General features: G+C 65.3%; 54 protein-coding genes (2 of these 54 only partly in view). 31 read left to right on the top strand and 23 right to left on the bottom strand.

Annotated features, from left to right (window positions below; all coding sequences use genetic code 11):
• Positions 1–460, bottom strand: partial view of an ureidoglycolate lyase gene (locus tag RM463_RS13880; protein ID WP_195689988.1) — the 5' portion only. 77 nt of this gene lie to the left of the window's left edge; only the first 460 of its 537 coding nucleotides appear in the window; its start codon is at positions 458–460; its stop codon lies beyond the left edge, outside the window.
• 72 nt (positions 461–532) lie between these two features.
• A complete protein-coding gene (gene puuE / locus RM463_RS13875) occupies positions 533–1,465 on the bottom strand; it encodes an allantoinase PuuE (protein WP_195689987.1) in 933 nt (310 codons plus the stop codon).
• Between puuE and RM463_RS13870 the strand changes: the two genes are divergently transcribed.
• The 4 genes from RM463_RS13870 (at position 1,464) to RM463_RS13855 (ending at position 5,620) form a co-directional block, all read left to right on the top strand.
• Positions 1,464–1,766, top strand: coding sequence for a hypothetical protein (locus RM463_RS13870; RefSeq protein WP_195689986.1), 303 nt, complete (start codon positions 1,464–1,466; stop codon positions 1,764–1,766). The genes puuE and RM463_RS13870 overlap by 2 nt on opposite strands.
• A 43-nt stretch (positions 1,767–1,809) precedes the next feature.
• Positions 1,810–2,559, top strand: coding sequence for an aspartate/glutamate racemase family protein (locus RM463_RS13865; protein ID WP_195689985.1), 750 nt, complete (start codon positions 1,810–1,812; stop codon positions 2,557–2,559).
• A gap of 115 nt (positions 2,560–2,674) precedes the next feature.
• The gene (locus RM463_RS13860; protein WP_195689984.1) at positions 2,675–4,051 is read left to right on the top strand and encodes an NCS1 family transporter; all 1,377 of its coding nucleotides are present in this window, start codon (positions 2,675–2,677) and stop codon (positions 4,049–4,051) included.
• 99 nt (positions 4,052–4,150) lie between these two features.
• Positions 4,151–5,620 (top strand): NCS1 family nucleobase:cation symporter-1, encoded by a 1,470-nt coding sequence (locus RM463_RS13855; RefSeq protein WP_195689983.1) that lies wholly within the window; start codon positions 4,151–4,153, stop codon positions 5,618–5,620.
• A 91-nt stretch (positions 5,621–5,711) separates the two neighbouring features.
• On the opposite strand, the gene RM463_RS13850 is transcribed toward RM463_RS13855, so the two are convergent.
• The 3 genes from RM463_RS13850 to uraH all read right to left on the bottom strand — a co-directional run bounded on the left by RM463_RS13850 (position 5,712) and on the right by uraH (position 8,179).
• Positions 5,712–6,428: a GntR family transcriptional regulator gene (locus RM463_RS13850; RefSeq protein WP_132044401.1), complete on the bottom strand. Its 717-nt coding sequence runs from the start codon at positions 6,426–6,428 to the stop codon at positions 5,712–5,714.
• A 140-nt stretch (positions 6,429–6,568) separates the two neighbouring features.
• A complete protein-coding gene (locus tag RM463_RS13845) occupies positions 6,569–7,774 on the bottom strand; it encodes a urate hydroxylase PuuD (RefSeq protein ID WP_195689982.1) in 1,206 nt (401 codons plus the stop codon).
• Positions 7,775–7,825: 51 nt separating this feature from the next.
• Positions 7,826–8,179, bottom strand: coding sequence for a hydroxyisourate hydrolase (uraH, locus tag RM463_RS13840; protein WP_195689981.1), 354 nt, complete (start codon positions 8,177–8,179; stop codon positions 7,826–7,828).
• 222 nt (positions 8,180–8,401) lie between these two features.
• Here uraH and uraD point away from each other — a divergent pair, with 222 nt between their 5' ends.
• Positions 8,402–8,935 carry a 2-oxo-4-hydroxy-4-carboxy-5-ureidoimidazoline decarboxylase gene (gene uraD / locus RM463_RS13835; protein ID WP_195689980.1) on the top strand — a complete coding sequence of 178 codons (534 nt, stop codon included), beginning with the start codon at positions 8,402–8,404 and terminating at the stop codon, positions 8,933–8,935.
• A gap of 148 nt (positions 8,936–9,083) precedes the next feature.
• Here the strand turns inward: uraD and RM463_RS13830 are convergent, their stop codons facing one another.
• Complete coding sequence (locus RM463_RS13830; protein ID WP_195689979.1) at positions 9,084–10,535, bottom strand: uracil-xanthine permease family protein; 1,452 nt, start codon at positions 10,533–10,535, stop codon at positions 9,084–9,086.
• A gap of 120 nt (positions 10,536–10,655) precedes the next feature.
• Positions 10,656–11,507 (bottom strand): hypothetical protein, encoded by an 852-nt coding sequence (locus tag RM463_RS13825; RefSeq protein WP_311430305.1) that lies wholly within the window; start codon positions 11,505–11,507, stop codon positions 10,656–10,658.
• A 236-nt stretch (positions 11,508–11,743) separates the two neighbouring features.
• Here RM463_RS13825 and RM463_RS13820 point away from each other — a divergent pair, with 236 nt between their 5' ends.
• Positions 11,744–12,385, top strand: coding sequence for a phosphoribosyltransferase (locus RM463_RS13820; RefSeq protein ID WP_195689977.1), 642 nt, complete (start codon positions 11,744–11,746; stop codon positions 12,383–12,385).
• A gap of 22 nt (positions 12,386–12,407) precedes the next feature.
• On the opposite strand, the gene RM463_RS13815 is transcribed toward RM463_RS13820, so the two are convergent.
• A complete protein-coding gene (locus RM463_RS13815; RefSeq protein ID WP_132044413.1) occupies positions 12,408–13,115 on the bottom strand; it encodes a glutathione S-transferase N-terminal domain-containing protein in 708 nt (235 codons plus the stop codon).
• Between the two features lie 344 nt (positions 13,116–13,459).
• Here RM463_RS13815 and RM463_RS13810 point away from each other — a divergent pair, with 344 nt between their 5' ends.
• Positions 13,460–15,160, top strand: coding sequence for an L-lactate permease (locus RM463_RS13810; RefSeq protein ID WP_195689976.1), 1,701 nt, complete (start codon positions 13,460–13,462; stop codon positions 15,158–15,160).
• A gap of 92 nt (positions 15,161–15,252) precedes the next feature.
• Here RM463_RS13810 and glcC read toward each other — a convergent pair whose 3' ends face one another.
• Positions 15,253–16,029 carry a transcriptional regulator GlcC gene (glcC, locus tag RM463_RS13805; protein WP_205741929.1) on the bottom strand — a complete coding sequence of 259 codons (777 nt, stop codon included), beginning with the start codon at positions 16,027–16,029 and terminating at the stop codon, positions 15,253–15,255.
• 174 nt (positions 16,030–16,203) lie between these two features.
• Between glcC and glcD the strand changes: the two genes are divergently transcribed.
• The 4 genes from glcD to RM463_RS13785 are packed head-to-tail and all read left to right on the top strand — an operon-like array spanning position 16,204 to position 20,594.
• A complete protein-coding gene (glcD, locus tag RM463_RS13800) occupies positions 16,204–17,709 on the top strand; it encodes a glycolate oxidase subunit GlcD (protein ID WP_195689975.1) in 1,506 nt (501 codons plus the stop codon).
• 21 nt (positions 17,710–17,730) lie between these two features.
• Entirely contained in the window at positions 17,731–18,840 is a 1,110-nt protein-coding gene (glcE, locus tag RM463_RS13795) for a glycolate oxidase subunit GlcE (protein WP_409228662.1), read from the top strand.
• Between the two features lie 22 nt (positions 18,841–18,862).
• Positions 18,863–20,143: a glycolate oxidase subunit GlcF gene (gene glcF / locus RM463_RS13790; protein WP_195689973.1), complete on the top strand. Its 1,281-nt coding sequence runs from the start codon at positions 18,863–18,865 to the stop codon at positions 20,141–20,143.
• A gap of 49 nt (positions 20,144–20,192) precedes the next feature.
• Positions 20,193–20,594, top strand: a complete 402-nt coding sequence (locus tag RM463_RS13785) for a heme-binding protein (RefSeq protein ID WP_195689972.1) — start codon at positions 20,193–20,195, stop codon at positions 20,592–20,594.
• A gap of 90 nt (positions 20,595–20,684) precedes the next feature.
• Here RM463_RS13785 and RM463_RS13780 read toward each other — a convergent pair whose 3' ends face one another.
• Complete coding sequence (locus tag RM463_RS13780) at positions 20,685–22,331, bottom strand: BCCT family transporter (protein ID WP_229333223.1); 1,647 nt, start codon at positions 22,329–22,331, stop codon at positions 20,685–20,687.
• Between the two features lie 214 nt (positions 22,332–22,545).
• On the opposite strand from RM463_RS13780, the gene RM463_RS13775 reads away from it, so the two are divergent.
• Genes RM463_RS13775 through RM463_RS13755 form a run of 5 tightly spaced genes read left to right on the top strand, consistent with a single transcriptional unit; the run spans position 22,546 to position 27,652 of the window.
• Positions 22,546–23,466: a DMT family transporter gene (locus RM463_RS13775; protein ID WP_195689971.1), complete on the top strand. Its 921-nt coding sequence runs from the start codon at positions 22,546–22,548 to the stop codon at positions 23,464–23,466.
• Positions 23,467–23,502: 36 nt separating this feature from the next.
• Positions 23,503–25,089: a bifunctional GNAT family N-acetyltransferase/carbon-nitrogen hydrolase family protein gene (locus tag RM463_RS13770; RefSeq protein WP_195689970.1), complete on the top strand. Its 1,587-nt coding sequence runs from the start codon at positions 23,503–23,505 to the stop codon at positions 25,087–25,089.
• A 15-nt stretch (positions 25,090–25,104) separates the two neighbouring features.
• Positions 25,105–25,932 carry a zinc-dependent peptidase gene (locus RM463_RS13765; RefSeq protein ID WP_195689969.1) on the top strand — a complete coding sequence of 276 codons (828 nt, stop codon included), beginning with the start codon at positions 25,105–25,107 and terminating at the stop codon, positions 25,930–25,932.
• 46 nt (positions 25,933–25,978) lie between these two features.
• Positions 25,979–26,983 carry a low-specificity L-threonine aldolase gene (ltaE, locus tag RM463_RS13760; RefSeq protein ID WP_195689968.1) on the top strand — a complete coding sequence of 335 codons (1,005 nt, stop codon included), beginning with the start codon at positions 25,979–25,981 and terminating at the stop codon, positions 26,981–26,983.
• A 60-nt stretch (positions 26,984–27,043) separates the two neighbouring features.
• Positions 27,044–27,652: a GNAT family N-acetyltransferase gene (locus RM463_RS13755; RefSeq protein WP_311430303.1), complete on the top strand. Its 609-nt coding sequence runs from the start codon at positions 27,044–27,046 to the stop codon at positions 27,650–27,652.
• 104 nt (positions 27,653–27,756) lie between these two features.
• On the opposite strand, the gene RM463_RS13750 is transcribed toward RM463_RS13755, so the two are convergent.
• The gene (locus RM463_RS13750; protein ID WP_195689966.1) at positions 27,757–28,635 is read right to left on the bottom strand and encodes a LysR substrate-binding domain-containing protein; all 879 of its coding nucleotides are present in this window, start codon (positions 28,633–28,635) and stop codon (positions 27,757–27,759) included.
• Between the two features lie 109 nt (positions 28,636–28,744).
• On the opposite strand from RM463_RS13750, the gene RM463_RS13745 reads away from it, so the two are divergent.
• The 3 genes from RM463_RS13745 to RM463_RS13735 all read left to right on the top strand — a co-directional run bounded on the left by RM463_RS13745 (position 28,745) and on the right by RM463_RS13735 (position 31,669).
• Positions 28,745–29,911 carry a TauD/TfdA family dioxygenase gene (locus tag RM463_RS13745; RefSeq protein WP_311430302.1) on the top strand — a complete coding sequence of 389 codons (1,167 nt, stop codon included), beginning with the start codon at positions 28,745–28,747 and terminating at the stop codon, positions 29,909–29,911.
• A 74-nt stretch (positions 29,912–29,985) separates the two neighbouring features.
• Positions 29,986–30,915 (top strand): ABC transporter substrate-binding protein, encoded by a 930-nt coding sequence (locus tag RM463_RS13740; RefSeq protein WP_311430301.1) that lies wholly within the window; start codon positions 29,986–29,988, stop codon positions 30,913–30,915.
• An 82-nt stretch (positions 30,916–30,997) separates the two neighbouring features.
• Positions 30,998–31,669: a VTT domain-containing protein gene (locus tag RM463_RS13735; RefSeq protein WP_311430300.1), complete on the top strand. Its 672-nt coding sequence runs from the start codon at positions 30,998–31,000 to the stop codon at positions 31,667–31,669.
• Between the two features lie 7 nt (positions 31,670–31,676).
• On the opposite strand, the gene RM463_RS13730 is transcribed toward RM463_RS13735, so the two are convergent.
• Together RM463_RS13730 and RM463_RS13725 are read right to left on the bottom strand one after the other, a co-directional pair.
• Positions 31,677–32,981, bottom strand: coding sequence for a glycosyltransferase (locus RM463_RS13730; protein ID WP_311430299.1), 1,305 nt, complete (start codon positions 32,979–32,981; stop codon positions 31,677–31,679).
• Positions 32,982–33,528: 547 nt separating this feature from the next.
• Positions 33,529–33,678: a glycine zipper 2TM domain-containing protein gene (locus RM463_RS13725; RefSeq protein ID WP_311430298.1), complete on the bottom strand. Its 150-nt coding sequence runs from the start codon at positions 33,676–33,678 to the stop codon at positions 33,529–33,531.
• Between the two features lie 302 nt (positions 33,679–33,980).
• Between RM463_RS13725 and RM463_RS13720 the strand changes: the two genes are divergently transcribed.
• The gene (locus tag RM463_RS13720) at positions 33,981–35,063 is read left to right on the top strand and encodes a tartrate dehydrogenase (protein ID WP_311430297.1); all 1,083 of its coding nucleotides are present in this window, start codon (positions 33,981–33,983) and stop codon (positions 35,061–35,063) included.
• Between the two features lie 26 nt (positions 35,064–35,089).
• On the opposite strand, the gene RM463_RS13715 is transcribed toward RM463_RS13720, so the two are convergent.
• Entirely contained in the window at positions 35,090–35,950 is an 861-nt protein-coding gene (locus RM463_RS13715) for a class I SAM-dependent methyltransferase (protein ID WP_195689960.1), read from the bottom strand.
• 120 nt (positions 35,951–36,070) lie between these two features.
• On the opposite strand from RM463_RS13715, the gene RM463_RS13710 reads away from it, so the two are divergent.
• The 8 genes from RM463_RS13710 to RM463_RS13675 all read left to right on the top strand — a co-directional run bounded on the left by RM463_RS13710 (position 36,071) and on the right by RM463_RS13675 (position 42,914).
• Positions 36,071–36,622: a lipocalin family protein gene (locus tag RM463_RS13710; protein ID WP_195689959.1), complete on the top strand. Its 552-nt coding sequence runs from the start codon at positions 36,071–36,073 to the stop codon at positions 36,620–36,622.
• Between the two features lie 4 nt (positions 36,623–36,626).
• A complete protein-coding gene (locus RM463_RS13705) occupies positions 36,627–37,613 on the top strand; it encodes a succinylglutamate desuccinylase (RefSeq protein ID WP_195689958.1) in 987 nt (328 codons plus the stop codon).
• 164 nt (positions 37,614–37,777) lie between these two features.
• Positions 37,778–38,548 (top strand): ATP-binding cassette domain-containing protein, encoded by a 771-nt coding sequence (locus tag RM463_RS13700; RefSeq protein ID WP_311430296.1) that lies wholly within the window; start codon positions 37,778–37,780, stop codon positions 38,546–38,548.
• 22 nt (positions 38,549–38,570) lie between these two features.
• On the top strand, positions 38,571–39,275 hold the full coding sequence (locus RM463_RS13695) for an ABC transporter permease (RefSeq protein WP_311430295.1): 705 nt from the start codon (positions 38,571–38,573) through the stop codon (positions 39,273–39,275).
• Positions 39,275–40,006 (top strand): ABC transporter permease, encoded by a 732-nt coding sequence (locus tag RM463_RS13690; protein WP_311430294.1) that lies wholly within the window; start codon positions 39,275–39,277, stop codon positions 40,004–40,006. The genes RM463_RS13695 and RM463_RS13690 overlap by 1 nt, the downstream gene beginning before the upstream one ends.
• A gap of 134 nt (positions 40,007–40,140) precedes the next feature.
• The gene (locus tag RM463_RS13685) at positions 40,141–40,908 is read left to right on the top strand and encodes an ABC transporter substrate-binding protein (RefSeq protein ID WP_195689943.1); all 768 of its coding nucleotides are present in this window, start codon (positions 40,141–40,143) and stop codon (positions 40,906–40,908) included.
• Between the two features lie 272 nt (positions 40,909–41,180).
• Positions 41,181–41,957, top strand: a complete 777-nt coding sequence (locus RM463_RS13680; RefSeq protein ID WP_195689942.1) for a transporter substrate-binding domain-containing protein — start codon at positions 41,181–41,183, stop codon at positions 41,955–41,957.
• Positions 41,958–42,101: 144 nt separating this feature from the next.
• Positions 42,102–42,914: a TraX family protein gene (locus RM463_RS13675; RefSeq protein ID WP_311430293.1), complete on the top strand. Its 813-nt coding sequence runs from the start codon at positions 42,102–42,104 to the stop codon at positions 42,912–42,914.
• Here the strand turns inward: RM463_RS13675 and RM463_RS13670 are convergent.
• Positions 42,888–43,805 (bottom strand): LysR family transcriptional regulator, encoded by a 918-nt coding sequence (locus RM463_RS13670; protein ID WP_195689941.1) that lies wholly within the window; start codon positions 43,803–43,805, stop codon positions 42,888–42,890. The two genes, RM463_RS13675 and RM463_RS13670, sit on opposite strands and share 27 nt — an antisense overlap.
• A 100-nt stretch (positions 43,806–43,905) precedes the next feature.
• Between RM463_RS13670 and RM463_RS13665 the strand changes: the two genes are divergently transcribed.
• The gene (locus RM463_RS13665) at positions 43,906–44,898 is read left to right on the top strand and encodes a YeiH family protein (RefSeq protein WP_195689940.1); all 993 of its coding nucleotides are present in this window, start codon (positions 43,906–43,908) and stop codon (positions 44,896–44,898) included.
• A gap of 135 nt (positions 44,899–45,033) precedes the next feature.
• On the opposite strand, the gene RM463_RS13660 is transcribed toward RM463_RS13665, so the two are convergent.
• Both RM463_RS13660 and purE read right to left on the bottom strand, forming a co-directional pair.
• Entirely contained in the window at positions 45,034–46,146 is a 1,113-nt protein-coding gene (locus RM463_RS13660) for a 5-(carboxyamino)imidazole ribonucleotide synthase (protein WP_311430292.1), read from the bottom strand.
• A gap of 24 nt (positions 46,147–46,170) precedes the next feature.
• Complete coding sequence (gene purE / locus RM463_RS13655; protein WP_132044481.1) at positions 46,171–46,692, bottom strand: 5-(carboxyamino)imidazole ribonucleotide mutase; 522 nt, start codon at positions 46,690–46,692, stop codon at positions 46,171–46,173.
• 233 nt (positions 46,693–46,925) lie between these two features.
• Here purE and RM463_RS13650 point away from each other — a divergent pair, with 233 nt between their 5' ends.
• Complete coding sequence (locus tag RM463_RS13650; RefSeq protein ID WP_195689938.1) at positions 46,926–47,720, top strand: hypothetical protein; 795 nt, start codon at positions 46,926–46,928, stop codon at positions 47,718–47,720.
• Between the two features lie 100 nt (positions 47,721–47,820).
• Here the strand turns inward: RM463_RS13650 and RM463_RS13645 are convergent, their stop codons facing one another.
• From RM463_RS13645 to RM463_RS13620, 6 genes are all read right to left on the bottom strand, one after another.
• On the bottom strand, positions 47,821–49,824 hold the full coding sequence (locus RM463_RS13645; RefSeq protein WP_195689937.1) for a TRAP transporter permease: 2,004 nt from the start codon (positions 49,822–49,824) through the stop codon (positions 47,821–47,823).
• 10 nt (positions 49,825–49,834) lie between these two features.
• Entirely contained in the window at positions 49,835–50,383 is a 549-nt protein-coding gene (locus tag RM463_RS13640; RefSeq protein ID WP_409228675.1) for a DUF1850 domain-containing protein, read from the bottom strand.
• The gene (locus RM463_RS13635) at positions 50,352–51,314 is read right to left on the bottom strand and encodes a TAXI family TRAP transporter solute-binding subunit (RefSeq protein ID WP_195689936.1); all 963 of its coding nucleotides are present in this window, start codon (positions 51,312–51,314) and stop codon (positions 50,352–50,354) included. The genes RM463_RS13640 and RM463_RS13635 overlap by 32 nt, the downstream gene beginning before the upstream one ends.
• 156 nt (positions 51,315–51,470) lie before the next feature.
• A complete protein-coding gene (lhgO, locus tag RM463_RS13630) occupies positions 51,471–52,667 on the bottom strand; it encodes an L-2-hydroxyglutarate oxidase (protein ID WP_195689935.1) in 1,197 nt (398 codons plus the stop codon).
• Between the two features lie 102 nt (positions 52,668–52,769).
• The gene (glaH, locus tag RM463_RS13625; protein ID WP_311430291.1) at positions 52,770–53,750 is read right to left on the bottom strand and encodes a glutarate dioxygenase GlaH; all 981 of its coding nucleotides are present in this window, start codon (positions 53,748–53,750) and stop codon (positions 52,770–52,772) included.
• A gap of 258 nt (positions 53,751–54,008) precedes the next feature.
• A complete protein-coding gene (locus RM463_RS13620) occupies positions 54,009–55,451 on the bottom strand; it encodes an APC family permease (protein WP_311430290.1) in 1,443 nt (480 codons plus the stop codon).
• 225 nt (positions 55,452–55,676) lie between these two features.
• Here RM463_RS13620 and RM463_RS13615 point away from each other — a divergent pair, with 225 nt between their 5' ends.
• Positions 55,677–55,936 carry the 5' portion of an XRE family transcriptional regulator gene (locus tag RM463_RS13615; RefSeq protein WP_195689932.1) on the top strand. The gene runs 19 nt beyond the window's last position, so 260 of the gene's 279 nt are visible here — the first part of the coding sequence; it begins with the start codon at positions 55,677–55,679; the stop codon falls past the right edge of the window.

Below are 55,936 nucleotides of genomic sequence, written 5' to 3'. Positions count from 1 at the left end.
GGTACTCGTCGCAGTTGTTGCCCTCGCCGCCGCGATCGACCACCAGGAACTCGCCCTCGCGCTCGAGCACCGACTGGATGGCGTGCCATGCCCCGGCGCGGTAGTTGACGCCCTGGCGACCATCGGTGACGAAGGCGCGCACGCTGTCGGGCTCGATGGTGTCGCCGGGGGGCGCCACCACCACGATGAAGCGCTCCTCATGCATCGGCACGAAGGCCTGGCTGCCCAGGGGGTGGCGTTCGAGAAACGGCAGCTCGAGCGGCAGCTCGACGGGCTGACTGACGAAGATGCTGATCAGTGCCCGGGCCCCCTCCCCCAGGGTCTCGATCCTGGCCAGGTCGTGATAGCGCCGAGTGCGGCCGGCGTTGATGGGAAAAGAGTCCGACGTTCGCGTATCGATCACCTCGCCGAAGGGCGCGAAGGCCTCGGGAGTGAGGGGCTGGGCCTCGAGTTCAAGCATGCTGGCTCCTGTAGACGGCAGGTCGGGTAGGCGGCGCACCGCCCACCTCTCGGGTTCGGGGATGACACCGGATCAGGGCGCGGGATGGTGCTCCGCCCAGTGGCGGGCGATATCCACACGCCGCGTCACCCAGACCCGCTCGTGGGCCTCGATATGATCCAGGAAGCGCTGCAGGGCGCGGAAGCGTCCCGGGCGTCCCAGCAGGCGGCAGTGCATGCCTACCGAAAGCATCTTCGGCGACTCCTCCCCCTCGGCATACAACACGTCGAAGGCATCACGCAGGTAGGTGAAGAAGTGGTCGGCGGTGTTGAACCCCTGGGGCGCGGCGAAGCGCATGTCGTTGGTGTCCAGGGTGTAGGGCACGACCAGATGGTCATGCTCGACGCCCTGAGTGTCCTTCTCGCGGGTCCAGAACGGCAGGTCGTCGCCATAGTAGTCACTGTCGTAGAGGAAGCCCCCCTCGTCGAGCACCAGCCGACGGGTATTGGGACTGTCACGGCCGGTATACCAGCCAAGCGGCTTCTCGCCGTAGAGCGACTGGAAGATATCGACGGCACGCCGCATGTGCTCGCGCTCGACCTCCTCGGAAACCTCCTGGTAGTGAATCCAGCGATAGCCATGACAGGCGACCTCGTGACCCAGCTCCTTGAAGGCATGGGCCACCTCGGGGTGGCGCTCCAGGGCCATGGCGACGCCGAAAACGGTCAGCGGCAGGCCGCGACGCTCGAACTCGCGCAGGATGCGCCACACCCCGGCCCGCGAGCCGTACTCATAGATTGACTCCATGCTCAGGTGGCGGTCCGCATAGCTGGCCGCGCCGATGATCTCCGAGAGGAACTGCTCGGACCCTTCGTCGCCATGCAGCACACAGTTCTCGCCGCCCTCCTCGTAGTTGAGCACGAACTGCACGGCGATTCGGGCATTGCCGGGCCAGTTGGCGTGGGGCGGGGTGCGGCCATAGCCGATCAGGTCGCGAGGGTAGTGGGAGGCGGAGGCATGGGTCATGGCGAAGTGTCCTGATTGTTATGGGAGCGGCGATCCCGACGATGCGGCCTGCTCCCGTGTATACAAAAACAAAAATAATGTGTCTCCAGGGCAACTTCAAGCCGTAGACGCCCCCGAAATTGAATACAAAAAGCTATACAAATTGGCGACATCCTATGAAGCAAGGCACCCTGTTAGACCAATGTCGGGTATCCATCAGGCCGGGGAAAACGGCGAAAAATGGCTTGAAAGCCGCGCCACAGGCGGGCTGAAGGCCCACGGCGGGATGACAAGGATCCGCGTTGCTTCCAGAACAAAATGACTCTACTTTGTGTACAAACAGGACAAAGACACGGAACTCCTCCATGAACCTGCATATCATCAATCCCAATACAACCGCCGGCATGACCGAGACCATCGGCGAAGCGGCCCGCAGGGTCAGTGCCCCGGATACCCGAATCGTCGCCACTCAACCCTCCCACGGCCCGGTCTCCATCGAGAGCCACTTCGACGAGGCCATCAGCGTCGTGGGGGTGCTCGAGGAGATACTGAACGGTGAAAAGGATGGCGCCGACGCCTACATCATTGCCTGCTTCGGCGACCCGGGCCTGCTCGCCGCCCGGGAACTGACCCAGGCACCGGTGATCGGTATCGCCGAGGCGGCCTTTCATATGGCAACGCTGATCAGCACTCGTTTCTCCGTCGTTACCACGCTGGCGCGCACCGGCATCATCGCCGAGCATCTGCTTGACCAGTATGGCTTCTCCCACCACTGCCGCCGGGTACGGGCCGCCGAGATACCGGTACTCGACCTGGAGAACGATGGTGACGCCGCCCTCACCCGCATCATCGAGGAGTGCCGACGCGCCCGCGACGAAGACCAGATCGGCGCTATCGTTCTGGGCTGTGGCGGCATGGCCGATCTGACCGACACCATCAGCCGCGAGGTCGGCCTGCCGGTCGTCGAGGGCGTTACCGCCGCCGTCAAGCTGGCCGAGGCCCTGACCGGCCTGGGGCTTGGCACCAGCAAGCATGGCGACCTGGCCTTCCCACGCCCGAAACCCTTCAGCGGGCGCGACGAGGGCTTCTCGAACCTGCAACCGACACGCCGATAGGCGCTTGACGCGCCCTGAACACCGACATGTGAGAGCTCATCTGGCGCTCACCACACCGCAAGCCCTCCTGACGGATGCGCAAAGATAACCACAACGCACTTGCGAGGACATCAGCATGAGCAACCCGACCACCTACAGCGACGCGGCTCGAGCGGCCGCTCCCCAACCCGCGGGCAGCGACGCTCACAAGGCGCCGGGCCAGGAATCCCTGGCCCCCCAGCAGACCCGAATCATGGGACGCGCCTCCTACTTCCTGGCCTGGTTCGGCGGCTGCGTCTCCATCGGCACCTTCGCCATGGGCTCGAGCGTTGTCGGCACCCTGAACCTGGTTCAGGCGACACTCGCCATCGCCATTGGCTGCTTCGTGATCGGCATCGCCCTGGCACTGAACGGTGCCGCCGGCTACAAGTACGGCATTCCCTTCATGGTGCAGGCGCGTAGTGCCTTCGGCTTCACCGGCACAAGATTGCCGGGACTGGTACGCGCCGTGCCGGCGGTGGTGTGGTACGGCTTCCAGAGCTGGATCGGCGCCGGGGCGTTGAACATGGTGTCGACCACGCTGTTTGGCTTCGACAACCTGGTGTTCTACTTCATCACCTTCCAGCTGTTGCAGATCGCTCTCTCGGTGATGGGCTTCCAGGGTATCAAGTGGCTGGAGAATATCGGCAGCGCCTTCATCCTCGCCTCCCTGATGTACATGTTCTACGCCACCGTGCAGCGTTACGGTGATGAGCTCTCCACAAGCCTTCTGACCATGGAAGGTTCCTGGGGCATGCCCTTCTGGGGCGCCACCATGCTGTTCCTGGGCATCTACAGCACCATGATGCTCAACGTCAGCGACTACGCCCGAGAACACAGGCGTGGGACCGGCGCCGGGCTTCTGACCACCATCTACGCCATGTCAATCCTGCCCTGCACCCTGTTCATGGGCCTGATCGGCTACATGGTGTCCGAGGCTACGGGAACCGCCGACCCGATCCAGGTATTTACCAACGCTGTCGACAACACGCCGCTGCTGATGGCCACCCTGCTGTTTATCGCCTTCGCCCAGGTCACCACCAATGTGCTCAACAATGTGGTGCCGCCCACCTATGTCCTCATGGACGTCTTCAAGATCAAGTTCAAGATCGCTACCGTGATCGTCGGCCTGCTCGCCTTCGCCACCTTCCCGTGGAAACTGGTTCAGCCAGACTCCGCCGATGGCCTGCAGCTCTTCGTTCAGACCTACTCCGCCTTCCTCGGCCCGATCTTCGCCATCCTGGTGGTGGACTACTTCCTGATCCGGCGTCGCACCCTGGACCTCGACAAGCTGTATAACGAGACCGGGCCCTATCGGGGCGTCAACCCGGCCGCCCTGATCGCCACCGCCACAGGCATCATCGCCGCGCTGAGCTTCTCGTCAATATCCTGGTACGCGAGCCTGATCCCCGCGGGCATCACCTACTACCTCTTGATGAAGAACTGGGCACCCTGCCAGCGATTCTGTCAGTAAGGCACCTGCAGATCAGGCTCCCCTGACCACGAACCCGGCCTTACCTGGCAGTAAGGCCCGTCAATACAGCGAGACCAGAAGGCTTCACACATGACTCACATGTCCGACCAAGAGCTGAAGATCCGGCATATCGACCCCAGCCTCTACAACAAGGACCTGGCCCCCATCAAGAAGGCCGATCGCAGCTGGGGCTGGTTTGAAATCTTCAACGTCTGGTCGAACGACATCCAGAGCCTGTTCGGTTACACCCTGGCTGCCTCGCTGTTCATCTCCTACGGCCTCAACGGCTGGGCGGTGATGGCAGCGATCGTTCTCGCCGGCTTTGTGGTAATGCTGCTGGTCAACCTGAGCGGCAAGCCCAGCGTCAAGTATGGTGTCCCCTTTCCGGTGATGATTCGTGCCAGCATGGGAGTTCGCGGGGCCAACTTCCCCGCCATGCTGCGCGCCATCACCGGCATCTTCTGGTACGGCGTCCAGACCTATTTCGCCTCAACGGCGGTCTCTCTGCTGCTCACATCGCTATTCGGCAACCCCGGCGGCGAGTGGCTGGGCATGTCGGCCCTGGACTGGCTCTCCTTCGTGATCGTCTGGGCCTTCCAGATCGCCCTGTTCTGGCAGGGCATCGAACGTATCAAGCACTTCCTCAACTGGGCCGGGCCGCTGGTCTATGTGGTGATGATCGCGCTGATGATCATCGTGTGGGTGCGCGCTGGCAGCGACCTGCTGCCGGCAGTCGATACCATCTTCCGCGGCAGCAGCGACTATAACGGCAGTGCAATCGGTGCCTTCCTGGCGATTACCGGTACGATGATCGCCTACTTTGCAGCGGTGGTGATCAACTTCGGCGACTTCACCCGCTTCGTGAAGAGCGAGAAGCAGATGAAACTCGGCAACCTGGTAGGCCTGCCACTCAATGTCGCCTTCTTCTCCTTCATCGCCCTGATCATCACCGCCGGCACCCTGGCGCTGTTCGGCGAAACCATGACCAATCCATCGGACATCATCGCCCACGTTGACTCACTGCCACTGACCATCATCGCAGCGATAACCTTCTTCGCCGCCACCGTAGGCATCAATCTGGTGGCCAACTTCATTCCGCCGGCCTATGACCTGGCCAACCTGTTTCCACGCTATATCAGCTTCCGCATTGGCGGGCTGATCACCGCCGTGGTGGCCTTCTTCGTCGGTGGCCTCTGGGTATCGGTGATCAGCCAGGTCGGCATCTCGGGGTTCGTGAATGCCGTTGGCGCCATCGTTGCACCCTTCTACGGCATCATCGTGGTGGATTACTACCTGATTCGACGCCAGCGGCTCAACATTCAGGAGATGTTCTCCGCGGCTCCCGATAGTGCCTACTACTATCTCAAGGGGTGGAACAAGCGTGCCATCTGGGCTTTCCTGCTCTCCGCGCTGTTCTCGATCTCTTCGGTATGGGTGCCGGCTCTCGAGGCTCTTGGCGGTTACGCCTGGCTGATCGGTGCCGCACTGGGGGGGATCTTCTACTACTGTCTGATGCGGCGGCAGAAAGTGCCGTCTCTCGATCCTCTCACCTCTCCCGCCTCTCTCTAGGCAAGCCCCCCCACCGCCCACCTCGACATGCAACGGCCGCCTGACAGGCGGCCGTTGCATGTCGAAGCCGAGCCTTTGTCGAGCCGTGCCTTCAGCCAGCGAAGATGCGCTGCAGGTCGGGCGTTTCCTCCTCCTCCTCGGTAATCGACAGGGACTCCTCGATCGCCTTGAGGTGGCGACTCATGAACGCCGCGGCACGCTCGCCACTCTTCTCCTGCAGGTAGCCGATCAGATCCTCGTGGTCATGCGTCTCACACCCCAGATGACCAGGCTTGCCATAGACCGCCAGAATCAACGAGGAGCGAAAGCAGAGCCGCTCGACGAAATCGGCCAGGGTGGCATTGCCGGCGAGACGCGCCAGCCGCGTATGGAAATCAGCCGAATAACGAATCGCCGCACTATGCTCGCCCTTTCGCAGGGCCCGCTGCTCCTTGTCGGAGATCTCGCGCAATGCATGAACGCTCTCCTCGTCGATGCGCCGTGCCACCTCGGGCATCAGTCCGCACTCCACCATCTGGCGTGCCTCGAACACCTCCCGAGCCTCCTCGGCGGTAGGCCGCGTGACGCTGGCTCCGCGTCGCGGTGTGAGGGTGACCAGCTGCTCCAGCGCCAGCCGCTGGAGGATCTTGCGGATTCCGGTGCGACTGACCCCAAATACTTCGGCTAGAGCATCCTCGCGCAGGCGCGCACCGGGCTTGAGCCTATGCTCGATGATGGCATCGCTGATCGCCCGGTGGATCGCCTCGTGACGTTCGGCCCCATCCCCGTTCTTGCCGCGACGCCCCCGGACCTCCTGACGCTGGTTCATGTGACCTGGCTCCCTGTGGTTGGCTATCCATATTGTATACGCAAAAACCGGGCAATTACGTCACTTGCTCGCCTACACACTGCCAGGTTGAAGAAGCCAACGGGAAGGCGAGTCAGCGGCATCGCACATGGGCTTACAGGTCATGGCGACCAGGCGGCGATGGTGGCGCGCTCCTCCTCGGTAATGCCGGTGATATTGCCCAGTGGCATGTAGCCGCTGGCAACGACCCCCTGGATCTTCTGCATTTGTTCCATGATCTGCTCGCCGGTGTCATAAGCCAGGCCCGCCGGCGGCGCATTGAAGCCAGGCTGGGTGGGGTCGCTGGCATGGCAGGCGACACAGCGAGACTCGATGATCGGCTGCACCTCGGAAAGCGATACGCTGGCGGACGCCTGGGCCTGTCCCGCACTGACACCGACGGTCGGCATGGCGACCCAGAAGGCGACGGCGATCAGGGCCGTTCCGGCGATCGGATAGGCCGGCTGGATCCTGCCGGCATGCATCAACACGAAGAACTGGCGAATCAGCGCGCCGGCGAAGATGAACAGCGACATGATCACCCACGCAGACTCGTGGGAGTAGGCGAAGGAGTAGTGGTTGCTGATCATCAGCAAGACCACCGGCAGCGTGAAGTAGGTGTTGTGCACCGAACGCTGCTTTCCGCGCTTGCCGTCAAGCGGATTGGGCGCTTCCCCGGCCTTCATCGCCTTCACCATGCGGCGCTGGCCCGGGATGATCCAGAAGAAGACGTTGGCCGACATGGCGGTGGCCATCACCGCGCCGGTCAACAGAAAGGCCGCCCGTCCCGAGAAGATCTGAGTACTCAGATAGGCAACCACCACCATCATCACCGCCACCGCGACACTGAGCAGACCATCGCGGGTCATGTCGGGGCTGATGCGCTTGCACAGCTCGTTGTAGACCACCCAGCCGCCAAGCAGGAACAACAGCGCCACCACATTGGCCTGCCAGCCACTCATGTTGGCGGCCCACTCCCAGCTGGCATTGGGATTGACCAGGTAGAAGCTGGGGTTGGCCATGTAGAGCAGGATGAACAGCGCGAAGCCCGACAGCCAGGTGGTGTAGGCCTTCCAGAATGACCAGTGAAGGTCCTCGGGCAGCTTGGCCGGCGCCGTGGCGTACTTCTGGTTATGGTAGAAGCCACCACCATGCACCGCCCACATCTCGCCGAACACCCCCTTGTCGCGATCCTCGGCGGCCTTGGGGGTACGTAGCCCATTATCCAGCATCACGAAATAGATCGATTCCCCGATCCAGGCAATCGCTGCGATGACATGTAGCCAGCGCAGCATGAAGTTTCCGAAGTCCAGCAGGTAGGCTTGCATAAGAGGCCTCGTCTAGCGTCTTGTTATGGGCTGTCGGCGAGAGGGCTTTCCTCAGCTACCGCGATAGGTGGAGTAGCCATAGGGCGAGAGCAGCAGTGGCACATGGTAGTGCGCATCGGCATCGGCCACGCCGAAGCGCAGCGGAATCACGTCGAGGAAGCGCGGCTCATCGGCCTCGACACCCTGAGCGCGCAGATAGTCCCCGGCATGGAAGACCAGCTCATACTGACCGGTGACGAACGCCTCACCATCGAGGATCGGATCGTCGCAGCGGCCATCGTCATTGGTCACCACTTCCTTGAGACGAGTGCGCCGCTCGCCCTCCAGCCGATAGACCTCTATGCGGATACCCTCGCCCGGGCATCCCTTGGCGGTGTCGAGTACGTGGGTGGTCAGGCGTCCCATGGTGATACTCCTTGGTGTCACTTCGTGAATTGTCGAGATAAGGGCCGGATTCGTTTGTTGATATCGGCTGCTCAGGGTTAACCTGAGAGCATGAAGACAGTTTTAGCCAGTTTAGGGGTACATTTCAAAATATTTTTTGTATACATTTAGTCGACACCCTCACGACAAGCTGCCTGGTCAATCGTCGTGACCCCCTGCCACACCCCGCCAAGGAGAATGACAATGAGCCACAACACCCTTACTCCGCCCCCAAGCCAGCTGGACAAGTCCGCCTTCGTGGCCGCCTACGGGGAGATCTACGAGCACTCTCCCTGGGTTGCCGAGCTGGCCTGGGAGCAGGGACTGAACACTGACCACGACTCGCCTGCAGGCCTGGCGAAGGCCATGGGTGAGGTACTGACCGACGCCTCCGCCGAACACCAGCTCGCGGTGATTCGCGCCCACCCTGACCTCGCCGGCAAGGCCGCCGTCGCCGGTGAGCTGACCGACGACTCGACCCGGGAGCAGGCTGGCGCCGGCCTGGATCAGTGCTCACCGGAGGAGATGGCACGCTTCGAGCGGCTCAACGAGGCCTACAAGGAGAAGTTCGGCTTTCCCTTCGTGATGGCCGTCAAGGGCAACGACCGTTATGCCATCCTGAACGCATTCGAGACTCGGCTCGAGAATGACCCCGCCGAGGAACGCCGCACCGCGGTGGAACAGATCAACCGCATCGCCCGCTTCCGCCTCGAGGCACGAGCCGAAGCCAACGCCTGACGCCTCTCCCGATCGACGGCTCCTCTCCCCGCCAATCAGCCAGACAAGGCGCCGGGCAACCGGCGCCCCATGCTTCGAACACGACACCGCCCGGCATCATGCCGGGCGGAAGCGTGGTACAGGCGTTACATCAATGGGCCTCGTCAGGTCAGCGATTGACGTGGGGCGCAGTACCGAGGGGGGCGTCACCCTCGGTATCGACATCCGTCAGCGGCTGAGCGTCAGGACCCTGCCCTGCAGCCTCGGCGTCGGCCCGAGCAATCTCTTCGCGCTCACGCCGCTCGTCGGCCAGTGATCGACTCGGCAGCACGATATTGAGCACGAAGGAGGTGATCGCCGCCACCACGATCGGCGCGCCCCCGATAACGTTCTGGACCATCTGCGGAAACTGCTCGATGGCCGCCGGCACCTGGGAGATGCCCAGGGCCAGGGCCAGGGAGAGGCCGACGATGGTCACGTTGCGGGCCGAAAGCTCATCCTTGATGAGCAGCTGGATGCCGGTCATGGTGATCATCCCGAACACCGTGACGGTAGCACCGCCCAGTACCGGATAGGGAATGGTGGTCATGATGGCGCTGAACTTGGGACTCAGGCCAGCGAGCACCATGAACAGGCCGGCGATGGCCAGCACCGATCGACTAATCACCTTGGTCATGGCGACGATGCCGACGTTCTGGCTGAAGGTGGAGGTCGGCAGTGCCGCGAACAGCGAGCTCAGGGCGGTGGTCAGGCCGTTGCCCAGCAGCCCGCCCGTCAGCTCCCTGGTCTTCAGCTCGCGGTTCATCCCCGCCACGCTGGTGGCGGAGAGATCACCGATGGTCTGTACCGAGTTGATCACGCAGATCACCACCATGGAGACGATCGCCGCCGAGTGAAACTCGAGCTGGAAGGGCATGAACTCCGGTACGGCCAGCCAGCGCGCTGCAGCCACCGAACTGAAGTCGACCATGCCCATCGGCAGCGCCACCGCATAGCCGACCAGGATACCGACGATGATCGCCGACAGCCGAACCACGCCGCGGCCAAACTGGGAGGCGCCCAGCACCGCCAGCAGGGTGATGATGCCCACCATCCAGTTGGCCAGGTCACCGAACCCTTCGGCGTTGACGTTGCCGCTGCCCGCCATGTAGCGAATGGCGATGTCGTAAAGTGACAGGCCGATCACCAGCACCACGGTGCCCGCCACGATCGGCGGAAACAGGTGGCGAATGTACTGAATGAAGTAACCGACCACCATCATGGTGATACCGCCGATCAGCTGGGCGCCGAGGATGCCCTCGATGCCGAACTGGCCACCCACGGCGATCAGGGTCGGTACATAGGCGAAGCCCACGCCGAAGATCGCCGGCATCCGAGCGCCGAACTTCCACACCCCGTAGAGATGGAACAGGGTGCAGAGACCCGAGGCGAGCACCGCCACCTGGATCAGCAGCAGCTTCTCCTGAGGCGTCGAGCCGACCACCCCGGCGATGATGATCGGCGGGGTGATCACGCCGGCGATCATCGCCAGCACGTGCTGCAGCGAGATGGGCAACGCCTTGTAGACCGGCGGCCGCCCTTGAAAGTCAAACAGCGAAGTATTGCGCGTCTTGGTTGTCATGGGGCTATCCGGGGCTGTTGTTGTATGACGTCAATGCATACCGCATGTCGATACCAATGACCACAGCAGTGTGGACTCTTTAAACATAAAGTTGTACACATTATTATCGTCTCGAGTCGCTTAGAGGTGCCACTCGAGCTGGAAGGTCGGCGCATCGGTATCCACCTCATCCTTGCCGTGGTTGCCGAACTTGTTACGCCAGTACTCGTAACCCACCCCGGCCCACAGCTGGTTCGCCTCGCCCCAGGCCAGCTGGCCGACGTCGAGCATGAGTGAGGTGCGCATCAACTGCTCGGGGTCGGTATCGTTGCCCTGATAGTCCTCTCCCTTCTCGCCGTTATAGTTGTAGAACCCCTGGAACTTCAGCGGCAGCGGGCCGGCCACGAAAGGCACTCCCCAGGCCAGGTTGATCTGGTAGTAGGGGTCGAACTCGATCTCGTTGACGTCGCAGAAGCTCGCGCCGCAGTGGTTCCACTCATGGGCGTAGAAGAGGCTCAGGTCGACGAACCCCTTGGGCACGTCGAACTTCAGCGTCGGCCCTACCACCAGCAGGCGCTTGCGCGGTGCGAAGTCGGTGTTCTTGGTGTTGAGGTCGAAGCCACCGGTCAACGCCACGTCCTTGATCGGCCCGAAAGCCGCTGGCTCGCCGGTGAGCTTGCCGAGCTGCAGCTGGTGGCGATAGGTCAGATAGGCCTCGGTGGCACCGCTATCGCCGCCGCTGACCGGGTCGGCGCTGTCGGACTGCAGCACGTCAAGATTAAGAAAGTTCTGACCGAGCGAGTAACCGCTGACATGGGTGAACTGCAGCACGTGTTTTTCGATGTCACGAGGGTTGCCCGGCTCGGTGAACTGGGTGCCATGGCGATAGCCGATGAAGGTATCGCTCCAGGTTGTCGCCTGGGCATTACCGGCGACGAGACTGGCAAGCAGCAGGCCGGCGCTCAGACGGGGCCTGGGGATGCACTCCTGCATAAGAGGGCTCTCCATTTGTTGTGGTTATTGGATACACTGAACTAAGATCAGTGTTCACAGAATAGACCATAAAACTGTATACGAAAAACCCCTCTTCTCCGGCCGATGCTTGATCGACCTTGCCAACACATTCCCTGGAGTCAGGGACCGCAAGCCCGCGGGGGGGCCCCATGACATGGGGGTATCACCTCGGGAACCACTAGACTGAGGAATGGTAGCCGCCAGGAGGATCATCCATGTTTCAACACCGACGTGACGCCGCCGAACGCCTGGCCACGAGGCTCAGCCACCTGCATGGCCTCCACCCGCTGGTGCTGGCCATTCCCCGCGGCGGGGTGCCCATGGGGCGGGTCATCGCCGACGCCCTGCAGGGGGAGCTAGACGTGGTGCTGGTGCGCAAGATCGGTGCACCGGGCAATCCGGAGTACGCCATCGGCGCGGTCAGTGAGGATGGCAGCGTGCACCTGGAGGAGGAGGCACGGCACTGCCGGGAGGAGTGGCTGGCCGGTGCGATTGCCCGCCAGCGGGAGTTGATCGAGGAGCGCCGCCGGCGTTACACCCCGGTGCGCAGCCCCATCGAACCGACGGGGCGCACCCTGGTGGTGGTGGATGACGGCAGCGCCACCGGCGCGACCATGGCCGCGGCGCTGGCGACCCTTCGCCAGCGCCATCCCGCACGCCTGATCGCCGCCCTGGGCGTGGCGCCGCCCGACACCGTGGCGCGGCTGGAAACGCTGGCCGACGAGGTGATCTGTATCGGGGTGCCCGGGCACTTCGCCGCCGTGGGCCAGTTCTTTACCGATTTCGATCAGGTCAGCGACGACGAGGTGGTGGCCCTGCTTGCCGCCGACGATGACGGTACGTCAGCCACGCCCTGACCCACCGTCGATGCGGGCCGCCTCAGCGATAGGCACCCTCGATGTCGGTGATGCGCATGGCGTGCCGCCCCAGGCCACCATGCAGATCCAGCATGCGCTCGAGCCAGGCATGGACCGGATCGGCATTGGAGACCAGATCGGCGCTGGAAACGCAGCGCGCCCACATGAAGTTGCCGAACACCAGGTAGTCGGCCGCTGCCGGGGACGCTCCGTCGATGAATTCCGACTCCTTGAGCAGGCCGCGCAGGGGCTCGAGCGCCGCATCGAGCTGGGCGAGCCCCCTGGAGGGCGAGTGAAACTCCTCCAGCGTACGGCCGAAGCGCTTTTCACGCGTTTCGCGGAAGTAGTCCCGGTCATCGGGATGAATGGCATTGAGCAGATCCATGATGATCGTACGCAGCATGGCCGGTGCCAGGGTACGCTCGGCAAAATGCTTGAAGAAGCGGGCGCGTGCCGCGGCAAGGCCCTCACCGATCAGTGGTGCCTCCGGGTAAGTGCGGTCCAGGTAGCGCAGGATCTCATAGCTGTCGGTCACCACCGTTTCGCCATCGACCAGTACCGGCACCTTGTCATGGTCGGCGAACGCCAGGGCCTCCCGGTCGGTGAAGCGCCACGGCCGCGCCTCGACTTCCAGCCCCTTGTGAGCCAGGGCATATCGCACGCGCCAGCAGAATGGCGAGAAGCGCAGCTCCTCGTCGACACCACACAGGTCATACAGTACTCGAGACATACGAACCTCTCCTCAGCGTAAAGGGCAATCACCCGACGAAGTCTGCCAGGCTCCTGGCCCCGGTGTCAGGCCGCTCACCATGCTCACCCTCGGCGAGGCTGCTGTCCATTAGTCTAATAAACACTTGGGGCTTAACGCCCCCCGCCTCCTGCTGTTTTTTAAATTTCATTTTCTTATCAGTCGCTTAGCGATAAGGCGACGGATAGAGAAGTTATCGAAAGATTGGTCATACCAACTTTCCAGAGATGGAAAGCCTCTCCTTGACGCCGTAATGTCCGGCTGGCTGAACATTCGGCCGATCCCCTTTGGTCACAACAACGACTCCCGATCGAGGAACCCTATCCATGAATGACACCCTTCTCGCACTGCTGGCCTTCGCGCCCCTGGTGCTTGCCGGCGTGCTGCTCATCGGTCTGCGCATGGCGGCCAGGACCGCCATGCCGATCGTCTTCGTGGTCACCGCCATCATCGCCCTGTTTGCCTGGGAGATGACCGCCACCCGCGTCATGGCCTCTACCCTCCAGGGCCTGATGCTCACGGTATCGATCCTGTGGATCATCTTCGGTGCCATCCTGCTGCTCAACACCCTGAAGCATTCGGGCGGCATCAAGGCCATCCGCAACGGTTTCTCCGGCATCAGCCCCGATCGCCGCGTCCAGGCAATCATCGTCGCCTGGCTGTTCGGCTGCTTTATCGAGGGCGCCTCCGGCTTCGGCACCCCCGCCGCCGTCGCGGCCCCGCTGATGGTGGCACTCGGTTTCCCGGCGCTGGCCGCCGTGGTGGTGGGAATGATGATCCAGTCCACCCCGGTCTCCTTCGGTGCCGTCGGCACCCCCATCGTGGTGGGCGTCTCCGGTGGCCTGGACCGCACCGGCATTACCGAGACCCTCGAGGCCGGTGGGGCCAGCTGGATGGAGTACTTCCATCTGATCGCCGGTGAGGTCGCGGTGACCCACGGCATCGTCGGCATCCTGATGCCCTTGATCATGGTGGTTGTCATGGTGCGCTTCTTCGGTGCCAACCGCTCCTGGAGGGAGGGACTCTCCATCGCCCCCTTCGCTATCTTCGCCGGGATCAGCTTCGTGGTGCCCTACATGCTGGCCGGCGTGCTGCTGGGGCCGGAGTTCCCGTCGATGATCGGTGCCATGGTCGGCCTGGCCATCGTCGTGCCGGCCGCTCGCCGCGGCTTCCTGATCCCCAGCGACACCTGGGACTTTCCGGAGAGCAACGCCTGGCCCGACCACTGGATCGGCAAGCTCGAGATCAAGCTGGATGACGTCACCGGCAAGGCACCGGTCTCCACCCTGATGGGCTGGGTACCCTATGTGCTGCTGGCTGTGATCCTGGTCGCCTCGCGCACCATCGAACCCTTCAAGAGTGCGCTGACGTCGTTCTCCTTCGGCTGGAGCAATATCCTCGGCGAGGCGGGAGTCTCCGGCGCCATCCAGCCCCTCTACCTGCCGGGTGGCATCCTGCTGATGGTGGTGCTGCTCACCGCCCTGCTCCACCGCATGCGCATGGGCGAGATCAAGGCGGCCTTCGGCGAGTCCACCCGGACCATCCTCGGCGCCGGCTTCGTACTGATCTTCACCATTCCCATGGTACGGATCCTGATCAACTCGGGAGTCAATGCCGCCGATCTGGTCTCCATGCCGGTCGCCATGGCCCAGCTGGTGGCCAACAGCGTGGGCGATATCTACCCCTTCTTCGCCCCTGCCGTGGGCGCGCTGGGGGCCTTTATCGCCGGCTCCAACACGGTCTCCAACCTGATGCTGGCCGACTTCCAGTTCAATGTCGCCCAGCAGCTCGGCCTCTCCACCGCCTTCATGGTGGCCCTGCAGGCCGTGGGTGCCGCCGCGGGCAACATGATCGCGATTCACAACGTGGTCGCCGCCTCGGCCACGGTGGGCCTGCTCGGCCGCGAGGGCGAGACCATCCGCAAGACGATCCTGCCGACGATCTACTACCTCGTCGCCACCGGGATCATCGCGCTGCTCGCCTTCTATGTGCTGGGCATCGGCGATCCCCTGCTCGGCCTCGGCTGATCGAGCCTCATGCGCGCCAGCGCCCTCGGCACTGCCGGGGGCGCTGGCGTCTTGAGGCACTGGCCGAGCTGCGGTGACGACAGGCGAAGGGGTTACTCCCACCCCTCCAGCCGCATCGTCGATCGCTCCAGGCGCTCGTCCTCGGCCTCGATCTCGCGCAGGGCCTCGCCGATGCTGTTCAGGTGCTCCAGTGCCACACGACGGGCCAGCTGCGGCTTGCCCTTGACCACGGCATCATGCAGGCGCGCATGCTGGCGGTTGATCATCTCGCGGGGTTGCGGACGATGATAGAGATTCTTCACCGAGGCGAAGACCGAACTGAGCAGCAGCTCGGTCAGGTTCTGCAGGGTGTGTACCAGCACCGGGTTATGGGAGGCCTGGGAGATCGCCAGATGGAAGGCGTGGTCGAGCCTCGCCAGACGCTCCACATCGATGGGGTCGGCGCTCGCCACATAGTCGGCCATCTCCCGATAGCGCCGGGTGATCAGCACCCTGTCTGCCGGATTGCCGCGACTGGCGGCCAGCTGCGCCGATTCCCCCTCGAGCAGGGCTCGCACCTCGAGCAGGTCGAACAGGGTCCGCGGGTGGTCGCGAAACAGGTGCATCAACGGGCTCTGCTCGCGCGCCGGAAGCAGCGCGGCCACCGTGGAGCCACGGCCGTGACGGGTCTCGATGATGCCCTTGCTGCGCAGGATGCGCATCCCCTCGCGCAGCGAGGCGCGGGACACGCCCAGCCGCTCGCACAGCCGCCGCTCCGAGGGCAGCAGCTGGCCGGTACGGAAGATACCGTCCAGGATCAGCCGCTCGAGGCGCGCGGCCACCCCTTCCGGGGTGCGCTGTCCGCCGAGTGATTCCTCATGAGTCAACACCTTGGCCTCCTCCGATCAGACCAAAATCTGGTCTGACCAGTGCACCACAAGCTGGACAGCAGCGCCAGCGCTGCCAGGATAGGAGAGTGGTGAAGCACGCCGCAGGGCACGCCACGCACCCACGAGCCGCCATCCCGGACCTTCCACCTTGACGATACGTATGGGGAAACCCCGATGAATACACAGTACGACGCTCGGCTCGATGGCGAGCCACCCCTTCTTGACCAGGCCGAGGTTCTGGCCGACCTCCGCCAGGCACTGCCCGACATGGCCCTGCTGCATCGCGAGGAGGACCTGCGCCCCTTCGAGTGCGACGGCCTTTCCGCCTATCGCGCCCTGCCCATGCTGGTGGCGCTGCCCGAGACACTCACCCAGGTCGAGACCCTGCTCAAGCGCTGCCACGCCCTGGGCGTACCGGTGGTGACCCGCGGTGCCGGCACCGGCCTGTCGGGCGGCGCCCTGCCGCTTGCGCACGGGGTGCTGCTGGTGATGTCACGCTTCAGTCGTATCCTCGAGATCGACCCCGATGCGCGCACCGCGCGGGTGCAGCCCGGGGTACGCAACCTGGCGATCTCCGAGGCGGCAGCCCCCTACGGGCTCTATTACGCCCCGGACCCCTCCTCCCAGATCGCCTGCTCCATCGGCGGCAACGTGGCCGAGAATGCCGGCGGCGTGCACTGCCTCAAGTACGGCCTCACCGTGCACAACGTGATCAAGGTCGAGGTGCTGACCATCGAGGGCGAGCCCATGACCCTGGGCGCCGACGCCCTGGATGCTCCCGGCTTCGATCTGCTGGCCCTGTTCAACGGCTCCGAGGGCATGCTCGGCGTGGTCACCGAAATCACCGTCAAGCTGCTGCCCAAGCCCGAGAGCGCCAAGGTCCTGATGGCCAGCTTCGACGACATCGAGAAGGCCGGCGATGCCGTGGGTGCCATCATCGCCGCGGGCATCATTCCCGGGGGGCTGGAGATGATGGACAACCTGGCGATCCGCGCCGCCGAGGACTTCATCGGCGCCGGCTACCCGGTGGAGGCCGAGGCGATCCTGCTGTGTGAACTGGACGGTGTCGAGGCGGACGTGGACGACGACTGTCAGACCGTGCGCCGCGTGCTGGAGAAAGCCGGCGCGACCGGTATCCAGCAGGCCCGTGATGAAGCCGAGCGCGCGCTGTTCTGGGCCGGCCGCAAGAACGCCTTTCCCGCCGTGGGACGCATGTCGCCTGATTACTACTGCATGGATGGCACCATTCCTCGTCGCGAGCTGGCCCGCGTGCTCAAGGGCATCGGCGATCTCGGCGAGGAGTATGGCCTGCGTGTGGCCAACGTCTTCCACGCCGGCGACGGCAACATGCACCCGCTGATCCTGTTCGATGCCAACCAGCCCGGCGAATTCGAGCGGGCCGAGGCGCTCGGCAGCCGCATCCTCGAGCTCTGCGTCGAGGTGGGTGGCACCATCACCGGCGAGCATGGCGTGGGCCGCGAGAAGATTCATCAGATGTGCGTACAGTTCACTCCCTGCGAACTGGCCACCTTCCGCGCCGCCAAGGCGGCCTTCGATCCCAGAGAGCTGCTCAACCCGGGCAAGAACATCCCCACGCCGGCCCGCTGCTCCGAGTTCCGCCTGACCAAGAGCGCCGGCGATGCTCCCGCCCCGACCCAGGCCCCGAAGAGCCACGGCTGAGAGACACAAGACATGGTGACCATGAACGACACCCCGAGCCGCGACATTATCAACCACGATGCCAGCGAGGCGTTGGCCGAACGCATTCGCCGTGCCGAGGCGGAGGGCTCACCGCTACGCATCGTCGGCGGCGACACCAAGGCCTTCTACGGGCGTGAAGTGGAAGGAGAAGCCCTGTCCACCCGCGAGCACCGCGGCATCACCGAGTACGACCCGGTGGAGCTGATCGTCTCGGTACGCACCGGCACCCCGCTGCGCGAGCTGGAAAGCGTGCTGACGGCCAACGGCCAGATGCTGCCCTGCGAGCCCCCCCACTTCGGCGAGGAGGCCACCGTCGGCGGCATGATCGCCACCGGCCTCTCCGGCCCGCGCCGCCCCTGGGCGGGCAGCGTGCGCGACTTCGTGCTGGGCACCCGCATCATCACCCGCCAGGGCAGTGAACAGCGCTTCGGCGGGCAGGTGATGAAGAATGTCGCCGGCTACGACCTCTCGCGCCTGATGGTAGGCGCCCAGGGCACCCTGGGGCTGATCACCGAGGTCTCCATGAAGGTGCTGCCGCTGCCGGCGGCCACCCGCAGCCTGCACCTGGAGATGCCGCAGCAGGAAGCCCTGGAGAAGCTCGCCGAGTGGGGACGGGAACCCTTGCCGATTACCGCCGCCGCCTGGCTTGAAGGCGCCCTGCACCTGCGCCTCGAAGGGGGCCCCAGCTCGGTGGAAGCCACCGCAAGGCGCCTGGGGGGGGACGAACTCCTCGATGGCTTCTGGAAGGCCCTGCGGGAACAGCGGCTGGCGTTCTTCGGCGCCGAGAGTGCGCTCCCGATCTGGCGACTCTCGCTGCCACACCACACCCCGGCGCTCGAGCTGCCGGGCGTGTCACGCGAGAGCGATGTGCTCTACGACTGGGCCGGCACCCAGCGCTGGGTGCGCAGCGATGCCAGCCCCGAAGCGATGCGCGCGATCGCCAGCCAGGCCGGTGGCCATGCCACCCGCTGGGGTGGCCCGGGCGGCGCCCCCCAGGATGCCCCCTTCACGCCCCTCGCCCCGGTGGTCGAGAAATATCACCGCAATCTGAAGACGCAGCTGGACCCCCAGGGGATCTTCAACCCGGGCCGGCTCTACGCGGCATTCTGAGATACACGGAGAGACGTCAAACATGCAGACGCATTTCACCGCCGAAGACCTCCAGAAACCGCATATCCGCGAGGCCGACCGCGTGCTGCGCAGCTGTGTTCACTGTGGCTTCTGCAACGCCACCTGCCCTACCTACCAGCTGCTGGGGGATGAGCGCGACGGGCCCCGTGGACGCATCTACCTGATCAAGGAGATGCTCGAGGCGCCAGAGGAAAGTGACAAGGTCACCGAACAGACTCGCCTTCATCTCGACCGCTGCCTGACCTGTCGCAACTGCGAGACCACCTGCCCCTCCGGGGTCGAGTATCACAAGCTGCTCGATATCGGCCGCGCCGAGATCGAGCGCCGGGTCCCTCGCAAGGCGTCGGAGCGGGCACTGCGCTATGGCCTGCGCAAGGCCCTGGTCGACCCGAAACGCTTTCAGGCCCTGTTCAAGCTGGGTCTCACCTTCCGGCCGCTGGTACCAGGCCCCCTGAAGGAGAAGATGCCCCCGGCCCCGGTGGATGCGGGCCAGCGCCCGTCTGGCAAGCGCCATGCCCGGCAGATGCTGATTCTCGAGGGCTGTGTGCAACCGGGCCTGTCACCCAACACCAATGCCGCCACCGCCCGGGTGCTGGACCGCCTGGGTATCGGCCTCGTCCCGGTGAGTGAAGCCGGCTGCTGCGGCGCCATCGACTTCCACCTCAACGCCCAGGACGAGGGGCGCGCTCGAGCGCGAGCCAATATCGATGCCTGGTGGCCACATATCGAAAAGGAAGGTGACGCGGGGGTGGAGGCGATCGTACAGACCGCCAGCGGCTGCGGCGCCTTCGTCAAGGAGTATGCCGAGCTCCTGGCCGACGACCCCGACTATGCCGACAAGGCCGCCCGGGTGAGTGAGCTTGCCAGGGATCTGGTCGAGGTGCTGCGGGACGAGGAGCTCGATGCCCTCGAGGTAGCGCGGTCCCGGCGCCTCGCCTTCCACTGTCCCTGCACCCTGCAGCACGCCCAGAAGCTGGGGGGGGCCGTGGAAGGCGTGCTGACCCGGCTCGGTTTCACGCTGACGCCGGTGGCCGACGCCCATCTCTGCTGCGGTTCGGCCGGCACCTACTCCATCACCCAGCCCGAGCTCTCCATGCAGCTGCGTGACAACAAGCTCGACAATCTGGAGGCCGGCAGCCCCGAGGTGATCGTGACGGCCAATATCGGCTGCCAGACCCATCTCAATGGTGCCAACCGCACAACGGTGCGCCACTGGATCGAAATCGTGGATGAGGCATTAACACCAGCTACGAGCAACGAGCCTCGAGCTGCAAGCGGCTAGTAGCTCGAAGCTCGAAGCTCGAAGCCAATATCAACCCAGGAGACCACTCATGAAGACCAAGCCCGTCCTGACCCTGACCGATGTCAACGCCATCCTCGATGCCGCCCAGAAGGAGGCCGAAGCCAACGGCTGGGGCGTGACCATCGCCGTCGCCGATGACGGCGGCCACCTGCTTGGCCTGCGCCGCATGGACGGCGCGCCCCCCTTCAGCGCCGATGTGGCCACCCAGAAGGCCCGCAATGCCGCCATCGGTCGGCGCGAGACCCAGGCCTTCGAGGAGATGATCAACGGTGGCCGCACCGCCTTCGTCACCGCCCCCATGCAGTCGCTGCTCGCCGGCGGCGTGCCGGTGCTGGTAGAGGGTGAGGTCGCCGGCACCGTCGGCATCTCCGGCGTCAAGCCCGACCAGGACGTGCAGATCGCCCGCGCCGGCGTCGCCGCTGTCGTCTGAGCCCCCCTTGCCGAGCGACGACAGGGCCCCACCATGGTGGGGCCCTGTCGATTACGTTATCGGCGACGTGTTACCGCTCCGAGGCGAGGTCTATGAAGCCTGGCGATGCCGTCGCAGCTCCCCGTTCAGGGCCTTGATAATGGTGTAGCACATCAGCAGCATCGCCACGGAGAAGGGAATCGCGGTCGCCGTCACCCCCGCCTGAAGCGCCGTGAGTCCACCCCCGATCAGCAGCACGATGGCAACCAGCCCCTCCACCGAGGCCCAGAACATGCGCTGCGTACGCGGTGCATCGATCTTGCCGCCGGCGGTGATGGTATCGATCACCAGCGATCCGGAGTCGGAGGAGGTCACGAAGAAGACCAGCGCCAGGAAGATCGCCAGGGACGACATCACACTGGTCAGCGGCAGCTCGTTGAGCATGCCAAAGAGTGACAGCTCGGGGCTGTAGGCATCGATCACGTAGTCCTTGACCAGGCTACCTGCGGGGTCGGCATAGAGCTGATTCAGCGCCGTGGCGCCGAACACGCCCATCCAGATGAAGATGAACAGGCTCGGGATCAGCAGCACGCATATCACGAACTCGCGCACCGTGCGTCCTCGCGAGACCCGGGCAATGAACATGCCCACGAAGGGCGCCCAGCTGACCCACCAGGCCCAGTAGAAGACGGTCCAGGCCTGGCGGAAGGCGTCATCCTCACGACCGAAGGGCATCGAGAGCGGGATGAACTCCGTGACATAGGTCGTCAAACCTGTCCAGAAGCCGTTCAACGCCACCAGCGTCGGTCCGGCGAACAGCACGAAGAAGAAGAACAGCAGCGCCAGCATCATGTTGACCTCGGAGAGCCTCTTCACACCGCCCTCGAGGCCACGCCATACCGAGACCAGGGCCACCCCGGTCACCACGATGATGGTCACCACCTGAAACTGGGTGCTGACGTCGAGACCAAAGACGAAGTTCATGCCCGCATTGGCCTGCTGCGCCCCCAGCCCCAGCGAGGTCGCCAATCCGAAGAGGGTCGAGAACACCGCCAGGATATCGATGGCATGCCCCCACCAGCCCCAGACGCGTTCGCCAAGCAGCGGAAAGAAGGCCGAGCGGATGGAGAAGGGAAGCCCCTTGTTGTAGGTGAAGATCCCCAGCGCCAGGGCCATCACCACATAGACCGCCCAGCCATGGAGCCCCCAGTGGAAGTAGGTTCCCGCCAGCCCCATGGCGCTGGCTTCGGCGATGGCAGCGGGGTCGAGTGCGCCCTCGGTGCCGAAGGGCGATGTCACCCCCAGCGGCAGCGAGACGTTGGCATGGTAGACCGGCTCCAGCACACCGAAGAACATCAAGCCGATGCCTATTCCGGCGGCGAACAGCATGGAGAACCACGAGAGATAGCTATATTCGGGCCGGGCCTCCGGCCCTCCCAGCCGCACCGACCCATGGGGCAGGATCACCAGCGCCAGGCAGAACACAACGAAGAAGTCCACAACGATCATGAAGTACCAGTCGAGCCTCCCCGTGGAGAAGGCGACGACGGACTGGAACAGCTGCCCCGCCAGGTCTGGAAACATCAGAGCCAACAGGATGAACGCCACCGAGACCAGGGCCGATATGACAAAGACACGATTGTGGACATCGAAGCCAAACGGGCCCAGCTGCCCCTCGATATTATCCTGACCGATGACATAGTCGGTCTGCATGTCACTGTCGGCCTGATGCGGGTCCGTCACACTCGGATCGTTCATGGCAGGCGCCTCGGCTGATGGGGTAGTTCGAGTATAAGCCGTATCGGCACCGAGCATTCCGCGTATTTTACCACCGATCCGGGAGAGGCACAGAACCACCGGCTGACGGCGCTGGAAGTGCCTGGCCGATGCCCCTAAGGACAGTGACCAGTATGATGATGGGTTCGCACTCCGCCACCCGCGGGGCCCCTGCGTTGGAAATGAGAGGATCTGAATGTCACCGCTTGCCTTCCTGGCGCCCCTCGGCGCCGTGCTGATCTGGTCCGGCAACATGACCATCAACCAGCTGACCGTCGGCACCATTGCCCCCAGCAGCATCGCCTTCCTGCGCTGGGTACTGGCGCTGGCCGTGCTTACCCCCCTGGTGGCCCCGGCGGCCTGGCAGCACCGCGCGACGATCCGCCGGGAGTGGCCGAAGCTCGCCGTATTGGGGCTGCTCGGCATGGGGCTTTGGCAGGGGCTCGCCTATATGGCCGCCGAGACCACCAGCGCCACCAATATGGGTATCCTGGCCGCCATGGTACCGCTGCTTACCGTGCTGCTCAGCGCCCTGATCCTGCGCGAGCCGCCGCGTCTCGGCGGTGTGGCCGGCGGTGCCCTAGCGCTGGTCGGCGTGGCGATCCTGCTGGGACGCGGCAGCCCGCTCTCGCTGCTGGAGCTGACGGTGGCGAAAGGCGACGCCCTGATGCTGGTGGCCGCCACCTGCTATGCGCTCTATGGCGTCATGCTCAAGCGCTGGCCCATCGCGCTGCCGCCCTGGGTGCTGCTCTATGGCCAGGTGATCTTCGCCGTGCTGATCCTGCTGCCGCCCTATCTGCTGGGGCCGATGACGCCGGTGGATTCCAGCAATATCGGCCTGATCCTCTACGCCGGCATCCCCGCCTCCATCATCACCACCTTCCTGTGGATGCTGGCGATTCGCCGCATCGGCGCCAGCCAGGCCAGCATCTTCATCAACCTGATGCCGCTGTTCAGTGCCATCATCGCCATGTTCGCCCTGGGCGAGCGCATTGCGCTCTTCCACTTCCTGGGCGGCGCCCTGATCCTGGCCGGCGTGGTGATGGCCCAGACCCTGACCCAGCCGCTAGGCCGCCGCCCCGCTGTCCCACAAGGCAGCACAGACCGCCCATGCTAGACTGCCCGCTCTGACCCGACCGACCAAGGATGCGCCATGTCCCTCGACGACCTTCACCTCACGCTTCGCAATCTGACGCTGGACGACTACCCCCAGCTCGAGTCGCTGATGGATGCCGTCTACCACGATATCGGCGGCGCCTGGTCACGACACACCATCGAGCGACTGATCGGTGACTTCCCCGATGGCCAGGTCGCCATCGAGGACGACGGCCGCCTGGTGGGCATCGCCCTGACCGTCAGGGTCGATTACGACGAATTTACCAATCCGCACAAGTATGATGACCTGATCGGCAAGCGCGAGGTGATCCTCGACAACGCCGAGGGCGACGCCATGTACGGGCTGGACGTGCTGATTCACCCGGACTACCGCGGCTACCGCCTGGGACGACGCCTCTACGATGCCCGCAAGGAGCTCTGCCGCTCGCTCAACCTGCGTGCGATCCTCGCCGGCGGACGCATTCCCCAGTACCACCAGCACGCCGAGGAGCTCAGCCCCACCCAGTACATCGACCGGGTGGCCCGCAAGGAGATCCACGACCCGATCCTCTCCTTCCAGCTGGCCAACGACTTCCAGGTCAAGCGCCTGCTGCGCGACTACCTGCCCGAGGACGAGAAGTCCCAGGGCTATGCCACCCTGCTGGAGTGGAACAACTTCCTCTATGAGCCCGCCGAGCTGGTCCTCGACACCCGCAAGACCCAGGTCCGTGTCGGTGCGGTGCAGTGGCAGATGCGCGAGTTCGACTCGGTGGAGGCGGTGCTGCAGCAGGTGGAGTACTTCGTCGATGCCCTTTCCGACTACCAGAGCGACTTCGCGGTCTTCCCGGAGCTCTTCAACGCCCCGCTGATGGGGCTGCAGGACCGCGCAGCCCAGCAGGACCAGATGGCCGCCATCCGCTTCCTGGCCAGCTTTACCGAGCGCTTCAAGACCGAGCTCTCGCGCATGGCGGTCTCCTACAATATCAATATCATCGCCGGCTCCATGATCGAGATGGGCGAGGACGACCGCCTCTACAACGTCGCCTACCTGTGTCACCGCGACGGCACCCTCGAGCGTCAGGCCAAGCTGCATATCACGCCCCAGGAGCGCCGCGACTGGGTGATCGAGGGCGGCGACGGCCTCCAGGTATTCGACACCGATGCAGGACGCGTCGGCATCCTGATCTGCTACGACGTGGAGTTTCCGGAGCTGCCAAGGCTGCAGGCCGAGCAGGAGATGGATATCCTCTTCGTGCCCTTCTGGACCGATACCAAGAATGGCTATCTGCGGGTGCGCCACTGTGCCCAGGCCCGCGCCATCGAGAACGAGTGCTATGTGGTGCTGTGCGGCAGCGTCGGCAATGTGCCCTCCATCGAGAACATGGAGATCCAGTATGCACAGTCGGCGGTGTTCTCGCCCTCGGACTTCGCCTTCCCCCACGACGCCGTCCTCAACGAGACCACCCCCAACACCGAGATGATGCTGTTCTCGGACCTCGACCTGACCCGGCTGACCGTGGTGCGTAACGAGGGCTCGGTGACCAACCTCAAGGACCGCCGCAAGGACCTGTTCGACCTGCGCTGGCGCGACTGGTCATGGAAGTCCGGGGGCCGGACATCCGGGGCCGACCTCGACGAGAGCTGAGGAGGCGCCTGAGCGATGCTGAACCGCCTGCGCCGCTGGCGCGAGCAGCGCTTCGCGGCGCGCCATCCCCTGCCGGAAGAGACCTGGCGGGAGGCGCGCCACCGCGTACCGTTGCTGGCCGCCCTCGGTGAGGAGGAGGCCCGGCGCCTGGGCCAGCGCGCCTGGCGTTTCCTGCACGCCAAGCGCATCAGCCTGCATCCGGAGCTTGCCGAGGCCACGCCCTTCGACCTGCCGGCGCGGCTCGCCCTGGCCGGTCAGGCCTGCCTGCTGACGCTGGGCTGGCGCGACGACGAACACCTCGAGGCCTTCGGCAATGTCCATGAGGTCCTGATCCTGCCCGATGCCTTTCGGCGTCGCGTGGAGGAGATGGACGAGTTCGGCGTGGTCCACGAGTATGACGACGAGCGTGCCGGGGAGACCTCCCACCAGGGGCCGGTGGTGGTGGCCTTCCCCGACCTGATGGAGAGCGGCGACTTCTCGGGCTTCAATGTGCTGATTCACGAGTTTGCCCACAAGCTCGACCTGGGCAACTCCCTGGATGTTGACGGCTTCCCGCCGCTGCCCGGCGATATCGACCCGCGGGAGTGGCACCGGGTGTTCATGGCGGTGTGGGATGACCTTCAGTCCCGTCTCGCTCGCGGTGAGGCTACCCCCATCGACGATTATGCCGCCACGCACCCCGGCGAATGCTTCGCGGTCTGCTGCGAGGCCTTCTTCACCGCCCCCGACCTGTTGCATGATGCCTACCCGGCCCTCTTCGATCTGCTCGGCCGCTACTTCCGCCAGCAGACGCTGGCCCGACTGCCGCCCTCGGCGGACCACGCCCGGCCCGAACACCATTGACCCCACTGGTTCATTACCGATTGCCCGTTACCCTCTGGAGGCACCGATGATCGATCTGCGCAGCGATACCGTCACCCGCCCCAGCGCCGCCATGCGCGATGCCATGCATGCCGCCCCGGTGGGCGATGATGTGTGGGGCGATGACCCCAGCGTGGCTCGCTTCGAAAACGCCCTGGCCGAGCGTGCCGGCAAGGCCGCCGCCCTGCTCTTCCCCAGCGGCACCCAGAGCAATCTGGCCGCCCTGCTCGCCCACTGTCAGCGGGGCGACGAATATATCGCCGGCCAGCAGGCCCACACCTACAAGTACGAAGGCGGCGGCGCCGCGGTTCTCGGCGGCATCCAGCCTCAGCCGGTGGAGCACGCCGAGGATGGCTCGCTGCCGCTTGAGCGCATCCGCGCCGCCATCAAGCCCGACGATTTCCACTTCGCCCGCACCCGCCTGCTGGCACTGGAGAACACCATCGGCGGACGCGTGATCGATGCCGACTATATGCACCAGGCCACCGAGCTGGCCCGGGAGCACGGCCTGGCCACCCACCTGGACGGCGCCCGACTGTTCAATGCCGCGGTGGCCACCGACACCTCGCTGGCAACGCTCTGCGCGCCCTTCGACACGGTCTCCCTGTGCTTCTCCAAGGGATTGGGTGCGCCGATGGGCTCGGCCCTGGTGGGCCCCCAGGCACTGATCGACGCGGCACGCCGCTGGCGCAAGGTGCTGGGTGGGGGCATGCGTCAGTCGGGCATCATCGCCGCCGCCTGCCACTACGCGCTGGACCACCAGATGGCGGACCTCGCCGATGACCACCGCCGCGCCGAGCGCCTGGCGGCGGGCCTGCGGGCACTGCCGACCATCGAGGTGCTCTCCCAGGCCACCAACATGCTCTTCCTGCGGGTGCCCGAGCCACATATCGCGCCACTGCGGGCCTGGCTGGCCGAGCGCGAGATCCTGATCGAGGTGCTCTATGACACCCGCCTGGTGGTGCACCGCGACCTGGATGACGCGGCCATCGATGCCACCCTGGCGGCATTCGAGGAGTATCTGGCGCAATAGCCCTGTTGCTTAACTGAAAATGGCCCGAATGACATCGGGGCAGCGCACCGAGGGTGATCCATGGAGAGACTGGAGATTCGTACCCTGACCAGGGCCGAGGCCCGGACCGCCGCCGGGCTGCTCGGCCGGGGCATGCGCGACAACCCCACACACATCAGGGCCTTCGGGGCCGATCCGGTGCGGCGTGAGCGCACCCTGCGACGAATCTTCACCCCCTTCCTGCAGCGCCAGCTGGAGGGCGGCCGGATCCTTGGCGCCTTCGCGGGCCCACGGCTGGTCGGCGTGGCGGCCCTGGCCGCCCCGGGTGGCTGCCAGCCGACCCTTGCCGACCGGGGGCGGGCGCTGCCGGTCCTGCTCGCGAACGGCCCGGTGAGCGCCCTGCGCATGCGGGCCTGGGTGCGGGTGTGGGCCAGGCGAGACGCCGGCATGCCGACTCACTGGCACCTCGGGCCGCTGGCGGTCGCACCCGAGTGGCAGGGTCAGGGAGTCGGCAGCCGGCTGCTGAGTCAGCTATGCGATCACCTCGACCGGCAACGCGGCCTGGGCTACCTGGAGACCGACCTTCCCGAGAATGTCCGGCTCTATCGACGCTTCGGCTTCGAGACCCTGGCCAGCGAGCCCGTGATCGGGGTGACTCACTGGTTTATGCAGCGCCAGCCCGACGGCTAGCATCGAGGGGGCTGTAGGCCAGCCCCACGCCCCCTGCGAAGCATCGAATCTTAAGGAAGCATCGGCCCCTGCGAAGCACCGGAAAGGGTAGCCTGCCGGCTGTCTCAGGAGAGATCCATGGCGAGCCGGAGCTTCAACCACTCCCAGAGCAGCGCCGCCTCCGGCCGGGCCGGTGCGCGCACCGGGCGCACCAGCCAGAACGCTTCGTCGCTCTCGACCTCCCAGTCGAGCGCCGCCACCAGATCGTCTCGGTGCTCCACCAGCCGCCGATGCGTCAAGGCGATGCCCTCGCCCAGTGCCGCGAGAGACAGCGTCATCGTTTGCGTATCACAGATCAGCGGGGCTCGACGCGAGGCCAGTGCCGGCACCCCGGCGGCCTCCAGCCAGGTCGGCCACCCCACCTCGAATCCCACCGCATGCAGCAGGGTGTGCTCCGCCAGGTCGGCCGGCCTCGTGATGCGCTCGGCCAATGCCGGGGCACACACGGGCAGCATGGTGTCGCTGCCCAGCGATACCGCCTCCATGCCGTGCCACCCTCCCTGACCGTAACGGATCTCGATGTCAGCGCCCTCGGGCCCGAAATCGTCGGGCCAGATGGCACTGACGAGTCGCAACGCCACCTCGGGATACTCGCGGCGAAAGGCGCATAGTCGCGGCGCCAGCCAGTTCTGTTGCACCACCGGTGTGGTGCGTAGCGTGACCGGTGCCTCATCGGTCTCGCCGAAGACCTCCCGGGTGCCCTCGGCCAGCCGGGTAAAGCCGTCCTGAAGACTGGGCAGCCACGACTGCCCGGCCGGCGTCAGGCTCAGGCTGCGGGGATGACGCACGAAGAGCTTCTGACCCAGGCGGTCTTCCAGAAGACGAACACGCTGGCTGATGGCCGCCTGGGTCACCCCAAGCTCCTGTCCGGCGGCGGTGAAGCTCAGGGTGCGGGCGGCGGCCTCGAAGGCCTGGAGCCAGGCCAATGGGGGCAGGGCGCTCATGAAATAGGCTGCCATAAATAAACTTGGGTCATAGGCGCCAGATTAATCGTTTGTGAACGCCGGGGGCAATCTCCATCCTTGGCGCCAGCCAACCGCCAGGAGAGTGATCATGTCCTTGACCCGCGAACAACGCCCGCATCTGCCCATGGGCGAGCTGAACGACTACACCCAGGCACCGGGCCTCACTCGTGCCGGGGCAGACGACCGTTTTCTGCTGCTGTCCTGGGAAGGCGATGAGCAGGCCTCGTTCCCGCTGATCTGGCTGCGCGACCACTGTGCCTGCCCCGAATGCCGCCACCCACAGACTCGCGAGCGCCTCTCCCTGCCCCGGGAGGCACCCGACGCGGCAGTGGAGGTACAGGTGGAGAACGGCAACCTGACGGTGACCTGGGCCGACGGCCATGTCAGCCGCTTCGATGCGGGCTGGCTGCATCAACGTCGCCCGGGCTGCCCGCCGAAGGATGTGGTGCCCAGGCGTCGCCCCTGGGGAGAGAGCTTCAGCCCCGCGCGCGTGGCCCATGGTGATTTCACCGCCGGCGCCGCAGGCGAGCGTGAGTGGCTGACCGCCCTGCTCCGCGACGGCCTGGTGCTGCTCGAGGAGGGCCCCCTGGCAGACGAGGAGGTCAGTCGCCTGGCCGAGCGCATCGGGCCGCTGCGCCCCACCAACTTCGGTGCGCGTTTCGATGTGCGCTCCAAGCCCAACCCCAACAATGCCGCCTATACGGCCATCGCCCTGGCACTGCATACCGACCTGCCCAACTGGCGCCAGCCGCCGGATATTCAGCTGCTCTACTGCCTGGAGAATGGCGCCGAGGGCGGCGAGTCGATCTTCGCCGACGGCTTCGCCGCCGCCGAGAGCCTGCGGCAATCGTCCCCCGAGGCCTTTCGACTGCTCAGCGAGACCCCTATCGACTTCCGCTTCCAGGACGAGCATCACGATATCGTCTGGCGGGCGCCGGTGATCGCCCTCGATGAGGCGGGCAGCGTCATCGAGGTACGCCTCAACAACTGGATTCGCGACAGCCTTCTTCTGCCGGCCGAGACCATCGAAGCCTGGTATGCCGCCTATCGCACCTTCTGGCAGCGGGTCCACGCCCCACAGCATCGACTGGAGTTCGCCCTGGCCCCGGGGGAGATGGTCGCCTTCGACAATCGGCGCGTCCTGCACGGCCGCAACGCCTTCGACCCCAACAGCGGTCGCCGCCATCTCCAGGGCACCTATCTGGATCTCGACATGTGCGAATCCCGCCTGAGGGTGCTGGCCCGGCAGGCGTGATACCCCCAATTGCCGCCACCCAATAGATAACCTCAATCCGGTGGCGGCTTGACGACCCACCATAAGGAGATGCCATGCGTCTTTCCCTGACTCCTGCCCTGCTGTCCCTGCCCCTGACCCTCGGCCTGGCCAACCCGGCACTCGCCGACGAGGCCGTACTGGACTTCGGTGTGCCTGCCTGGCCCGGCATCACCGTCAAGACCGAGATCGCCCAGCAGCTGCTCGCTCCCCTGGGCTACGAGACTCGCACCCACGAGCTTGGTCTGCAGGTCGTCTACCAGGGACTGGAGACCGGCGACATCGATGCGTTTCTCGGCGGCTGGATGCCCGCCCAGGCCAACATGTACACACCACGCGAGGCCAGTGGCGCCGTGGTCAAGGTCGCCAATAACGTCGACGGCGCCCGGATGACCCTGGTAGTCCCCGACTACCTCTACGCACAGGGGATCCGGAGCTTCGCCGACCTGGACGACCACCGCGAGCTCTTCGACGGCGAGATCCACGGCTTCGGCGCCGGTTCGGCCGCCAGCGAGGTCCTTCACGAAGCCATCGACGATGACACCTGGGGTCTCGGTGACTGGCAGGTAATGGATACCAGCGTGGTAGGCATGCTGGGCGCCGCCCGCAGCGCCATTGACCGTGAGGAGCCCATCGTCTGGGTAGGCTGGACGCCCCACTGGATGAACCTCGAGCTGCCGATGCGCTATCTCGATGACCCCAAGGATCTGTTCGGCGAGAACAACGGCGAGACGGATGTGCTGACCGTGCTGCGCAGCGACTATGCCGACGCACATCCCGGGCTGGTCGGTTTCTTCGAGCAGTTCACCTTCGCCGCCGAGGAGCAGAGCTGGATGATCAACGAGTTCGGCCAGAAGAAGCGCGACGCGGAAGCCGTCGCCAGGCAGTGGTTGCACGAGCATCCCGAGCGCGTCGAGGCCATGCTGGAAGGCGTGACGACCCTGGACGGCAAGCCTGCCTGGCCGGCGGTCGAGGCCAGCCTGTAGGTCCGGCTCCGGCGGCGGCTTTGGCTGCCGGGCCTGCTGCCGTATGCTGTAGCGTGACGCTCACCAGGAGTCTTCACGCCCCATGAGTCGCCCTATCGGCATCCTTGCCCTGCTGCTCACTCTGCTCGTCGCACTGGGCCTGCTTTGGCAGTGGCTGGCCATGCAGGACCTGCTTACCGTCGACGCCCTCCTGGCACTGGCCCAGGGCTCGGTGGCCTGGCGGGATGCCCCCTGGGCGGTGCTGGCGGTGATGGCGATCTACGCCGGGGCCTCGCTGGTGATGTTTCCGCTGAGCCTGCTGGTGGGTGCCACCGGGCTGCTGTTCGGCCCCTGGTGGGGCTTCGGCTACGCCCTGGCGGGCACCATGACGGCCTCGCTGGTGACCTGGTGGGTGGGCCGGCGCATCGGCCACGAAGCGCTGCTGCGCCATGGCGGTCGACGCCTCAGGGGGGTCTCTCGCTACCTCTCCGGTCGCGGCATCCGCACCATGACCATGGTCAACCTGCTGCCGCTGGCCCCCTTCACCCTGACCAACATGATGGCCGGCGCCTTCCATCTGCGTCTGCGCGATTACATGCTGGGATCGCTACTGGGCATCGCCCCGGGGCTCGCCGGGGTCACCCTGCTGGGCAGCCAGCTCGGTGAGCTGGCGACCGCCGAGAGCCATGGCGAGCTGGCCTGGGGGGCCGGAGGCCTGCTGCTGGCGGTGCTGCTGCTGGTCGCGCTCAAGCGCTGGGCGGATCGCCGGCGCTGAGCGTGGCTTACTTCGGGGACCCGCCAGGCCACCAGTCGGGACGCTCCTCCTCCCAGGTGGCATACACCAGCTTGCCGAGCACGCGACCTCGATGCCTGAACATCTGCCACTCGGCGCCCAGTCGATGTCGCATCAACTCCCAGCCCCCCTCGTCGGCATGGGTAAAGGGTCCACCCGAGGCGATGGCGCGGCGGTAGACCTCCAGGCAACGCTGGGCACAGCTCATCTCGTCGAAGGCCGCCGCCGTCTCCTCCGCTCCTGCCGCCAGGGGGGCTCGCCGCTCGGGGTCGACGAGCTCGCCGAGCACCGCTGCCATGGCCTCGGCATCGTCGCTCTCGAGCAGTCGACCGTTGCCGCCATCGCGCACCACCTCGCGAACCCCGGGGGCGTCCACGGCCACCACGGGTAGCCTGGCGGCCATGGCCTCGGCCACGACCATGCCCTGGGTCTCGCTGTGGGAGGCGAAGGCGAACAGGTCCATGGCGTGGTAGGCGTCGATCAGCGCCTGGCCCTGCAGGCGTCCGGTAAAGTGCACCCGCGGCAGTACGCCGGCCTCATCGAAGCGGATCTCCATGTCTGCCTGTGCCTCCCCTTCCCCCACCACCAGGCAGTGGAGACGATCGTCACGAGCCAGTGCCAGGCCGATGGCGCACGCCAGGAAGTCGAGGTTCTTCTCGTGGGCCAACCGCCCCAGATGGCCGATCACGCAGGCATCATCGGGAATCCCCAGCCGCTCTCGCCAGCGCTGCCCCTCACCCGCCAGATAGCGCCGGGTATCCACCCCGCTGGGCACCACGTTGATCACCGTCTCGACGTCACGCTCGACCAGCAGCCGCTGAATGCTCTCGCTGGGCGCGATCACCTCGTCACACAGCCGGGTGTACTCGGTGGAGAGCGCGACCGCGAAACGCTGCATGCGGGGGGAGTCACCGGGCACATAGTGGGTGTAGTGCTCATAGAGGGTGTGGTGGGTAAACACCAGCGGCAGGCCATAGGTCTCGGCGGTGCGGGCGGCGGTATCGCCGAGCAGGAAGGGGTGGTGGGAGTGCACGATATCGGGATCGAAGGCCTCCACCGCCTCGTGGAGCTGGCCCGGGATCGGGACCGGCAGCGAGAAGTCGCTGCCGTTGAAGTGCTGCACGGCGGCCACCCGCACCACCCCCTCTTCGTCCTCGGGCTGACCGTCGAGACGCGGCGCCACCACCAGCACGCGATGCCCCAGCTCGCGCAGGCGCGTGGCCAGGCGCTGCACCGACTCGCTGACCCCGCCGACGATGGGCAGATAGGTGTTGGTAAACATGATGACGTTCACGACTGGGGGCTCCGCTGCACGGTGTAGGCAACCCTTGCCGTTACCCCTGCTTATTCATGAGGCCGGCCTGAAACAGAAGATAGCGGAGGGCTTTCTCTCGAGAAGCCAGCGTATTACCCCAACAACCCGATGCCAGAGGCCCATCCACTATGAGTGAAAGCCTATCTTCCTGAATTCCAACCTGCAACGGCTCCATCGAAATGCTCCCGCGCCCCCCTGCGCCAGCATGAACTCAATGGCGAGCACCCAACCAATCTGGTTAACAACGCTGCCTGGAAGCGCGCATGCCCCAGCGCTCTACCGTCCTTGAACAAGGATCCGCCGCTTCCGCGATTCGATTCTTTGAATGAATCGTGGAGGGTTCAACCTCGAAGCCAGCATCACGTACTGCAAGGCGTGCGGCCTGCGCTTGCAGCCCCTTGTCAATGTTCCTGGGGTCACACCGCAGAGCCCTTGGAGGGAAGAGTGATGAAACGTCGACGTGGAGAATATCAGTCGGCGCAGCCGATCCGGCATAAGGGTCGGTCGACTGCGCCACATTCAAGTATCAATCATCGTCGTCATCGACCTGATTGCCGATAACGCCGCCGACCACTGCACCGCCGACGGTACCAGTCGTGCTGCCACCCGTCAGGACCGAGCCGCCGACAGCACCGACACCCGCCCCCAGGGCAGTATTCCTGTCCTGTGTCGACATGCCAGAACACGCAGCCAAGCCAAGCATCAGAGATACGGCCGCTGCACCAAGCGACAATCTTTGCACCCTGTTCATGATCTACCTCCCTAGGTACCGCCGCGAGTCGCGACGTCGTGGCTGAAAGCCAAGTGATACAACGCCCTGTGCCCTACCGCCTGCTTCCTACCGACTTCGCCATATAGCTGAAGTTCCCGATTTTTAAATTATCACCCTAACAACCTCACTTGCCTGTCGCGCCATGCGACTGTCAGCGACTAGAGTGGAGCCGGTTCCAAGGCTTGAATAGAAGAGGAGAAAGCCACATGACCCACCGCATCGCAGTGATCCCCGGCGACGGCATCGGCAAGGAGGTGATGCCCGAGGGCGTGCGTGCCCTGCAGGCCGCCGCCGAGCGCTTCGGCATAGCGCTCGAGCTTGCGCCCTTCGATTTCGCCAGCTGCGACTACTACGCCGAACATGGCCAGATGCTGCCCGACGACTGGTTCGAGATTCTGAAGGAGTTCGACGCCATCTTCTATGGTGCCGTGGGCTGGCCGGAGACCGTGCCCGATCATGTCTCGCTGTGGGGGTCGCTGCTGCAGTTCCGACGCCGCTTCGACCAGTACATCAACCTGCGCCCCTGCCGCCTGCTGCCTGGCATCAAAAGCCCGCTCGCCAACCGCCAGCCGGGTGATATCGACTTCTACGTGGTGCGCGAGAACACCGAGGGGGAGTACTCCAGCGTCGGTGGCAGGATGTTCGAGGGCACCGAGCGCGAGGTGGTGATCCAGGAAACGGTGATGACCCGCCACGGTACCGACCGGGTGCTGAAGTTCGCCTATGAGCTGGCCGCCTCACGGCCACGCAGGAAGCTCACCTCGGCCACCAAGTCCAACGGCATCGCCATCACCATGCCGTGGTGGGATGAGCGGGTGGCCGAGATGGGCAGGCACTACCCCGAGGTCGCCGTGGACCAGTTCCATATCGACATCCTCACCGCCAACTTCGTGATGCACCCCGACTGGTTCGACGTGGTGGTGGCCAGCAACCTGTTCGGCGATATCCTCTCCGACCTGGGCCCGGCCTGTACCGGCACCATCGGCGTGGCCCCCTCGGCCAATATCAATCCCGAGGGCTCCTTCCCCAGCCTGTTCGAACCAGTCCACGGCAGCGCCCCGGACATCGCCGGACGCGGCATCGCCAACCCCATCGGCCAGATCTGGTCCGCGGCGATGATGCTCGAGCACCTCGGTCACCAGCAGGCCAGCGCGGCCATCGTCGCCGCCTTCGAGGCGGTGCTGGCCGAAGGCGACGAGGCGGTGCTGACCCCGGATATCGGCGGCCGGGGCACCACCGAAACCCTGGGGCGCGCCATCGCCGAGCGCGTCATCGGCCAAGTGGCCTGAACCGCTTGAGTGTCTCGAGCAGGGCGCTACCCGAGGAGCCACGCCCCCTCGAGGATACGCACCCTGCCCGCCGCCAGGTTGTCGCGCAGATTGCGCCCCATGGTCAGGAAGCGCTCGCCGAAGATCGCCACGGGCCCCGGCAGGGCCGGCCCGGCGGGCGGCTCGCCCGATTCCCGCCGGCTGTGCTTCTGCCGCCAGGCCAGGGCGGCCTCGGTGACATCCTCGAGCGCCTCGAGCCTGAATCCCGCCTCGGCCAGGCGAGCCTCCAGGGTATTGCGTGTCTGCAGATGACTCTCAGCCGGCATGCTGGCCCAGGGCACCGGCAGCGCCAGGGGCTCCGGATTGTCACCGGCCACCACCTCATGGAGCAGCACCCGCCCACCGGGGACCAGCAGGCGCCGCCACTCCGCCAGCACGCCCGCCACGTCGGGCATATTCATCAGCGCGTGTTGACACCACACCGTCTCGAAGGTCGCATCGGGCAGCGGCGTGCGGGCCGCATCCGCACACAGGAAGCGGGTCCTGTCGCCGTGTCCGGTTGCCGCGCTCAGCCAGCTGGCCACGTCGACAAAGGCCGCGGTGATGTCCACGCCGAGCACCTCGCAGCCGAACTCATCGGCCAGCAGACGACTGGCACCGCCGGTGCCACAGCCCACATCCAGCACCCGCCTCCCCGGCTGCCACTCGCCGAGGGCCGCCAGCGAGCGGCTGGCTCCGCGTCCGCCCAGATGCAGCTGGTCGATGCCGGCGATCTCGTCCAGGGTGAGCCGGTCCGGATCACGCCCGGTGGCTCGATAGGCCTCCCGCAGCCGGCATGTCAGGCTTCCCTCCCCTCGCTCGGCGAGGGCATCATAGTGGGCATTGAGACGACGGCTGTGTTCCTGCATGGCGCTTCTCCCGGGAATCGGTAGCCTGGCAATCGGCAGTCGTCCAGTCTAGATCGCCTCTCTGCTACCTCCCATGCGGCAAAGGTCACAGCCATCGCCAGACTCACTACAGGAGTTTCCATGCCACACTCTTCCCTGCTGCCCACCCTGGGCATCGCCCTGCTGCTGGCCGGCTGTACCGGCCTGCCCAAGGGCACCGAACCGGTCACCGACTTCGAGCTCGACCGCTACCTGGGCCAGTGGTACGAGATCGCTCGCCTCGACCACTCCTTCGAACGCGGCATGGAGTGCGTCACGGCGGACTATTCGCTGCGCGATGACGGCGGCGTGCGCGTGCTGAATCGAGGCGTCAGGCTCGATGATGGCGAGATCGAACTGGCCGAGGGGCGCGCCTACTTCATCGGTGACGAGGACGTGGGCCGGCTCAAGGTCAGCTTCTTCGGCCCCTTCTATGGCGGCTATAATGTGCTCGCCCTCGACGACGACTACCGCTGGTCGCTGGTTGCCGGTCCCGACCGGGACTACCTGTGGATACTGGCCCGCACCCCCAGTCTGGACGAGGCCACTCGTCAGGCGCTGGTGGCCGAGGCGAGGGGACTGGATTTTCCGGTGGAAGAGCTGATCTGGGTCGAACAGGGCCAGGTCTGCGATACCTGGCGCAAGGAGGCATAACACCATGCTCGAGACATGGCTCAAGCAGAGCATCGACGAGGCCGAATTCCCAACACACGGCGAGCTATGCGGTGGGCAGTTCCGCCGCCTCGGTCACGGGTTGCTGGAGCTGCTGCCCGACTCCCCCGCTCCCTCCGCTCATGCCTGTGTCATCTCGGCAGGGATTCATGGCAACGAGACGGCCCCCATGGAGCTGCTGGACGACCTGCTGATGCGCCTGGCGGCCGGCGAGCTCAGGCTCGGAGCGCCGCTGCTGGTGATCCTCGGCAGCCCGCCGGCGACCCGCGAGCAGACCCGCTACATCAACACCAACCTCAACCGGCTGTTTCGCCGCGACCTCGACGAGCAGGGCATGGAGCCGGAGCGTGCGCGCGAACTGATGGCGGCGGTCGATGCCTTCTACACCCGCCATGCGGACCGGCCGCGCCTGCACTACGACCTGCATACCGCCATCCGGGGAAGCCGCTACCCTCGCTTCGTGGTCAACCCCTGGAGCGAAACCACCGCCGTGGCGCCCGAGCAGTGGCGGTGGCTGGCCGGGGCGGACATCCAGGCGGTGCTTCACCAGCACTGCCACAGCTGGACCTTCTCCCACTACAGCAAGCATTACCACGATGCCCAGGCCTTTACCCTGGAACTTGGCCATGCCCTGCCCTTCGGCCACAATGACCTGACCCCGCTGGCGCCCATGGCACGCCTGCTGCAGGCCCTGCTGGAGGGTCACGAGCCGAGCGCGGCGCCGCCCGAGCGGATGGTGTTCTACCGGGTCGAGCAGGAGCTGATCCGCCATAGCGAAGCGTTCCGGCTGGCCTTTGCCGATGACACCCCGAACTTCACCGAGTTTGCCCCGGGCACCCTGCTCGCCGAGGATGCCAGCCAGGGCGAGACCCGCGTCGGCACGAGCCCGCTATCGGTCGTCTTCCCCAACGCCACGGTGGAAGTCGGCGCCCGTGCCGCCCTGCTGGCCACACCGACGCCCCCGCCCGAGTGATGCCTGGGCCCATGCCGGGCCACCGCTGACCGGAAAGTCTTATAACAACGATAAACAGAGGGTAGAATCTTGCCCCTTTGCCAACTCATCACCGCCCCGTGCCAAGGTCGGCAGAGTCCATCCTGCCGATACGCCGTGCGACACGCCTGAACGGAGCCCGACCCATGGCCGAAACCCCGATCCCGCTGGAAGTGCGCCATATCACCAAGCGCTTCGGCGATACCGACGTCCTCAAGGGCCTGTCGCTCGAGGCCCGCAAGGGCGATGTCATCACCCTGATCGGCGCCTCGGGCTCCGGCAAGAGCACCTTCCTGCGCTGCATGAACCTGCTCGAACAGCCCGACGAGGGCGAGCTGATCGTCCATGGCGAGGCGATCCGCTTCAAGGAGACGAAGCACGGCCGCGAGCCGGCCGACTGGCAGCAGGTGGTGAACATGCGCGCCAAGCTCTCCATGGTGTTCCAGAACTTCAACCTCTGGGCCCATATGACCCTGCTCGAGAACATTATCGAGGCCCCGGTGCAGGTGCTCGGCAAACCCAGGAAGGAGGCCATCGAGCAGGCCCACGCCCTGCTCGAGCGGGTGGGCCTGAGCGAGCGCGCCAACGCCTATCCGGCCCAGATGTCCGGTGGCCAGCAGCAGCGCGGCGCCATCGCCCGGGCCCTGGCCATGGACCCCGAGGTGATGCTGTTCGACGAGCCCACCTCGGCCCTGGACCCCGAACTGGTGGGGGATGTGCTCAAGGTCATGCGCGGCCTCGCCGACGAGGGGCGCACCATGATCCTGGTGACCCACGAGATGGCCTTCGCCCGGGACGTCTCCAGCGAGGTGATCTACCTGCATCAGGGGGTGATCGAGGAGTCCGGTCCGCCCGAGGCGGTATTCGGCAACCCCCGCTCGGAACGCCTGAAACAATTCCTGGCCCCCAAGCACTGAGCCGGCCCACGAGGTAAGCCCCATGATCAATCTTCACGGCTATGGCCCGCGACTGCTGGAGGGCGCGCTGATCACCGTCGAGCTGGCGGTGCTGTCGCTGCTCCTGGCCATCGTGCTGGGCCTGATCACCGCCAGCGCCAAGATGTCGCGCAGCCGGGCGGCCCACGCCATCGGCACCCTCTACACCACCATCATCCGCGGCGTGCCCGACCTGGTGCTGATGATGCTGCTGTTCTTCGGCGGCCAGATCGGCATCAACGCGATCACCGACCAGCTCTATGCGCACTTCGGCTGGGATATCTTCATCAACGTCAACGAGTTCGTGGCGGGGGTGATCACCATCGGTCTGATCTTCGGCGCCTACATGGGCGAAACCTTCCGTGGCGCCTTCCTGGCGGTGGAGAGCGGCCAGATCGAGGCCGGCCGCGCCTACGGCATGGGGCCCTGGCTGGTGTTCCGGCGCATCCGCTTCCCGCAGATGATGCGTCACGCCATTCCCGGGCTCTCCAACAACTGGATGGTGCTGCTCAAGACCACCGCCCTGGTCTCGGTGATCGGGCTCTCCGACATGGTGCGCGTGGCCGCCGAGGCCTCCAAGGCGACCCGCGAGCCCTTCACCTTCATGCTCATCGTGGGTGCCATCTACCTGTTGATCGCCAGCGTCTCCGAGTGGGGCTTCGCCCGCCTGCAGAAGCGCTATGATGTCGGCTTCGGGGAGGTCAAGTGATGGATGCCCTGATGAGTCGACTCGAGGCCCTGCTGGCCGACAACAGCATCTTCACCCTGCAGACCCTCGGCTACTACGGCGAAGGCCTGGTGACCACCGTGCAGCTGGTGTTCCTGTCGCTGGTGATCGGCCTGGTGCTGGCCGTTCCCCTGGCCATCGGCCGCGGTTCACGACAGCGCTGGATCAGCCTGCCGATCTTTCTCTACTGCTACGTGTTCCGCGGCACCCCCCTGCTGATACAGCTTTACCTGATCTACTACGGGGTGGTGTTCGTCGAGGGCATCCAGGATACCTGGCTCTGGGTGCTGCTCGAGAAGCCCTTCATGCCGGCGCTGGTCGCCTTCACCCTCAACACCGCGGCCTACACCACCGAGATCTTCCGTGGCGCCATCAAGGCCACCCCCCGCGGCGAGATCGAGGCGGCACGCGCCTATGGCATGACTCAGCGCCTCATGCTGCGCCGGATCGTGCTGCCCAGCGCCTTCCGCCGCGCGCTGCCCGCCTACGGCAACGAGGTGATCTTCATGCTCCACGCCAGCGCCATCGCCAGCGTGGTCACCCTCATGGATCTGACTGGGGCGGCGCGTTTCGTCTATGCACGCTTCTATGCCCCCTTCGACGCCTTCCTGTTCGTGGCGGCCATCTATCTGTGCCTGACCTTCGCCATCCTCTACTTCTTCCGCTACCTGGAGAAGCGTCTGCTGGCCCACCTCAAGCCCGCCGGCGGCTGAGGTTGCGTCAAACGATCGTTGGGAGCTGGCGTTTACCTCCACGCCGGCTCCCCTTTCGACCCCCTGGCGGATCCGCTAAGGTTGGCCTGTCATCACCCTCAAGGTGATTCCACCAACAATGACAGGACCAGCCCATGAAGCTACACAAGATTCTGAGCCTCGGCGCCTTCGGTGCCGCCCTGGTGGCCGGCTCCGCCAGCGCCGAGGTGCGTGACCTTCGCATCGCCGTCGACGTCCCCTACGAGCCCATGGAGTACCGTACCCCGGATGGCGAACTCACCGGCTTCGATATCGATCTGGGCAACGCCCTGTGTGCCGAGATCGGTATCGACTGCGAATGGGTCGTGCAGGGGTGGGACGGCATCATCCCCGGCCTGATGGCGCGCAAGTATGACGCCATCATGTCGTCGATGACCATCAATGAGCAGCGCCGCGAGCAGGTACTGTTCTCCGACCCCTACATCACCCCGCCCTCGGCCTGGTTCGCCCCTGGCGACATGCAGATCGGCACCCCCTCCAAGGAGACCCTCGAGGGTCTGACCATCGGCGTGCAGCGCGGCACCCTGCAGGACAACTACGCCACCGACATGTATGGCGACGTGGCCGACGTGAAACGCTACGCTACCGCCGATGACATGGTGCTGGACATGGACTCCGGCCGCCTCGACGCGGTCTTCCTCGACTTCCCGATCGGCAAGTCCACCCTGCTCGACAGCGACGCGGGCGACTACAAGGTGGTCGGCGAGATGATCACCGAGCCCAAGGAGTATTTCGGTGAAGGCTTCGGCATCGCCTTCCGCAAGCGTGACCAGGAGCTGGCCGAGACCTTCAACGAGGCACTGGCCGAACTGAAGGCGAATGGCACCTACGACGAGATCCACGCCGAGTACTTCGGCGAGTGATTTCCGGACTGCCCCGGCACTCCCGGGGCAGTCCACGCCCTCTCCCACGACCACGTTCCCTTCCTCTTTCGCCTCCCCCTTCTCTCGCCTGCGGTGTGGCCTGCCGGCATCGAGTCGACCCCGCGGCTCCTTCTGGCTGCCATTCGCTCTACCATGCTGCTTCGTATTGGCTGATTGCTCTGAAAATCTCGCTTCACCTCGATATAATTGAAGGGTCAAACCTCCGTTCTCGGAGATTGTTTCTGCCCGTCCTCTGTATCGCGAGACTTTCCATGTATCGACCGAAGCTACTGCTGGCCGCCGCCCTGTGCACCGGCCTGGCCACCTCATCCGTCCAGGCCGAGGCACCTCTGCGCCTGGCCACCGACGTGCCCTATCAACCCTTCGAGTACAGCCTGCCCGACGGCACCCTGGCCGGCTTCGACATCGAGCTGGGCAACGCCGTCTGTGCCTACCTTGAGCGGGAGTGCGAGTGGGTGGTGCAGAGCTGGGACGGGTTGATTCCGGGGCTCATGGCGCGCAAGTACGACGCCATCATGTCCGCCATGACCATCTCCGAGGTGCGTCGTCGCCAGGTACTGTTCTCCGACCCCTACTTCCGGATGCCCAGCGTCTGGGTCGCCCACCAGGATAGCGACATCGATATCACCGACCCCGCCAGCCTCGAGGGCAAGGTCGTCGGGGTGCAGACCGCCACTCTGCAGGACAACTACGTGACCGACCTCCATGGGGACACCGTCGAGGTGCGTCGCTACGCCAGCTGGGCCGATGTGGTCGCCGACATGCGCACCCAGCGCCTGGATCTGGCCTTCATGGAGTACCCCACCGCACAGTCCTTCGTGGATATTGATGAGCAGGAGAGCGACTTCCAGCGCCTCGGCGAACTGGTTCGCGAGCCGGCCCGCTACTTCGACCAGGGCGTGGGCGTCGCCTTCCGCAAGCGCGACCGCGAGCTGGCCAGGGACTTCAATGAGGCCTTCACCGCCCTGAAGGAAGATGGCACCTACGACGCCATCGCCCGGAAGTACTTCGATACGCCCGCACCGTGAGAGGCCTCCACACTACCGGTGAGCTGGCTGGTATCCTCCTCTACCCAGCTTATTGAGAAGCTGCTGTCTGTCGCCGAATCGCGACCCGGAACTCCCTCGCGCGCCTTGAGTCCATGCTGTTCAGTCTCATTCCGCGAGGTTCCGATGACCCTGCAGGTAACCCCTATCATCGATGCCAAAGGAGGCCTGGCTCGCCCCTCATCCACCTGGACCGGCTGGGGCCAGTGGCTGGCCCTGATCACCATGACGGTGGATCATCTGTCACGTTACGTGGTGCCGGACAGCTGGGGGCTGGGGTGGGCCGGCTCCTCCATCGGCCGTATCGCCTTTCCCCTGTTCGCGGCCATGGTGGCCTGGCACGGGCTCTTCAACACCCGCAATCCGCTGCGCTATGCCCGACGCATCCTGATGATCGGCCTGGTGGCTCAGCTGCCCTATATGCTGATGCCCCGAGCCGCGGATGGCCTGATCCTCAATATCTGCTTTACCCTCTCACTCGGCCTGACCGGCGGCGCCTGGCTGAAGGCCCTGAGGGAGCGCCTCGAGCGCGGTGCGCTCGGTCCCATGCAGCTGATCGCCGAGGTCGGCCTCGCCGTCGCCGCCTGGGCCACGGCCGGTTTCTGGGTCGAGTATAGCCACCTGGGCCTGCTGATGATCCCTCTCTACATGATCGCCATTCAGCCCCTACACGAGGGCGGCGTGGCTTTCGTCGAGCGCCTCATCGCCACTGCCATGGCCTTGCCACTGCTCACGGTGGCCGGCCTGATGAACAGCTCCGACATGGCCAAGTCCTTCACCGTCGCCACCTGCCTGGCGATCCTGCTGCTGGCCGCCGGCGCCCATCGCCTGATCCCGAGGGTGCCATTTGGCATGCCGCGACGACTGTGGCTCGGCTGGTATCCCGGACACTTCGCGGCCATCGCCCTGTGGCTAGGGATCGCCGGAGGACTGGGCTGAGTGGCGCACCTCGACCAGAAACACCTTGAACGCCTGCCACAGCGGGCTGCGATAACGCTCGGGGTGCCATACCAGGGAGAAGGTCCGACGCAGGTCCAGTTCGCTGTCCAGCGGGACGAGCTCGCCGCGGGCGAGCTCCCCGGCCACGCTCAGTCGTGACAGGCACCCCAGCCCCAGGCCGGCCAGCACCGCCTGCTTGATCGCCTCATGCTGCCCAAGCTCCATGCGTACCCGAGGCAACACCCCGCGATCGCGCATCGCCTGCTCGAAGACCTCTCGCGTCCCGGAGCCCGGTTCCCGCAGGATCCATGCCGCCTCGGCGAGGGCGGCATCATCCAGCCGCGCCTGCCCTGCCAGTCGGTGAGAGGGGGCACAGACCACCACCAGGCGGTCTTCACACCAGGACTCGCTCTCCAGCCTCGGCTCCCGGCACTCGCCCTCGATCAGGCCGAGATCCGCCTCCAGGCGCAATACATCGCTGATCACCTCGTGGGTATTGCGCAGTCGCAGGCGCAGGTCCGTCCCCGGGTGTGCCTCGCTGAAGCGCCCGACCAGCCCCGGCAGCAGGTAGGTGCCCACGGTGGCACTGGCCGCCACGTCGAGCACGCCATGCAGTTCTCCCTCGGGCTCGGTGGCCGCCGCCACGAAGGCCTCGACACCGTCGAGCAGCTGCTCGGCCCGGGGCAGCAGTTGGCGCCCCAGATCATTGAGCCGCAAGCGCCGGCCATGGCGTTCGAACAGCGCCACACCCAGCTGGCGCTCCAGCTCCGAGAGGGCCTGGCTGGTCGCCGACTGTGACAGGCACAGCTCTCGGGCGGCGGCGCTGACCGAGCCGAGACGCGCCACCGTGGCGAAGACCTGAAGCTGGCGAAAGCTCACCATGGATGTCATATCGGTTTTTCCGAAAAGCCAGTTCGTTATTAACTGATAACCTGATGTGTTATTAGGGCATAACATACGCCACATGGACAGCACACGAGAGAGTAATGACATGTGGCAAGGCTTGCTGGTCTGCACAACCCTGACGATAGCCGGCTTCGGCCTGACGCGGCTCCCTCCGCTGGCCGATGCCGGGATAAGCCCCCTGGTGGTGGCGCTGCTGCTGGGCATCGTGGCCGGTAACCTGCCCCTGGCCCGGCGCCTTACCGCCACCGGCCCGGGGTTGAAGTTCGCCACTCGCTGGCTGCTGCGCGGGGGCATCGTGCTGTTCGGTCTCTCCCTGACCCTGCAGCAGATCATGGCACTCGGCCCCAGGGTGCTGCTGCTCGACACTCTGGTGATCATCAGCGTGCTCATCGCGGGCTACCTGATCGGCACCCGGGTGCTCGGGATGGATCGCGAGACCACCCTGCTGACCAGTGCCGGGAGCGCCATCTGTGGCGCCGCAGCGGTACTCGCCACCGAATCGACCATTCGCTCGCGCCCCGCGGCCACCTCCATGGCCGTGGCCACGGTGGTGCTGTTCGGCTCCCTGGCGATGCTGGTCTACCCGCTGCTCTACCCGCTGCTGGGCATGGAGGAGGGGCTGTTCGGTGTCTATATCGGTGCCACCGTGCACGAGGTCGCCCAGGTGGTCGCCGCCGGCGAGGCAGTGGGCCCCGACGCCCTGGCCAATGCGGTGATCGTCAAGCTGGTACGGGTGATGCTGCTGGTGCCCTTCCTGCTGATCGTCGGACAGTGGTGGCTGCGCCACCAGCCCGCCGAGGCCGGCGCAGGGAGGGCCAGCCTGGTGATCCCCTGGTTCGCCTTCGGCTTCCTGGCCATGGTGGTGTTCAACAGCCTGGTCACCCTGCCCGCCCCGCTGCACCAGGGCCTGGTACTGGCCGGCCAGCTGGCGCTGACCATGGCCATGGCGGCACTCGGCTACGAGACCCGCATGGAAAAACTCAAGGCCCTGGGTATCAAGCCCTTTATCCTCGCCCTGACGCTGTTCGTGCTGCTGCTCGGCGGCGGTATGCTGGCCAGCACCCTGCTGATGGGCTGAGCCCCTCCTCCGCGACCAGCTACTACAGCGACCAGGCCATACAGCGCAGACAGGCCGCCTCGGTTGGGGCGGCCTGTCTGCGTACGGGCCGGACACGGCCTGGCCGGAGCCTGTATCTGGCCGGGACCTGCGGACCTACTCGAAGCTGAAGCTTGGCGCAGGCGCCTCGGGAAGCAGCGCGGCGCAGGCACGAACCCGCTCCAGCAGCGCCTCGTGGGTCGGCGCGAGCAGATTGACATGGGCCAGCTTGCGACCGGCCCGCTCGCTCTTGTCATAGCGATGCAGATGGGCATCCGGCAGCGCCAGGATGGCGGACGAGTCGCCCTCCTGGCCGATCACGTTGACCATGCAGGTGGGCATGCGCGCGGCGATATCGCCCAGCGGCAGCCCCTGAATGGCACGCAGATGGTTCTCGAACTGGCTGGTCACCGCACCATCCTGGGTCCAGTGACCGGAGTTGTGCACACGGGGCGCCATCTCGTTGGCCAGCAGGCTGCCGTCGGCACACTGGAACAGCTCCAGGGTCAGCACGCCCACATAGTCGAGCTCATCGAGCAGCGCCCGAATATAGCCATCGGCGGTCTGCTGCAGGCTGTCGGCCAGGTCCGGCAGCGGGGCGATGGAGTAGCGCAGGATGCCATCCACGTGCTGGTTCTCGGCCATGGGGTAGAAGACCACCTCACCGTCGCGACCACGCACCGCGATGATCGACACCTCACGCACGAAGTCGACGAAGGCCTCCACGATCAGCCGCGGATGGGCGATGGCACGCCATGCCTCGGCCGCCTCGGCGGGGTCACGCAGCACCGCCTGGCCCTTGCCGTCATAGCCCTCGGTGACCGACTTGGCCACCACCGGCGTTCCCAGTTCGCGGGCCGCCGCCTCCAGCTCGTCGGCACTCTCCACCAGGCGGTAGGCCGGGGTGGGAATGCTCAGGCGGTCGAACAGCGCCTTCTCCTCGGCGCGGTTCTGGCAGACGCGAATCGCTTCGCTGGATGGGTAGACCGGTTTCACCTCCTCGATCTCCTGTACCAGCGACACCGGCAGATGCTCGAACTCGTAGGTGACCAGATCCACCTTCTCGAGGAAGGCCGCCAGATGCCTGCGGTCGGTATCTACCATCACGTCGCCGATACCGGCACTGGGATGCCCGGTGGTATCGAGAAAGGTAAAACGGTTGGCCAGCGGGTAGCCGGCCAGGGCCAGCATGCGACCGAGCTGACCGGCACCCAGAACACCGATATTCATGATGATCTCCTCATTGTCTCTCTATCAGGGCTCGGTCCGTGAATCAGGCCGGGGGTCAGGATTGTCGAGTACCGTCTGCGTCTGCTCGGCGCGAAACGCCTCCACGGCGGCGCGCACCCTGTCATCCTGAAGGCCAACGATCTGCGCCGCCAGCAGCCCCGCATTGGTGGCACCCGCCTTGCCGATGGCCAGGGTACCCACGGCGATACCACCGGGCATCTGCACGATGGAAAGCAGTGAATCCAGCCCCTTGAGCGACTTGGACTCCACCGGCACCCCCAGCACGGGCAGCGCGGTCTGGGAGGCCACCATGCCCGGCAGATGAGCGGCGCCGCCGGCGCCGGCGACGATCACCTCGAGGCCGCGCTCGGCCGCCGACTTCGCGTAATCGAAGAGCAGGTCCGGGGTACGGTGGGCCGAGACGACTCGGGTCTCGTAGGCCACTCCCAGACGCTCGAGCATCTCGACGGCATGTTCCATTATCGGCCAGTCAGATTTCGACCCCATGATCACGCCGACCTTCGGCGTCTGTGTAGCGGACTGCATGGCCTGCTCCTCGGGACTTCCCCTACAGGAAAAGAGTGAATAAAAGGAAAGCCGATCATTTTAGCGGCGCAGGCCTTCCCAGTCATCTTGACCGAGCAGACAGCCAGGGCTACACCCCAGTTGTTGCCGAGAACAGACAGCAGCTTTCATGCTGTCTGCTTCATTGGCTGCTACAGTGGCTTCTGTGGGCAGATTGGACTAGCTCGCCTGAAACTCAAAGAAGGAGACTAACCATGAAGCGTTCCCTGATTTTTACCGCGGCATTCGCCGGCTCGCTGCTGCTGGTCGGTTGCGACTCCGATAACGACCAGGCGACCCAGCACGAGGAGGCCGCCAAGCAGGAGGCGCAACAGGCAGCCGAGTCCGCCGAACAGGCCGTCGAGGAGTCGGCCGACGCTACCGCCGAAGCCGCGGAGGCCACGGAAGCAGAGCTCGACGAGGCGACCGACGAGGCCGGTGAGGCCATGGACGAAGCCGCCGCCGAGACCGAGCAGGCGCTGGATGAAGCCGCTGCAGAATCCGAACAGGCCGCCGAGGAAGCGGGTCAGGCCATGGATGAAGCGGGTGAAGAGGCTGCCCAGGAGGCCGGTGAGGCCGCCGAAGCCACCGGCGAGAACCTGGAAGCCGCGGGTGACGAAGCCGCCGAGGAGGCCGGTGAGGCCGCCGCATCCGCCGAAGCTGCGGGTGACGAGGTCGCCGAGGAAACCGGTGAGGCCGCCGAAGCCGCCGGCGAGAACCTGGAGGCGGCGGGAGACGAGGCCGCTGAAGAAACCTCCAGCGCCCTGGATGCGGCGGGTGACGCCACCGCCAATGTTGTCGACTCGGCCAGGGAGATGACCGCCGACGCCGTGGAGGCCGCTCGCGAGAAGACCGGCGAACTGGTCGAAGAGGCCAAGGAAATGGCACTGGGTGCCACGGAGGAGACGGCCGAGGCCACAGAGGAAGCCGCGAATGCCACGGCGGACGCGGCGGCAGAAGCCGAGGCGGAGGCCGAAGCAGAAGCCGAAGCGGAAGCCTCGACCCAGTAACTCACGCGCCTTGCACCAAGCTTGCACCAGACAGAGGCCCGCCCGGGGAAACCGAGCGGGCCTCTTTCGTCATGCCACGCCTCATGCGGCGTATGTAGCGTCAGGCGGGGAGTGCGCTACGCCGGCTCGCCACCCAGTTGCCGGCGATCACGGCAAGCATCGTCGCGGCACCGGCGGCTTCCACCATCAGACTGGGATAGAACACCGCCACGATGGCCGGCAGCAGCAACGCGCGAATGGGCCACCCCATGCGGGTAAACAGATAGCCCTCCAGCGCCGCGGCGAAGGCGGCCAGGGCAAGGAAGCCCGTCAACCCGGTCCATATCAGCAGCGGCCAGGGTCCCCCCATGATGATCTCGGGGTTGTAGACCATGAACAGCGGGATCAGATAGAGCCCCTTGGCGAACTTCCAGGCCTGGAAGCCCGTCTCCATCGGCTTGGCCCCGGCGATCGCCGCCCCGGCGAAGCCGGCCAGGGCGATGGGCGGCGTGACGTTGGAGTCCTGGGAGTACCAGAACACCACCAGGTGGGCGATCAGCAGCGGAACGCCGAACTCGGCGGTCAGTGCCGGGCCGACCAGCACGATCAGCACGATATAGCTGGCGGTCACCGGCAGCCCCATGCCCAGCACCAGGCTGGCCAGCAGCACCATGATCAGGGCCAGCAGCAGGTTGCCACCCGAGAAGGCCAGCATCATGGAGGAGAACTTCAGACCCAGCCCGGTCAGCCCCACCACCCCGACGATGATGCCGGCCACCGCACAGGCCATTGAGACGGCGACCGCATTGCGAGCCCCCAGCTCGAGCCCCTCCATCAGCTTCAGCAGGCCATTGCGGGTGGCGGTGGCCAGGCGTTCGCCGGTCACCGGCTCCCCCTGCTGCGGGGCCACGAAGAGCATCCACACCAGAAAGCGCAGTACCGCCACGGCCAGCATGGTAAGGATGGCGTAGTAGCCAACCCGCATCGGCGACATGTTCATCACCAGCAGCCACACCAGCACCGCCAGCGGCAGCAGGAAGTGCCAGCCGGAAGACATCACGTCGCGCATCTGCGGCAGCTCGCTCCTGGCCATGCCCTGCATGCCCTGCTTCAGGGCGATGATGTGCACGAAGAGGTAGACCGTACCGAAGTACATGATCGCCGGCAGGATACTGACCTTGACCACATCGAGGTAGGGCATCCGGGTGTACTCGGCGATCAGGAAGGCGCCGGCGCCCATCAGCGGCGGCATGATCTGCCCACCGGTGGAGGCCGCCGCCTCGATGCCCCCGGCCTGATGGGGCTTGTAACCAAGGCGCTTCATCAGCGGGATGGTAAAGGCGCCGGTGGTCACCACGTTGGCGATCGCGCTGCCGGAGATCGATCCCATGCCGGCCGAGGCGATCACCGCCGCCTTGGCCGGTCCACCGCGCTGGCGGCCGGTGGCGGCGTAGGCCAGGTCGATAAAGAACTTGCCGGCGCCGGTGATCTCGAGAAAGGCGCCGAACAGCACGAAGATGAAGATATAGGTGGCCGCAACGCCCATGGGCAGGCCGAAGATGCCCTCCTGCCCCAGGTAGAGCTGGCCCACCAGGCGATCCAGGCTGTAGCCACGGTGCTCGAGGATGCCGGGCAGCCACTCCCCCAGCCAGGGAAGATCACCGCGTGGACCGGCGAAGGCATAGAGCAGGGCGATCACCCCGATCACCGTCATGCCCAGACCCACCGCACGGCGAGCCGCCTCCAGCACGGTCACGGTGGCGATGCAGCCGACCACGATATCGGTCTGACTCCAGAAGCCGGCACGATTGATGATCTCGTCGAGGTAGAGCACCAGGTAGCCGCCGGTGACCAGCGCCCCGGCGAAGAAGGTGGCATCGAGCAGCCAGCCGATGAGCCCGCGGGGTCGTCGCGGGCCGAATACCGGAAACATCAGGAAGGCCAGCATCATGATCAGCATCAGGTGGATGCTGCGCTGGTAGAAGAGCCCCAGCGGCTCGATGCCGGCGGAATAGAGCTGGAACAGTGACAGCCCTACCGCCACCAGCGTGATCAGCCACAGCACCGGCCGGGCGTGACTCGCCTGGCTGCCGGGCACGATAGGAGAGTTGTCCGAATCATTCATTGCGATTTTCTCAGGGTGTTGGATCGCCAGCGGGAGTGACCAGGCGCACGGTAACGCGGTGGTCGGCGGCCAGCTGGCTCAGACTGATGCGTTGCCCATCCACCACCAGACGGTGGTCGACGGCGAGACTCCCCACCCGCAGGCGGTAGGCATTGCCCGGCACCGGCTCGTCGAGATCCTCGATCCAGTACCCCCCTTCGCCGTCCGATACCTGGCGACCACGACCGGGGATATGATCGAGCCCGGCGGCAAAGTCCGGCAGGTGGCTACGCTCGAGCACCATGCGTCCATCGCGATGCCGATAGCAGTCGAGGACCGGAAACCCCTCTACCGAGTGGTTCCACTCCAGGCACCAGCCCTCGCCCTCGGGCATGGGCAGCGATACCAGGGTGCTCCCCTGCTCGCCGCTTACCTCCAGGCGGGCCGGCTCCTGACCCACCGCCGGGCTGGTCAGGAACAGGCCTGCACACAGCAGCAGGGCGGGCCTGGCGGCCCGCCCTGCTGTCAGATACCAGTCACGCACCGCCTCAGGGACGCTGGTGGTCGGCGATCTCGGCACCAACCTCCTCGTAGTAGCGCAGTGCGCCCGGATGGAAGGCGATGGGGGTGGAGTTGACGCTGAACTCCACGGTGGTGTCGTTGGCCGCCGGGTGGACCTCGATCAGCTCATCGGTACGCTCGAAGAGCATCCTGGTGATCTGGTAGGCGAGCTCCTCGTCCATCTCGCTGCTCACCGCCAGCACGTTGGGGATACCGATGGTCTGCACGCCCTCTTCCATGCCCTCATAGAGGCCGGCACGCAGCTCGTAGGAAGCGAAGACCGGCACACTCTCGCGCGCATTGGCCACCTCCTCGTCGGAGAGGCCGACCAGGCGGACATCCCGGGTGGTGGCCAGGTTCATGATCGAGCTGGTGGGCGGCCCCACGCTCCAGAAGCCGGCGGCGATATCACCGTCACGGATGGCATCGGCCGTCTCGTTGAAGTTGAGACGGCGCGGGTCGAAGTCATCGTAGCCGATGCCGTTGGCCTCGAGCAGCGCCCTGGCGTTGAGCTCGGTGCCACTGCCCGGCGCCCCTACCGAGACCGTCTTGCCCTTCAGGTCGGCAAGGCTCTCGACGCCGGAGTCGGCGAGGGTCACCAGCTGAACGGCGTTGGGGTAGACCGATGCCAACGCACGGATGTTCTCGAGCTGGCGGCCCTCGAAGTCGCCGGTGCCGCTGTAGGCCTGATGAACGGTATCGGCCAGGGCCAGGGCGAGATCGGAGTCTCCGCGCCACACCAGCCCCATGTTCTCCACCGAGGCGCCGGTCACTTCGGCGACGGCCTCGTAACCCTCGAGATGCTTGCCGATCATCTCGGCAAGGCCGCCACCCAGAGGGTAATAGGTGCCGCCGGTACCACCGGTGGCGATGGAGAGCTGCTGCTGGGCAGCCGCCAAGGGAGCCGTCGCGATCAGCGAGGCGACAGCGGCATACTTCAAGGCTTTCATGGCATTCCTCCGGTCCTGCAACCAGGTTGTCTTGTAGTCGTTTCCGACGCCTTAACAGCGTACGGCCCCCAAGCTAGCACGGACCCAGCGTGAGAACCTATCGGCGCAAATTCTACGTTTCAGAAGAATTTCGGCAATGCCACGATGGTCTGGGGCTCACCCCTCCACCATCGTCTTCACCTGGTCGACGATATGGCTGCCGATGGGGAGCGCCGAGGTGGCGGCCGGCGACGGTGCATTGCCCACATTGAGGGTGCGCCGGGTGTTCACGAACAGGAAGTCGTCGACCAGCTTGCCGTCCCGGGATACCGCCTGGGCGCGCACTCCCGCCGGATAGGGCTCGAGATCCTCGACCGTCAGCTCCGGACAGTACTTGCGCACCAGCTCGAGATAGCCGCGCTTGTGCAGGGAGTTCTTCATCTCGGCAAGGCCCGGGCGCAGGTTCTTGCCCAGCACCTTGAGAATCCCCGGATTGGTGAACATCTGTGCCAGGTCGCGAGGCGAGATATCACGACGGCGATACCCCTCGCGCTTGAACGCCAGCACCGCATTGGGGCCCACCGTCACGCTGCCGTCGATCATGCGGGTCAGGTGCACCCCGAGAAACGGCATGGAGGGGTCGGGGATCGGGTAGATCAGGTGATTGACGATGCGGTTGTGCTTCTCCGGCAGCCGATAGTATTCGCCGCGGAAGGGACAGATGGTGAAGCCCGGATCCTGGCCCAGCATGCGGACCACTCGATCGGCCATCAGCCCCGAGCAGGTGACGAGATAACTCCCGGTGAACTCGCCGGCCGAACTGGATACCACCACCTCCCGGGAGCGCTCCTCCAGGCCGGTGACCTCGGCGTTGTAGCGGATCTCGCCGCCCATCCGCTCGAACTCGGCGGCCATGGCACGCGTCACCTCGGCATAGTCGACGATGCCGCTGGAGGGCACGAAGATCCCGCCCAGCCCGGTGATATTGGGTTCACGCTCGGCCAGCGCCTCGGCGGAGAGCCACTCGCGCTCAAGGCCGTTGGCGGCGGTACGCTCCCATAGCGCCTCCATGCGCTGCATCTCGAGCCCGCTGGTCGCCACCAGCAGCTTCCCGCAGGTGTCGTAGGCGATGCCGTGCTCATCACAGAACGCCCGGGTGGCGCGATTGCCCTCGAGACAGAAGCGCGCCTTGAGGCTGCCCGGGGTGTAATAGACCCCGGCATGAATCACGCCGCTGTTATGGCCGGTCTGATGCCGTGCCGGTCCCGCCTCCTTCTCCAGCAGCAGCATCCTGCGGTCGGGATACGCCTGCTTGAGTTGCATGGCGGTGGACATGCCCAGGATGCCACCGCCGATGATGATAAAGTCGTGCATGCCGTTTTCGCTCCAGCAGTCAGTCTCGCTCCAGCAATAGAATAGCCACGCCGTTTACACGGCGTGGCTTCGTCAGGGTAACCCGTTGATCCTGGGCACGTCTTACACCTGGCGCGGATCGCGCAGGGTCTTGGCATGGGTGAAGTAACCGCGCTGGCGCATCAGCTCGCGACGCAGGTCCGGATGCGGCTTGAAGCGGTCGCGACCATGCAGCCAGAAGTGGTTGTTGATCAGCAGGAAGCTGCCCACCGGATTGGGCACCGAGAGAATGCCCGGGCTGCTCTCCAGGGAGTCGGAGAGGTCGGTCAGCCAGTTGCCCTCCTCGAAGTCCTTGGGCTGCACGAACTGGTCGATATAGGACATGACCGGGCGGCCTTCGCGGTCGACATCGAACACCGGGTGGAAGACATCACGGGCCACGTTCTTGCTGGGCGGTGCCGTCCAGCGCATGGGCCGATGGGCCAGCGGATGAGCAAAGAACCGCTCCAGGTCCCCCCAGTCATCCAGGTGCAGCAGCAGGGAGTTGCCGCCCTCCATGTTCTGCTCGTCGATCTTCATCATCAGCACGTAGTCGGTGTCCTGCTCGACGAAGGTGCCGTCATTGTGCAGCTCCATCACGCGATGCGGCTGACGCAGGTAGCTGTCGGAGTTGTCGACGTTCTTGACCACGAAGCGCGCATAGTACTGCCCGCTCATGGCATCGAAGTTGGAACGGCCCATCAGGTGAGCCACGGCGGTGGCCAGCTTGACCATGTCATCGGCCTGCTCGACATCATCCAGCCCTTCCGGCACCACCTGGAAGCCACCGGTGGCACGATCCACCAGGGTGTTGATCAGCACCGGCTGCAGGGTGTTGTCGCACAGGTCATCGAGAATCCTGGCGCCCCGAAACCGCAGCATCGACTTGTACTCCAGCGCCTGCACCGGCCACTCGCTGACCGCCGCGAGGAAGGCCTCGACCACCTCGCGGGAAATGGTCAGCTGCAGCAGGCGCGGAGACTGGGCAGACGGTGCCAGGGTAAAGCCGCGGATATCGGCGGGCAGAGGCATGGCGGTTTCGGGAAGCTGGCTCAGCACGGTCATGTCAGGGCTCCAGGGGATATTGGATGGTCCATACAAAATATCTACACTTTTCAATATCGTCAACCGTATTTGGTTTTATACTTTTTATTAAGCCGCTGCCGGTTCGGCCCCGCGCACTGGCTTTCCCTGCCGATATCCGCCCCATGACACGCAAGCTGGGCACACGGGCGGGGCACACAAGCAGGGCATGCATGGCATCGCCCCGGCACAGGGCCGGGGCGACAACAGGCTTCAAAGGCCTACTCGTGCAGGAGGGCGTCAAAGCCCCGGGTAGGGGTCACCGCCAGCCAGCTCACGCTGCATCATCCTGTCGCTGTAGGCGACACCGTAGCGGACACGGGACCAGGCATAGAGGGCCAGGCCAAGCAGCATCCAGCCGGCGAAGAGCATCCACTCGACGGCCGACAGTGCCGAGGGGCTGCCCGGCAGATACATGGCGGACAGCCCGAGGGAGAGCAGCACCGCCAGGGCACCGACCAGCTTGCCGTGGCGCACCTTGAAGGGGCGCTCCATGTCGGGTTCGCGACGGCGCAGCACGACGAAGGAGAGCGAGACGAACAGATAGGCAACCACGATCCCGAGGCCGCCGGCCACCACCAGCCATACCAGCGCCGGACGTCCCAGGAAGGGGGCGATCGCCGAGAGCACCCCCATCACCAGGATGGCGTTGGTGGGCGTGCGATAGTGCGGATGCAGCTTGCCCAGCCAGGCCGGCAGCATGCCGGAGTGCGCCAGGGCGTAGATGGCCCGCGAACCGCCGATATAGAAGGCATTCCAGCTGGTGATGATCCCCGCGATACCCGCCAGGATCATGAGATTGCCCGCCCAGGGCGCCTGAAAGACCGCCTGCATGGCATCCGGCACCGCCAGCGAGCTCGCGCCCAGCGCCTCGGGGTCGAGCATCAGGGAGGTGCCAAGAATGATGAAGGCATACCAGAACACCGCCAGGATCACCGAGATCATCAGCACCCGGCCGATCTCGCGAAACGGCAGGTTGATCTCCTCGGCGGCCTGGGGAATCACGTCGAAGCCGACGAACATGAACGGCACCATGATGATCACCGTCATTATGCCGCCCATCACGCCCTGCTCGACGCTGAACAGCGGCTGCATGGTATCGCTGCTGCCCTGGAACAGCGCCCCGGTAATGAACATCACGCCCACCGCCAGGATCAGCAGGGTGACCACCTTCTGGACCAGCGCCGCGGTACGCACGCCGACATAGTTGATCCACATCATCAGCAGCGAGCCGATGACGCCGACCGCCACCCAGGTGGCCTTCACCTCCCAGCCGGCGATGGTCCACAGGTGCCCCACCGCATAGTCGGGAAACAGGTGCTCCACCACCGTGGGCAGCGCCACGGCCTCGAAGGAGACCACGCTGACATAGCTCAGGGTGATCGCCCAGGTGCACAGGAAGGAGGCGAAGTGACCCAGGGCGCGGTAACTATAGACGTGCTCGCCGCCGACCTGAGGCATCGCCGAGGCGAGCTCGGCGTAGGTCAGGCCCACCAGCACGATGATCAGCCCGCCCAGCAGGAAGGCGGTAATCGCCCCCAGGCTACCGGCCGACTGGATCCAGCTGCCGGTCAGCACGATCCAGCCCCAGCCGATCATGGCCCCGAAGGCCAGGGCGAGAACGTCCTTGCGAGCCAGCACACGCGAGAGCTGGCCCTGAGAGGTCTCGACATCTTGAGTCATGGGATCCTCGAAAGTTATCGTTTTGGGGAAAAAATTCTGTTTTTAATTAACGTCGACAAAATAGAGAAACACACGACTCACAGCAATAGACGTGCCACATTCCCGGGGTAGACATTCGTCGACAACGCCCTCGTCACCTTCCACCAAAGCCGTAGGCAATCGACACTGGAAAAAACGGCGGCGAGTCGCCATAGTGTCACTGTCGCAACCGCCCAATGGAGCATCATGAGCACGGCACGACAGTCCCGATCCGCGGAACTCCTGGACCCTCCGCGAAGCAGCCCTGACCTCGATGTCAGGGACCTGGAACAACGTACACGCCTCATGCGCATCGTGACCCGGCTGATCGCCGTGTCCGACCTCGGCAGCCGCGAGATCGCTCGCCGCGCCGGGCTGCCGATGCAGAAGATCAGCGACCTCCTGGCGGGGAAGCTGGAGCACCTCTCGATCGATGAGCTACGCCTCGTCCACCGCACGGTGACGGA

This window comes from Halomonas sp. LES1 (genome assembly GCF_031846005.1).
Taxonomy (GTDB): Bacteria; Pseudomonadota; Gammaproteobacteria; order Pseudomonadales; family Halomonadaceae; genus Halomonas.
This window is presented reverse-complemented; position numbering and strand designations above follow the sequence as displayed.

What these genes read in the sequence shown, in the direction of transcription:
- puuE (WP_195689987.1), bottom strand. Translation starts at nt 1,465, where the DNA reads ATGACCCATGCCTCCGCCTCCCACTACCCTCGCGACCTGATCGGCTAT.
- RM463_RS13720 (WP_311430297.1), top strand. Translation starts at nt 33,981, where the DNA reads ATGACCCACCGCATCGCAGTGATCCCCGGCGACGGCATCGGCAAGGAG.
- RM463_RS13705 (WP_195689958.1), top strand. Translation starts at nt 36,627, where the DNA reads ATGCTCGAGACATGGCTCAAGCAGAGCATCGACGAGGCCGAATTCCCA.
- RM463_RS13755 (WP_311430303.1), top strand. Translation starts at nt 27,044, where the DNA reads ATGGAGAGACTGGAGATTCGTACCCTGACCAGGGCCGAGGCCCGGACC.
- uraH (WP_195689981.1), bottom strand. Translation starts at nt 8,179, where the DNA reads ATGGGACGCCTGACCACCCACGTACTCGACACCGCCAAGGGATGCCCG.
- lhgO (WP_195689935.1), bottom strand. Translation starts at nt 52,667, where the DNA reads ATGCACGACTTTATCATCATCGGCGGTGGCATCCTGGGCATGTCCACC.
- RM463_RS13825 (WP_311430305.1), bottom strand. Translation starts at nt 11,507, where the DNA reads ATGCAGGAGTGCATCCCCAGGCCCCGTCTGAGCGCCGGCCTGCTGCTT.
- RM463_RS13695 (WP_311430295.1), top strand. Translation starts at nt 38,571, where the DNA reads ATGATCAATCTTCACGGCTATGGCCCGCGACTGCTGGAGGGCGCGCTG.
- RM463_RS13855 (WP_195689983.1), top strand. Translation starts at nt 4,151, where the DNA reads ATGTCCGACCAAGAGCTGAAGATCCGGCATATCGACCCCAGCCTCTAC.
- RM463_RS13715 (WP_195689960.1), bottom strand. Translation starts at nt 35,950, where the DNA reads ATGCAGGAACACAGCCGTCGTCTCAATGCCCACTATGATGCCCTCGCC.
- RM463_RS13710 (WP_195689959.1), top strand. Translation starts at nt 36,071, where the DNA reads ATGCCACACTCTTCCCTGCTGCCCACCCTGGGCATCGCCCTGCTGCTG.
- RM463_RS13830 (WP_195689979.1), bottom strand. Translation starts at nt 10,535, where the DNA reads ATGACAACCAAGACGCGCAATACTTCGCTGTTTGACTTTCAAGGGCGG.
- RM463_RS13775 (WP_195689971.1), top strand. Translation starts at nt 22,546, where the DNA reads ATGTCACCGCTTGCCTTCCTGGCGCCCCTCGGCGCCGTGCTGATCTGG.
- RM463_RS13845 (WP_195689982.1), bottom strand. Translation starts at nt 7,774, where the DNA reads ATGCAAGCCTACCTGCTGGACTTCGGAAACTTCATGCTGCGCTGGCTA.
- RM463_RS13690 (WP_311430294.1), top strand. Translation starts at nt 39,275, where the DNA reads ATGGATGCCCTGATGAGTCGACTCGAGGCCCTGCTGGCCGACAACAGC.
- purE (WP_132044481.1), bottom strand. Translation starts at nt 46,692, where the DNA reads ATGCAGTCCGCTACACAGACGCCGAAGGTCGGCGTGATCATGGGGTCG.
- RM463_RS13670 (WP_195689941.1), bottom strand. Translation starts at nt 43,805, where the DNA reads ATGACATCCATGGTGAGCTTTCGCCAGCTTCAGGTCTTCGCCACGGTG.
- RM463_RS13700 (WP_311430296.1), top strand. Translation starts at nt 37,778, where the DNA reads ATGGCCGAAACCCCGATCCCGCTGGAAGTGCGCCATATCACCAAGCGC.
- ltaE (WP_195689968.1), top strand. Translation starts at nt 25,979, where the DNA reads ATGATCGATCTGCGCAGCGATACCGTCACCCGCCCCAGCGCCGCCATG.
- RM463_RS13620 (WP_311430290.1), bottom strand. Translation starts at nt 55,451, where the DNA reads ATGACTCAAGATGTCGAGACCTCTCAGGGCCAGCTCTCGCGTGTGCTG.
- RM463_RS13650 (WP_195689938.1), top strand. Translation starts at nt 46,926, where the DNA reads ATGAAGCGTTCCCTGATTTTTACCGCGGCATTCGCCGGCTCGCTGCTG.
- RM463_RS13865 (WP_195689985.1), top strand. Translation starts at nt 1,810, where the DNA reads ATGAACCTGCATATCATCAATCCCAATACAACCGCCGGCATGACCGAG.
- RM463_RS13860 (WP_195689984.1), top strand. Translation starts at nt 2,675, where the DNA reads ATGAGCAACCCGACCACCTACAGCGACGCGGCTCGAGCGGCCGCTCCC.
- RM463_RS13850 (WP_132044401.1), bottom strand. Translation starts at nt 6,428, where the DNA reads ATGAACCAGCGTCAGGAGGTCCGGGGGCGTCGCGGCAAGAACGGGGAT.
- RM463_RS13745 (WP_311430302.1), top strand. Translation starts at nt 28,745, where the DNA reads ATGTCCTTGACCCGCGAACAACGCCCGCATCTGCCCATGGGCGAGCTG.
- RM463_RS13735 (WP_311430300.1), top strand. Translation starts at nt 30,998, where the DNA reads ATGAGTCGCCCTATCGGCATCCTTGCCCTGCTGCTCACTCTGCTCGTC.
- RM463_RS13810 (WP_195689976.1), top strand. Translation starts at nt 13,460, where the DNA reads ATGAATGACACCCTTCTCGCACTGCTGGCCTTCGCGCCCCTGGTGCTT.
- RM463_RS13770 (WP_195689970.1), top strand. Translation starts at nt 23,503, where the DNA reads ATGTCCCTCGACGACCTTCACCTCACGCTTCGCAATCTGACGCTGGAC.
- RM463_RS13765 (WP_195689969.1), top strand. Translation starts at nt 25,105, where the DNA reads ATGCTGAACCGCCTGCGCCGCTGGCGCGAGCAGCGCTTCGCGGCGCGC.
- RM463_RS13815 (WP_132044413.1), bottom strand. Translation starts at nt 13,115, where the DNA reads ATGTCTCGAGTACTGTATGACCTGTGTGGTGTCGACGAGGAGCTGCGC.
- RM463_RS13780 (WP_229333223.1), bottom strand. Translation starts at nt 22,331, where the DNA reads ATGAACGATCCGAGTGTGACGGACCCGCATCAGGCCGACAGTGACATG.
- RM463_RS13660 (WP_311430292.1), bottom strand. Translation starts at nt 46,146, where the DNA reads ATGAATATCGGTGTTCTGGGTGCCGGTCAGCTCGGTCGCATGCTGGCC.
- RM463_RS13645 (WP_195689937.1), bottom strand. Translation starts at nt 49,824, where the DNA reads ATGAATGATTCGGACAACTCTCCTATCGTGCCCGGCAGCCAGGCGAGT.
- RM463_RS13680 (WP_195689942.1), top strand. Translation starts at nt 41,181, where the DNA reads ATGTATCGACCGAAGCTACTGCTGGCCGCCGCCCTGTGCACCGGCCTG.
- uraD (WP_195689980.1), top strand. Translation starts at nt 8,402, where the DNA reads ATGAGCCACAACACCCTTACTCCGCCCCCAAGCCAGCTGGACAAGTCC.
- RM463_RS13725 (WP_311430298.1), bottom strand. Translation starts at nt 33,678, where the DNA reads ATGTCGACACAGGACAGGAATACTGCCCTGGGGGCGGGTGTCGGTGCT.
- glaH (WP_311430291.1), bottom strand. Translation starts at nt 53,750, where the DNA reads ATGACCGTGCTGAGCCAGCTTCCCGAAACCGCCATGCCTCTGCCCGCC.
- RM463_RS13870 (WP_195689986.1), top strand. Translation starts at nt 1,464, where the DNA reads ATGGCGAAGTGTCCTGATTGTTATGGGAGCGGCGATCCCGACGATGCG.
- glcF (WP_195689973.1), top strand. Translation starts at nt 18,863, where the DNA reads ATGCAGACGCATTTCACCGCCGAAGACCTCCAGAAACCGCATATCCGC.
- RM463_RS13785 (WP_195689972.1), top strand. Translation starts at nt 20,193, where the DNA reads ATGAAGACCAAGCCCGTCCTGACCCTGACCGATGTCAACGCCATCCTC.
- RM463_RS13740 (WP_311430301.1), top strand. Translation starts at nt 29,986, where the DNA reads ATGCGTCTTTCCCTGACTCCTGCCCTGCTGTCCCTGCCCCTGACCCTC.
- glcD (WP_195689975.1), top strand. Translation starts at nt 16,204, where the DNA reads ATGAATACACAGTACGACGCTCGGCTCGATGGCGAGCCACCCCTTCTT.
- RM463_RS13665 (WP_195689940.1), top strand. Translation starts at nt 43,906, where the DNA reads ATGTGGCAAGGCTTGCTGGTCTGCACAACCCTGACGATAGCCGGCTTC.
- RM463_RS13685 (WP_195689943.1), top strand. Translation starts at nt 40,141, where the DNA reads ATGAAGCTACACAAGATTCTGAGCCTCGGCGCCTTCGGTGCCGCCCTG.
- RM463_RS13635 (WP_195689936.1), bottom strand. Translation starts at nt 51,314, where the DNA reads ATGAAAGCCTTGAAGTATGCCGCTGTCGCCTCGCTGATCGCGACGGCT.
- glcE (WP_409228662.1), top strand. Translation starts at nt 17,731, where the DNA reads ATGAACGACACCCCGAGCCGCGACATTATCAACCACGATGCCAGCGAG.
- RM463_RS13675 (WP_311430293.1), top strand. Translation starts at nt 42,102, where the DNA reads ATGACCCTGCAGGTAACCCCTATCATCGATGCCAAAGGAGGCCTGGCT.
- RM463_RS13820 (WP_195689977.1), top strand. Translation starts at nt 11,744, where the DNA reads ATGTTTCAACACCGACGTGACGCCGCCGAACGCCTGGCCACGAGGCTC.
- RM463_RS13750 (WP_195689966.1), bottom strand. Translation starts at nt 28,635, where the DNA reads ATGAGCGCCCTGCCCCCATTGGCCTGGCTCCAGGCCTTCGAGGCCGCC.